Source organism: Actinopolyspora alba (genome assembly GCF_900112765.1).
GTDB classification, from domain to species: Bacteria; Actinomycetota; Actinomycetes; order Mycobacteriales; family Pseudonocardiaceae; genus Actinopolyspora; species Actinopolyspora alba.
The window spans coordinates 1-57,498 of the sequence record NZ_FOMZ01000019.1 but is presented as its reverse complement, the minus strand read 5'-3'; the positions used below and the strand labels follow the sequence as shown (position 1 = coordinate 57,498).

The following is a 57,498-nucleotide window of genomic DNA, read 5'->3' as shown; positions in this document are numbered from 1 at the left end:
CACCGACTCCGTTCGTGCGGCGTTACGTGCCGCGGACCGGTTGGTGCCTTCGGCGGAGGTCGTGCTGGTGCACGACGCCGCTCGTGCGTTCACACCCGCCCGGGTGATCCGCGACGTGGTCGCCGCGGTCGAACGGGGCGCTCCTGCCGTGGTGCCGACGTTGTCCGTGGCGGACACGATCAAGCGGGTCGACGACGAGGGCGTGGTGGCCGAGACCGTGGACCGCTCGCGGCTCCGCACGGTGCAGACCCCGCAGGGGTTCACCGTCGACGTTCTCCGCGAGGCTTACGGGGCGGCCGGGGACGTGGCCACCGACGACGCCGGTCTGGTGGAACGACTGGGGTACCCGGTGGAAACTGTCGACGGTCACACCAACGCCCTGAAAGTGACGACTTCCTTCGATCTGGCCGTGGCCGAGGCCGTGCTGGCTGCCGGGCCGGTCGAACTCCCCGAATCCCGGGTGGACACTCTCGGTCGTTCGAACGGCACGGAAAGTGACGCTTCCGAAAGGTGCGGTGACGAGTCGTGAGTGCCGAGCCGTCATCGATCGGGCTACCCCGGATCGGTCAGGGTGTCGATGTTCATCCGATCGTGGCGGGCAGGCCGTGCTGGATGGCCGGACTCCACTGGCCGGACCGCGACGGCTGTTCCGGGCACTCCGACGGTGACGTCGCGAGTCACGCTCTCTGCGACGCGGTGCTGTCCGCGGCGGGGCTGGGGGATCTCGGTTCGGTGTTCGGCACCGGCGACCAGCGGTGGGCCGGGGCGCACGGTGTCGATTTCCTGGCGCACGTGCGTGGCCTGCTCGCCGGTGAGGGCCGCAGGCTCGGCAACGCCTCGGTGCAGGTGATCGGTAACACCCCCCGGATAGGCGACCGCAGGGCGGAGGCAGGTGCCGTGCTCGGCGAGGCGCTCGGTGGTGAGGTCTCGGTTTCCGGAACCACCACCGACGGGCTCGGACTCACCGGAAGAGGTGAAGGGATCGCCGCCATCGCCACCGCGTTGGTTTATTGAATCGGCGGCTCGGGTTGCCTGGCGGTGTGGGTGGCGGAACCTCTGGCACGGTTCTCGCTGCGGGTCCGGCGACATCGGGTAGCGACCTACACAACGTCTCCGGCGTCCTCGCGAGAGCCGCACCGGAGAACCCGCGGCGGTGCGAGCTGCGTGCGTGGTGGGGCTCGGCCCCGCGTCGAAGTGCCCCGGCCTTGCGATGCATCCGACTCACGCACCGGGGACTCGTGCGCTGCGACACTAACGGCCGCGTCCCAGCGAGGGTTCCGCGCGGCGATTTCGCGAGAAATTGACGCCAGCTGGGGCCACACCGCCGCACTGGGGCGTCAATTTCGCGAGAAATCGCCGCGCCGGTAGATCGCTACCCGATGTCTCCGGCACCCGCAGCGAGAGCCGTGCGCGAGGTTCCGCCACGCGACCAGCTACGGAAAGCGAGCCGCCGGCGGTGGAAAAGTGGTGATGTTCACCGCATCGGCGGGACGACGAGGTGGTGTGCACCAGTACCGTGGAATCGTGACCGTGCGCGCAGTGCTCTTCGACTTTTCCGGCACCCTGTTCCGGCTGGAGCAGGACGAGTCCTGGTTGGCCGGGGTGACCGACGAGTCCGGGAAGCAGTGGGACCTGGAGGCCCAGACCGAGCTGATGCGGCGGATGACCGCCCCCACGCAGCAGGTGGTCAAGCTCTCCCAGGAGTACCAGCAGGCATGGGACGAGCGGGACCTCTACCCGGACCAGCACCGCAAGGTCTACCTGGAGGTGCTGCGCAGCTCCGGCCTCACCGATCCGGCACAGGCCGAGGCGCTCTACTCGCGGCTGATCGATCCGGACTGCTGGACGCCCTATCCCGACGCGGCTCCCGTGGTGCGGCGGCTGCACGAGGCGGGTGTCCGCACCGCGGTCATCAGCAACATCGCCTTCGACATCCGACCCGCGCTGGACCGCGTCGGTATCGGCGGTCTCTTCGACTCGGTGCTGATGTCCTACGTCGAAGGTGTGATCAAGCCCGATCCGAAGCTGTTCCTGCGTGCTTGCGAGCGGATCGACGTCGAGCCGGAGCAGGCACTGATGATCGGTGACAGCGTCGAGGCCGACGGCGCCGCCACCGAGGTGGGCTGCCGGTTCGCCCACGTCGAGCCGTCCCCGACCGACGAGCGGCCGGACGCGCTGCTGCGGGCCGTCGCCGATCACGGCGTGTCGCTGTGAGCCCATCGGCCGCCGTAATCCGACCGGATTTGTGATCGGCACAGGTCTTGCCCGTACCATCACGGTGTGAGCCTGTACCTGCATGACACCGCGAGCCGCACCACACGTGAGTTCCAGCCCCGCCAGGAGGGCCTGGCGACGTTGTACCTGTGTGGGGCCACGGTTCAGGACCTGCCGCACGTCGGTCACGTGCGCAGCGGGCTCAACTTCGACGTGCTGCGGCGCTGGCTGACCCACCTCGGCTACGAGGTGCGGCTGGTGCGCAACGTCACCGACATCGACGACAAGATCCTGGCCAAGGCAGCCGAGGCCGGGCGCCCCTGGTGGGAGTGGGCCGCCACGCACGAGCGGGCGTTCGAGGACGCCTACGACCGGCTCGGTTGCCTGCCGCCCTCGGCGACTCCCAGGGCGACCGGGCACATCACCCAGATGGTCGAGCTGGTGCAGCGGCTGATCGACCGGGACCACGCCTACGCCGCCGACGGCGACGTGTACTTCTCGGTGCCCTCCTTCCTGGAGTCCTACGGCAGGCTGTCCGGGCAGCGCCCCGAGGAGATGCAGCAGGCCGAGGAGGCGGTCCCGGCGGGCAAGCGTGACCCGAGGGACTTCACGCTGTGGAAGTCGGCGAAACCGGGTGAACCGAGCTGGCCCGCCCCGTGGGGGCGGGGTCGGCCGGGTTGGCACCTGGAGTGCTCGGCGATGTCGACCTACTACCTGGGGGAGGAGTTCGACATCCACGGCGGCGGGCTGGATCTGGTGTTCCCGCACCACGAGAACGAACTGGCGCAGTCCAACGCGGCGGGCGACGGGTTCGCCCGCTACTGGCTGCACAACTCCTGGGTGACCGCCAGCGGCGAGAAGATGTCGAAGTCGTTGGGCAACACGCTCGGCATCGCCGCGCTGCTGCAGCGGGTCCGACCCGTTGAGCTGCGGTATTATCTGGTCGTACCGCATTACCGGTCCACGGTGGAGTTCTCCGACGAGGGGCTCGATGAGGCGGTCGCGACCTTCCGCAGGATCGAGTCGTTCCTGCACCGGGTGGTGCGGCGCACCGGCGAGGTCGAACCTTCCGGGGTGACCGAGGAGTTCGCCGCGGCCATGAACGACGACCTGGGGACACCGCAGGCCATCGCGGCCGTGCACAACGTGGTTCGGGAGGCCAACTCCGCGCTGGACGCAGGCGAGGACGATTCGGCCCGCGAGGGTGCGGCACGGGTGCGTGCGATGCTCGACGTCTTCGGGCTCGATCCGCTGGCGCCGCACTGGGCCGGTCGGGAGGGTGCTTCCGACGAGGCGCACCGGGCGCTTTCCGCGCTGGTCGACGATCTGCTCGAACAGCGTGGTCAGGCACGGGCCGACCGCGATTTCGCCACCGCCGACGCGGTTCGGGATCGGTTGCACGCCTGCGGTATCGCCGTCGAGGACACCCCCGACGGTCCGATGTGGACTTTGAAGGACGGATAGCTCGTGCCGGGAAACGACAAGCGCAGGGGCGCGGTACGCAAGTCGGGCACCAAGAAGGGCATGGTCGTCGGATCAGGTGGCCAGCGCCGCAAGGCTCTCGAGGGCAAGAAACCCACCCCCAAGGCCGAGAACAGGTTCAACCACCCCGCCAAGCGCAAGGCGGACGCGCGCAAGCAGGCGCAGCAGCAGCGGGACAAGCGCCGCAAGGAGTCCGACAACGCGGGTGAGCTCGTGGCGGGCCGCAATCCCGTGCTGGAGTGCGTCCGCGCCGGGGTGCCCACCACCGCGCTGTACGCGGCGGAGGGGATCGACACCGACGAGCGGGTGACCGAGGCGGTCCGGCTCGCCGCGGACCAGGGGATCTCCGTAGTGGAGGTGCCGCGCGGTGAACTCGACCGGATGACCTCCGGCGCGCTGCACCAGGGACTGGCGCTGCGCGTCCCGCCCTACGAGTACTCCGAGCCGGAGGACCTGCTCACCGCGGCCCGCAACTCCGGGCTGCCGCCGCTGCTGGTGGCCGTGGACGGGGTGACCGATCCCCGCAACCTCGGGGCGGTGGTGCGTTCGGCGGCGGCGTTCGGCGCGCACGGCGTGCTGCTGCCGCAGCGGCGCAGCGCCGGGATGACCGCGGTGGCGTGGCGTTCCAGCGCGGGCACCGCCGCTCGGATACCGCTGGCGAAGGCAACCAACCTCAACCGCACGCTCAAGCACCTCAAGTCCGAGGGGCTGATGGTGGTCGGTCTGGACGCGGACTCCGACATCACCTCCGACGAGCTGGAGCTGGCTACCGATCCGCTCGTGGTCGTGGTGGGCTCCGAGGGCCGGGGGCTGGCCCGGTTGACCAGGGAGAACTGCGATCAGACCGTGTCGATCCCGATGAGCTCCGGGGTCGAGTCGCTGAACGCCTCGGTCGCGGCCGGGGTGGTGCTCGCCGAGGTCGCGCGCAGGCGCAGGCTGAGCTGACGCCCCGCTCCGGGGCGCGGCGCGTCGATCCCGAAGTGGGAGCCGAACTCGTCGCTCCGATGTGGACGGTGAATCGCCGGTGCGGTGCGGACGGGTTGTGTCGGTCGTCTCACCACCGAATTCAGCGGTTCCGCGCCCGTGCTCGGTGCGGCTCGGTTAGAGTCTGACGGACCGCAGGCCGGCAGCCGCGCTGTACGCCGAACCGAGCTCGGACCCACATGTCGTTCGCAACTCCGCTTTTCCTCTGGTACTTCCTGCCCACGGTGCTGCTCGCCGTGCTGCTGGCGCCGCGTTCCTGGCGCAACGCGGTCGTCGCGGTGGCCAGCCTGGTGTTCTACGCCAGCGGTGCGGGCGGCATCACGATGCTGCTGCTCGGCTGCATCGTCGTGAACTTCTTCGTGGGCAGGAACCTGGAGCCCGACGAGTGGCGGCTGGACGGCAGCCGCCGCAGACTGCTGCTCACCGCCGCCGTGGTGCTCAACCTGGCAGTGCTGGGGGTGTGGAAGTACGCGGGATTCGCCAGTGAGCAGGCGGCGGTGCTGGCGGGGTGGTTCGGCGGGCACCTGCCGACGTTCGAGGTCATCCTGCCGATCGGGATCTCGTTCTACACGTTCCACCACATCTCCTACCTGGTCGACATCTACCGTGGTGAACGCCCGGCGTTGCGGGAGCCGGTGGCCTTCGTGGCCTACATCGCGATGTTCCCGCAGCTGGTGGCCGGGCCGATCGTGCGCTACCACGAGATCGCCGACCAGCTGCCGCAGCGGCGTACGCACCGGCTCGACGACATGGCGGCGGGGTTCCCCCGGTTCGCCTGGGGGCTGACGAAGAAGGTGGTCATCGCCGACAGCCTCGCCCCGGTGGCCGACGCCTGCTTCGCCACCTCGGGGTCGGAGATGACATTCGCGATCGCCTGGCTCGGCGCGATCGTCTACACGATGCAGCTGTACTTCGATTTCTCCGGGTACTCCGACATGGCGATCGGGCTGGGGCGGATGCTGGGGTTCCGGCTGCCCGAGAACTTCGCCCGCCCTTACTCCTCGGTGACGGTCACGGAGTTCTGGCAGCGCTGGCACATGTCGCTGTCGCGCTGGTTCCGCGACTACGTCTACATCCCGCTCGGCGGCAACCGCGACGGCACGTTCCGCACCTACCGGAACCTGACGATCATCTTCGTGCTGACCGGCTTCTGGCACGGCGCGGCCTGGACGTATCTGGTCTGGGGACTGTTCCACGGCGCGATGCTGGTGATCGAGCGGGCCACCGGGACCTACCGGATGCCGGTCCGGCCCGGGACGCGCGCTGCTCGGCGAGCGGCGACGATGCTGCTGGTCACGTTCGGCTGGGTGGTGTTCCGGGCGCCGGACCTGGGCACCGCCGGGACGATGCTCGGCCACATGCTGCTTCCCGATCTCGGCGGGGTGACGGCGGTGGTCGACGCGGCGCTGACCAACCAGCGCACGCTGCTCCTGCTGGTGGCGCTGCTTGTGGTGCTGCTGCCCGCCGACGACGCCACCGGCACCTACCTCGAGTCGGCCCGCGGCCGCACGGCCACCGGTGTCCGGGTCGGCGTGATGACGGCGGGCACCGTCTACTCCGGACTGCTGGTGGCGGCGGGCTCGTTCAGCCCGTTCCTGTACTACCAGTTCTGAACCGCGAACCCCGACAGCCTCACCCGGCCCCGGTGCCAGGCCGCCGTCCGTCTTTCCCGTTGAGCCGGAGGCGATGCCGGGGCTCGGGTCCCGCGTGGACCCGTAAGGCTGCGAGCCCCCCCTCGATCTCGGGTGTGTCGTGCGTTGGACACACTTCTGCCGGGAGCGAGGGGGAGGTGAAGCTTCTCGGTATACCGGAATTGTGACTTCGGAGCTTCACCCCGCGAGCCGGATTAAGGGCTCGCCGAGCCGGGGGTTACGGGCAGAGCGGCGATGATGGGCCGATAGTGCCCGAGCATGAGCGTCAGGGCTTACCAAGGACACGGCCGGGTTCGCCTAGATCGTGCGTTGCCTGACGCGCGGACTTCACGCCCTCTGACGGCGGTCCGCACGGCTGTGAACCGTGGCCAGGACTTGTAACCCTGCCCACACGCTGCCTGGACCGCGTGCGGAGGGAGCCTATTCCGTGCTAGACTCAACACTGCTATATATCTATCTTGGCGGAAGAAATATAGCACGGGCCCTCTGGTTTCGATCAGGGGGCTCTTCTGCGTGCTCAACCCTGCCGATTCTCCGACCACTTTCCGGTCGTGCGTAGCACGGATACGCCTGTTCGTCAGGTGAGGCAATCCGGTGCGGCGAGGAATGTGAGGGGGTCGACCTGGAGTCGTTCAACTGGTTAGCGTACGGATGATGACGTTCCTGTCGGGAGACCGCGCCAGAACGGGACGGAAACCTCAGCGGTCACCAGGGCGTCTTTGAAGCTGGCCGGGCGAACATTCGTTTCGGCGATCTGGTCCAGCGGTATCCAGTGGAATTCGAGATGTTTTTCCTGGCTTGTCGGTTCCGGTGCATCGAGGGTTACGTCGAACAGCAGGTTGAGTTCGTGGTGTGTGACCTCGTTCTCGGTGTAGCCGTGCTCGACGGCACCGACGAATCCGGTGATCTCGGCTGTCGTCCCGAGCTCCTCGGCGATCTCGCGACGCAACGCGGTCTCGATCTGCTCGCCGGGCTCTACATGCCCACCGGGCAGAAACGACCATGCCTTCCCGATCTGATGCGCCAACAGGATGTGTTCGTTCCGACGGATGACAGCTCGGGCGATGAGTTCGGTCGGTGCGGAAACCATGCGGTCGGTGCGTGCTGTCGGATTCCTCTCGTGAGGTTTTCCGTGGTTGGTTGTGTAACCCCTCGCGGCATCATCGCCTGATTCCGGTATCGGTGGTCGAGGCATTTCTGTCGTGTGGTCGGTCATGATGACCTCGGTCGCTCGTTCGGACAGCGTTCTTTGTTCCTGGGCGGACAATCCGAGGCGGTTCCAGGCGAAAATCGCGTGGTGGGCCAGTACCACGCGTAGTCCTCGTTCGAGTTGTCCGTGTTGGGCGTGTTCGGCGAGTTCGCGTCCGGTACGGGCGAACGCGTCGAGCCAGTTGCGGATCGGTTCAAGCGGCCCGCTTTCGGACAGGCGTGCCGCGTCGGCGGTCATCAGCCGCTGCATGTTCTGCCGCTGTTGGTGAGTGATCGGTGGTTGGTGGTTGGTTGGCGCGTTGTTGCTGGTTCGTCGCAGGTGGGCGATGCGGTTCCACACGTCTCCCTGCTCGTGCCAGTCGAGGCCCGCGCCGCGGAGCAGAGCACTGATCAGCAATACGCCGAGTTCCCGACGTCCCGGTTCGCGCGAGGATTCGGCGGCGTGCTGGCGGGAGAGATAGTCCAGGATGTTGCGGCTGTCCTCGTGGAACAGCCTGTGGGCGATGGTCATCGCAGTCGCGCCGCCGAAGGCCGGTGTTTCCGGCTCGTAGATGCCGTGAGCCCACCAAGCCACTTCGCCGGTGGCGGTCAGCCCCTCCAGGGTTCGGGCCAGGTAGGTGCGGGAAGTGGTGTCTCCGAGGTGTCGCAGTCGCCAGTGCGGGTGTTTGCGTACGAAGAACCACTGGTCGAGACGGCCGTCGCGTTCGGCGGTGGCCAGGGCCGGGTGGAGCCGTCGTGCTGCGGCGACTTCGGCGTTGTCCCAGGCGGTCCATTCGATCAGCAGCTGTGGCCAGCAGTCGTGGTCGCCGTCGAAGTCTGCTCGTTGCCCGGGGGTGGTGCTGTCGGGAAGCATTCGTGGTCCTTGTCAGCTCAGTAGGAGACTCGTGTCCCATACGCATGAATCGGTGCTGGCGGCTGTTGTGGTGTGCAGGGTGAGGGCTATGCCGGCGGCGCCGGTTAGAAATTCCGGTGAGTCCGTGTGCCGGTGCTCGGTCAACCTGGTGATCAGCAGTGGAAGGTGCTCACCCAGGTCTTCGATGACAGCGTCCTCGGCCATGCGCCAGGTGGTTTGTAGGAGTCCGGCGAGTCCGTGGCACAGGCCGGGTTCGGTGAGCGAGCTGCGTTGTTTCGGGTCGGTCAGGCAGCCGAGCAGCGCGGCTTCGCTGGTGCGCTGGCGGGCGGTGTCTCTCAGGGCGAGGGCGGCGAGCTGTTGGGCACGGGCCAGTCCTGGGGTGCCGTAGCACCACGAAGGTCGTCCCGGACCCGCGACGGAAGCGTTGCCGCGTAGCTGGGCGCGGGTGATCCAGTAGGGCCACCACGGTCCTGCAGGGTGGGGTTGTTGCCAGGTGTCGAGCCAGGCGCAGACCCGGTCGAGGGCGTCGAAGTGTCCGGCCACGGTGATGCCGCGACGTGCTGCCTGGGCGAGCAGAGCGAGTGGTCCGGCGATGCCGTGGGCCATGCCGAGGTTGGCGTGTCCGGGGGTGAATGCCGGGTCGGGATCGTCGGGGCTCGGGGCGTGGTCGACCCACCAACCTGGCAACCCGTCCGGCCCGGGGTGTGTCAGGCGCACCAGGTAGGACAGCACGGCACGAGTGCTGTCGTGGTGGTTTCGTCGCAGGTGGTAGGCCCCGATGCCGGTGAGTCCGCGCATGAGGTCGTACTCGCGGAAGGCTGCTAGGTGTCCGCGGTCGATGCGGGTGTGGGCGGCGGCCAAGCGGCGGCGAGTCAGTTCCGAGATGCTCGTGTCGAGCTGGGAGAGGGCGCGGGTGAGTATGCCGGGGCGTGTGCGGGTGGCGAAGTGGGCTGCGAAGGCGCACGCTGGGGCACCGAAGAACAGCCCGGCTTCGTCTCCGGCGGACAGGTCACCGCTGAGGGCGGTGGTCAGCCAGGTGTGGGCACTCGCCCAGTCGTCGTGGCCGGAGGCGGCGCGTTCGCTGTGCAGCAGAGAGATCCCGGCCGCACCGGAGGCCAAGGAGTGATCCGATGCTTCCGTGCGGGCGAACTGATCCGGGTACGCGAGGTTGTGGACGATGTCGGCGGCAGCTTCCAGAGCCTGTGTAGCGGTGTGGGTCATGCGGCTCCTCGGTCGCGGCGACTGGTGATGCTCAAGGCGGCGGCGCGGGCCAGGTGCAAACACTGGCGTTCGTGGTCGGGGTCGATGCCGGTCACGCGCGCGTGGTGCAGGTGTAGGAAGTCACGCAAGACCGCCGTTGGGGTTGTCCCCTCGGCGGAGGTGATCGTGTCTCGGTAGACGGCCAGTGCCTGTTGGCGGCGCTGCCAGGAAGCGGCGATGGCCTCACCCCCGGGGATTCCGCATAGCGCCGCCCACCCGTTGTGAGGATTGGCGAGGTCGACCGCCTGGTCGCGCACCTGCCGGTCCGGGGCGGGTGTGTGGGTGCGGGGTACGTGCTCGATCAGCCACCGCGCTCCACACTCGGTGCTGCTGAGATAGGAAATCACCAGGTCGACCATGCTCGCGGCCGTGATCGCCTCGTCGGCCGTGCCCGCTTGGGTGTGTTCCAGTTGGGCGAGCGCGGCCGCGGAGTCGGCGGCGAAGACGGATTCGGCCGCACGCATGGCTTCCCCGCCGCCGAACCGGCCGGTTTCGGGGCGGTAGGTTTCCAGGGTCATTCCGCTCAGCAGGCCGCGCTGACGCAGGTCATCAGCCCAGGTGCCGACACGGGTGGCGGCGGTTCCGAATTCGTCGGGGTGGTTCAGTCGGATGCGCAGCCGCAAGTGCGGGTGGGGATCGGCGTAGCGCAGAAACCACCACTCCGGTGGGGTGTTCCACTGGTCCAGTAGTCGGGGCAGATGCTTGGTGAGGATGGGTGTCTGGCGGTCGGGGTGGCAGTGGAGCTGGGCGTACAACCAGGTCCCGGCTCCGGGCAGGTGCCCGTGCTCGCGGCCGTGCACGATGTCGGGGGAGCGCGTGCGCGCCGCCGGTCCGCTCGCCGGGCCGGCTGTGGAGGCCAGCGGGACCACGATGTCGTGAGCGCGGCCGTCGATCCAGTCGAAGGCACCGGGCGGGGGTGCTTCTCGCAGGGTGAGGTCTCCGCTGCGGTCGAGCTCGGTGCGCAGCAGCTGTTGGTGGGTGGGCTCGTCCAGGTTCAGGTGCAGCCGTTGATCGCCGTCGCCGAGGTACACCTCGTCGGCGACGTGGCACCGGTCTCGCCAGGCGGCCAGCGCTTCGGGCCATTGAGACCCGTCGGCGTTGGGCGGCAGATCGCGGGAGGTGAGGCTCCACTGGGCCGGGGTCAGGATGCTGTGCCGGTAGCGCACGCGCGGCAGGTACGCCAGCTGCCCGGCTGCGTGGCCCCAGCCGAAGGGGCCGAGGATCGGGCTGCGGGCCGTGGCGATCTCGGTCAGAAACCGGGCCAGGGGGTGAGTGTGGTGGGTGAACTCCACGGCGTTGACCACGATCGGCTCAACCACCTGCCCGTGGGTGAGTGAGACGAGGTAGAGGCGATCGAGGTCACCGGTCACGGCGAGGTCGTCGACAGCGATCCGGTTCACGCGGTGCTCACCCAGGGACAGCACCTCGCCCAGCACGCCGGGGCTGCGGGCGACGTTGTGGGTACGGGTCTGTAGCGGTGGGCAGGAGAGCTGCACGGGAAGGGCCTCTCGGTTCAGCGTGGGAAGCCGCGTGTAGGTCTCCATCAGCCGTCTACGTTCGGGCTCGGTGAGCATGTCCAGGAAACGTCCGGTCAGGGTGCCCGCCGTACGGGAGATTCCGGCAACCGCCAGTTCGAACTCACCGCGATCGATGGCTGCGGGACTCGCGGCGTGGACACGAAACGACAGTTCGCAGTGCGGGCGAGGCCGCAGGTTCTCGGAAGGGGTGGCCAGGGCGGACACCGTGTTCTCGTCGAGGTGGATCTCCCGGTGCTGGTCGAGGGCGGCCCGTTGCGCCAGGGCGAGCAGCCGCGCGTCCCGCTCGGAGACGCCCTGCTGTCCCACGGTCAGCAGGGAACCCCGGTATCCGGCAGGGTAGCCGAGCCCGGTGTCGGGCTCGAGCAGATCGCGGACGGGTACGTGCGCGCCGAGGCCGTAGCGTTCGAGGAAGCGGTGGTGGTAGTCGGCCCATTCGGGGGTTCCCTGCGGGTGGGGGCTCAGGCGCGTGAGCACGTCCACGGCGGATTCGGCTTCCCGCCAGACCGGGTCGGCAAGGCTCACCGAGCAGTCGGTGCGCAGGTCCACCATGACGGGCTTGTCGATGGGTGCGAGGGTCGACATCCGTGTCGACAGGGAGTTGCGCAGCGCGCCGGGATCGGCCGGAGGCGTCGTGGCGTTGTGCCGGGCGAGGTCGGCCCGCACCGCACGGAGCTCGTGAATCAGTTCGGCCGTCTCTTCCGGTAGTTCCGCCGCATCGAGGGTGTCGAGTTCGGCCACCACATAACTCACTGGATCTGTGCTGGTCATGGGAGGACGCAGGTTGCTGATCAGCACGCGTTGCTCGATCAGCTCGTCCACCACGTGTTCGATCACCGACAGCGAGGTTCTGGGGAACTCGTGTGCCAGCCTGGCTGTCAGGGCGGTTACCGGGACAGGGGTGTCGGCAGTTCGTAGGGCGGTGTCGACGGCGCGGGTGTGCCGCATCGAGATCTCGGTGGGTCCCTCGTGGGCCGGGTGTGGCTGGTGAGTGATCACGAGCCGGTCGTCGCGGACCTCGGCGAGGTTGGTGGCCATCACGCGGAGACGCCACCGGAGCTCTCGACACCGCTCCAACGAGGTGATCACGTGGTCGATCCACCCGGCCTCGACCCGCGCGTGAGCACGGTGATCCCCACCCCAGTGCAGGTTCGTCACGGAGCCGGCGTGGGCAGGAGCGATACCGGCGAACAAACCGAACGGAGTCGCTCGACTCCGGGCGCGGAGCACGTAACGGGTCACGGCGAGGACGACACGTCGAATGTCGCGGCTCTCTCGCTGCCGGCCGTCGAGGAGCTGCCGCACCCGATCGGCCAACACCGGGCTGGCTTCGGCGATCGTCTCGGCGATCCCGTCCTGGTGCCAGACAGCGTGCAGCCACCGCCGCAGCGGCTCGCTCGATGATCCGGACAGGTCCGGCCACGGAGGAAGAGGTTCCGTCGAGGATTGGGCGGACACTCGCAGGAGAGCCGCGTCCGCGCAGGCATACGTCATCCGTTCACTCCTGTTGCGGGGAAACGGCCCAGCCACGAGGACCACGCCCGGTGGTACTCGTGGCTGGGCCGAAGGAGTCATCCTGCGATCACGCGATCAGCAGCCGGTCTGCGGGCAGGCGCTCTCGCAGGTCTGCCCACAGTTGTCCTCGGTGGGACTCCGCAGCTCGGCGACCTCCGCGGCGGCGACGACGGTGACGTCGAGGTCGAAGTCCGAGTCCGGCTCGGTACTCGACGACTCCAGAGTGGTGGGTGTGGACATGCCGGACACACTCCTTTCGTGGTGTTCGAATATTTCGGTTTTCTGGTCCTGACCAGGAAGGATCAGGGCCAGAAGATCACGACACGGGTGTGGTTCCTGTCGAGCACGAACCCGTGGTTCACCCGTTCATCGGGGGTGTGGGCGGGGTGGATCTCGATGACGGCGCCGGGGCCGTGGCGGTGCTGCCGGTCCCACTGGCGCATCAGGTCGACGTACTGCTCGGCGAGTTCGGCGCCGCGAGGGCCGTGACCGTGTACGCCGAGTTCGTGCCGGTCGTCTTCGGCGGCGCGCACCGTGGCGCGGTAGGCGAAGCTGTCCCCGTGGACCACTGCCGGAACTCCCCGGCGGGCGGGGCGACCCACGAGCCCGCGATCGACGGCGGCTTGTTTCGCGGTCAGCATGCCGCAGCCGGGCAACGTGGTGGTCAGCCACAGGGTCAGGTCGTCGATCATCTCCTGGGAGCCGATGGTGACTCCCGACCACCGTTCTTCGGGAGGCGTGGCCAGCGCCTCGCTGAGCCCGGCGGTGTCGAGGCGTTGCTGCTCGTCGAACCGCAACCCCACGTCCTCGTCGAGCAGCGCCACGTGCTCCTCACGGGCACCCGCGCCCTGCACCGGCACGAACCCGCACGGGTGCACGCTCCGGCTGGTCAGCCGATCATCCGCGCGTTCCAGCGCGATCGACCGCATCACCCCTTGCAACCGAAGGGGGACGATCAACCTGCCGCCCTCGGCGAGCTGATCCAACCAGGCGGGCGGGATGTCCCACACCCCGACGGTGACCAGAATCCGGTCGTAGGGCGCCTGCTCGACCACCCCGTGTTCAGCGTCGTCGCGGAACACCCTCACCTGGTCGTAGCCGGACTCGGCCAATCCGCGCCGGGCGCGCTCGGTCACGTCCGCGTCGATGTCGACCGTGGTCACGTGACCCTCCGGGCCGACGAGTTCGGCGAGCATCGCCGCGTTGACCCCGCCGGAGCCGATCTCCAGCACCCGCATACCCGCCTGGAGATCGGTCTGTTCCAGCATGTTGGCCTGCATGCTGGGGGCTGACACGGTCGACAACGCCATCCCGTCGTCGTCCCGCTTGACCACCACCGAACGATTGACCCCGTAGGACTCCATCAGCGGTGCCTCCGGGGAGAACAGATGCCGAGGCACCACCCGGAAAGCCCGCTCGACCGGATCGCTGCGCAGTGCGCCCATCTGGCGCAATTCCTCGACCATGGCCGCGCGCAGCGCTTCGGGCCGTGCGCCGTCCTCCGCGACATCGTCACCAGCCATGTCACTTCCTACATTCATCATCACTACTTCCCTTCGGTTGCTTTTCGGACAACGTTCGGCGATAGGACCTCAACCGATGTCCTTGCTATGCGTAGTGGCCTATCACCCCCACGGTGATCATCTTGATCGTGGAGATGGCGATGAGTGCCAGGCCGACGACCACGGGCCAGGTCGGTCGCCATCCGGCCAGGCGCAATCCGCCCACTCCTGCCCACCAGGTGAGGCAGTCCAGGGCGGCGAGGAAGGTGTGGAGTTCGAACCGGAGGTCTTCGGGATGGGTGAGGTGTAACAGGAAGTCGGCGATGGTGAGCGTGGTGATCCAGGCGCTGTAGGGGAAGGCCACCATGGCGAGGGCGAGCCCGATGCACTCGCGCAGCAGGATCGTGGTGGCCGGGGAACGGCGGCCCATCGTGATTCGCTCCTGGTGGGGCGGTTGCGCGGTGCTGGTGATCGCTGCGTACTCCGTGTCTGCGCTGGGGCCGGACGCTTCGTTGTCGCTCATTTCTCACCCTCGGTTGTCGGAGCGTATGGAGAAGGGCTGGCTGCGTGCCGGACTTCTGTGGAAGCAGCCCCGGCCGAGTGGCAACAGGACCCATCTGGGCCACCCGGCCAGGGTGGTGCCGTACCCGGAGTGGGGAAGGGAGAACTCCCGGCACGGCACCGGCTGGGACGGCCCCCGGCACGCCGTTGTGAAGGGGGCCGCGACGAACACGCGCCGGAGGTCTCTGGAGTTCGGCGGTGCGCGTTCGTGGTCTGGTCACGCGGCAGGTCGGGTATCGTGGTGGCCGGTCCCCGGTAGGTGAGAGCTACCGGGGGCTTCGTGTCCGCTGGGGTTGTCCGGATCGGTGGCGGGCCAGCCCGGATCGGAAACGCTGTCTTCGACACGCACCGGCCGCAGCCGCGGTAAGCGGGGCGGTAGATACCCGATGACGTGTAGGCAGGCGTCGCAGACCGAGCGTTCGTCATCATCGGGAGGGCCGCTACTCGCTCGACTGCGGAACGGACCATGCCGAGCCAAGTGCCCGCACAGCGCTCGCAGTCCCTCTCCGGCTTCGGTGTTGGCGGGGCAGGCGTGCCATTTCGACTCGAACGCGCTGGCAAACCACCCATGGCGGTCGGGCGTGCTCAGCGGGTCGGTCCCTACACCAACCGGGCCAGCACCAAAGCGAGTAGCACCAGCAGCACCGCGATCTCGGACTCTGACACCACGCCTCCCGAACACCAGTCGCAGGATTGCCACTAAGAATGGAAAGAGCACGGGGCATCCTCCGTTTCCGTCGTGGCGATGGCCCCGTCCAACGCGTCGCGCAGTTGTCGCGCCTCGGTGACGGTTAGCAGGGAGGCCGCAGCCGGGGCGGGAGCGAGAATCGCAATGCCTTGGGCAGTGGGCTTGAGCCGCAGCACCGCTCTGCCACGGCGCTGCTGACGGCACGGGATGGCCGACCATTCCGAGGTGCTGGCCGTAGGACTCGGAGCATCCAGCGCGACCAACTCGAGCAGCCACGGCTCGTAGGAGTTGAGCGGGCTTGGCGGGTGGTCGCTGCCCGCGATCAGATGCTGGAAACACACCGGACAGTAGTGGTGCCGGTTGCCCAGGATGCGTTCCGGAGGGTATGGGGCGAGTCCGATCGTCTCGCCGCAGAAACACGCCACGAACCCCCGGCCCGCCCGGGCGGATTCGGCGTGTTTGTAGGACGCGGTGGCATGGATCGTCCACGAATCCGTGCCGATGACGAACCGAGGACGCGGCACGGGCAGCTCAGCGAGTGACGGCATGACGCACCACCCGCCCCCGCAGACTCGACCCCGCCATTGCCCAGCAGCATTGCGCGCACATCTCCGGATCGATCTCGGGTTCGCCGAGTGCCGTGATCTCGCCCAACCCCAGAGGCACGTGGCACAGACTCAGCACCCACGACGCCGTGCACTCGACCGGGTGGTGCTCGATCGCGTGCAACCGGCACGGCTGGCCGTGCCGGTGATCGGCCTCTGTCGCGGCCAACACCAGAAACACCGGACTGCGAGAACGCAACAATTCCACCTCACACCACCCCGCATGTACGCCACGTCGGGAGTGTGCTGCTGCACACTCGCAGCACCTTCGCAGCGCTGCTAAGGCACTCGAACGCTCTCACTAGATTCACCTAAACTTGTTACAGTCCATGACTGGATGATCATTCAACGTCATGATCTGTACCGTCTCATGATCATATGAGATGTTCCAATCCCCTGTTTGGGGGAATCACGTGAGATGTCTCAGCTCATATCCTGAGAGCTATGCCGACATCCCCGCGCGCTCAGGCGCTCTCGAAGGAACTCAAGCAAGCCAGGCAGGAACGCGGGCTGACCGTTCGTGCCTTGGCGGACATGCTGGGGTGGAGTCACGCGCGTGTGAGCAGGATCGAAAATGCCAAGCAGGGGATTACGGTCGAAGATGTCAGTACGCTACTGGGCTACCTGCGGCTGGAGTCTCGCGACCGCGACAGGCTCATCAAGATGACTCGGGATTTGAACGAGCCTGCCTGGTGGGAAGTTCACAAGGGGGTGAACTCACAGCTGGCATCACTGATCGACGCGGAACAACGCGCCCTCCGCATCACGTACGTAACACCTACCCTCGTGCCGGGGCTGCTACAGACGCGCGCCTACAGCAGAGCAGTTTATGAAGCTGCTGGCTTCACCGACCAGGAAATCGACGATGCGGTAGCCGTACGGCAGCATCGCCAAGGCATCATCGAACGGTCGTCACCTACTGAGCTGGTTACGTACATGGATGAGTCGGTCCTACAACGACCGGCGGGAAGCCGAGACACCGCAACAGAACAGCTTCGCTACCTCACCAAAGTCAACGAACGCGACAACGTCTCGATCAGAGTGCTCCCGCTTACCGTAGGTGTTCACGTGGGGCTCGATGGCATGTTTTCGGTCATCGCAATGCCCAATGGCAGTTCCACGGTCCACATCGAAGCACCCAACGCAGGTGTGCTGCTGTCTGACCCTGATGATGTGCGACCCTACGAACGCATGCTTACCAGGCTCGGGGAATCAGCGCTGTCTGTTGCTGATTCGATGAAGCTGCTGAGCGAGTACGTTCGATATCACGAGGACCTATCATGATCGAGTTCACCGCGTGGCGGAAAAGCAGCCGCAGCAGTGCCTCCGGCAACTGCATCGAAGTCGGATTCACCGCCAACCTGACAGGCGTTCGAGACACCAAGGACCGCGATAGCAGCACGTTAGTTTTCACCCACTCGCAGTGGCGTTCGTTCCTCACCACGGTCAAAACAACTGATTGATGTGACAGCCCTGGCCGTAGCTGGACTCGGTAGCTACGGCCAGGGCTACCAAGGGGAGCATAAAACAGCTCACAAAAAATGTCTCGCAGATCATCAGCAGTCAACCAACAAGGTGAAACGACGCTACTGACGAGACTGCGCCGAACGCCCTAGTCTTGGTAACCGCATCCGGTGATCATTCCTGAGCCTGAGGATGTCAGATACAAAAATCGCCCCATACGTGGCTGCTTCACGTGTGGGGCGATTGGTCAGGACATGGCTGCTACGGGCTGTGTGAGGTAGGACTGGGCGAGAGCGGCTGCGGCGGATTGGCGGTCAGGCCAGCCCCCTCTTCGGCCGGGTCGGTCGGTGATGGGTTCGCCGTCCGCTCGTTCGGGCAGATACACATTCGCCCCGTTGCGGCGAACTCGAATGACGCGTCCGAGGTATTCTTCCGTCCGGTCGGCGTAGACATGCCGTGCCGACTCTAGCTGGTGGGGAACGCTGGGTTCGCGTCGCATAGACGTCGTCTCCTTCCGAACTATTCGATCACGGAGACGTACCCACCAAAGTTGCCGAGCGCAATGCACTTGTCGAGGCTTACGGTGCCTCTGATGAGGACAAGTCCGAGATACAGGACTTGGCAAGAGGAGCGAACCAACGCGGTTGGTGGCAGAGCTACAAGGGAGCTGTGCCTCGCTGGTTCCGCCGCTATGTCGGGCTGGAGTCAGCCGCTGCGGAGATCCGTACCTACGAGACGGAGCTGATTCCAGGTCTGCTTCAAACCGCGGACTACGCACACACTCTGATCAACAGCAGCAACCCGGAAATGCCCGCTGACGAAGTGGCGAACAGGCTCAAGGTTCGTACCGAACGACAGGAACGCCTACTCAACGATGGAGCACGCCTGGTAGCCGTGATCAGTGAAGCCGCCATCCGGAGAATGGTAGGTGGGCGAGCGGTGATGTCTGATCAACTCGAACTGCTGGTTGATGTCCAACAGCAAGCTCAGGTCGAGGTGCAGATCGTTCCCTGCTCGGCTGGGGCTCACCCCGGAGCCGGTTTTCCGTTCGTGCTGCTCCGCTTCCCCGATGACGTAGCCCCTTCATTGGCTTACACGGAGAGCTTGACCTCAGCCGCTTACCACGATCGTCAGGCCGATGTGGAAACGTATACGGTGGTGTTCGATCGTCTACGGGCCACTGCGTCGAGTCCTGCGGAGAGTGCGGAGCTGATCCGCAGGGCGGCCCGGGATCTACAGGCATAGCACGATGAGAGGGTGCGGCATGAGCGAGCTTCACGGCGCCGTGTGGCGCAAGTCAAGCCGCAGCGGAGGAAACGGCGGCAATTGCGTTGAGGTCGGATTCGCACGCGAAGTGATCGGCGTCCGTGACACCAAGGACCGCGATGGTGGGACTCTCGCGGTTAACAGCACCGCGTGGACCTCGTTCCTCGACGCGATCAAAAGCGACCGCCTCGACGGTTGAACCGCTGCCGTGAAGTCCCGCTCGGTACACGCCGGGCGGGACTTTTCGCCTCGCCTTCCGCGACACGAGAGACTCCTGCTTCGGAACCGAACAATTCGGCGCCGGATCGCCCTCGAAGCTCCCCTGATCCCTGCCCCGCTGCGCGGCGTTCCGTGCGCTGCCGGATTCTTGCCGAGCGACGAAACAGCGGCTACGGCCCGTCGTTCTCGGCCCCGAACAGCGAGGTCCGACCAGTGCGGACCGGGAGAACCGGGTCTCCGCCGCACGATGGCGCGGCGGGCATGTCCCGGTGGGAGCGAACGCGGCTCAGGTGTTGGTCACCGCGACGAAGGCACCCGCCGTAGTGGCGGTCTGGACCGCCACCCGCACCTGTTCCACGGCCTTGCCGACGGCCTCGCGCACCGCAGTGTCGCCGTCGTTCTCGTCCAAGCGGCGTGCCACCTCGCGGGCGTCGGCCTCCGGCAGCACGTCGTGCAGCGCCTCGGCGGTGCGCAGCAGTTCCGCCAGCGCCACCACCTCCCGCGCCGAGTCCGTGCCCGCCGCGAACTCCCGCAGCTCGACGAGCGTGGACTGCTGCGCGCCCGGTTCGACGACGTACTGCCGCACGGGCCAGAAGCCCCAGCGCCGCTTGCGTCGTTCGTGGACGACACCGCGCTCGATCAGGTTCCGCAGGCAGGCGTCCCGTACTCGCCCGGCGTTGCCGCCGATCCAGTCCGCGGCCTCGGTCGGTTCGTTCGTCTCGAACTCCTCGGCCAGCCCTTCGAGCACGGTCGTGGGGCGTTCGCCGCTTCCGGTGGTTCGTATCGCGCCGTCGCGGATGTCCACCCGGCCCGCCAGCACGAGTTCGAGCAGTTCGGCACCGGCCAACGTGAGTTCGGTCGTCTCGCCACCGGTCCCGCCCTCGTGTGCCCAGGCGGTAAGCAGCAGCAGTCGTTCGGCCAACGGCATGGTAGGCATCCGTGCCCCCCGAATTCCGGGACGTCGTCAGTTCTTTCGCTCCGCGCGCATCGCGGTGGCCAGCGCGATGCCGACGGCCAGCCCGATCGCGGCCGCGATGGCGGGGTTGCCGAGGAAGATCCCCACGAATCCTCCCACCACGGCACCCAGTACCGCGCCGCCCCCGATCACCGCGTTGTTGTTGCTCTGGCTCACAGCCGATGCCCTTCTCGTGCGGATTCGGTGAGCGCACTCACACTGTGAGTGTACGAAAGACGAGCGAGGTGAGGCGAAGCCGCAAGCGCTGCCCCACCCCGCGACTCAGGGAGCCGTCGACCCGCTTCAGTGGGACATGGCCTCGCGACGCGAGTTCACGAGGTCACCCACGGACATGCCGGAGAGCTCACTGCCGTCGTGCTTGGCGGTGTAGCCGGCGCCGACGTAGTCGGTGACCATGTTGCCCGCGGCGAAGGCGGCGGCCGTGGCGGCGACGGCACCGGCGGCGACGGCGGCCGTCAGCACGGGGGAGACGCCCTCGACGCTGTCCATCGGCTCGATGGCCCCGGCGGAAGCCGTCACCTGCTGAGTTGCGGCGTTCTCGATGCGATTCATTCGTCTGCTCCTCCGGAAATAAGGCGAACAAATTGTGAACACCCTGCGATGTCCACCTGTTTCAGGTTAGTTTCCCGTCGTCGCGGGACCAACCACCAAATTGCTGATTTTCGTGGCCTGCGGTTCAGTGCGCATGGATGTCCGAGCGAGCGCGAAACAGTCGTTTCGCGCTCGCTCGGACCCGGTGTTTTTCAGTCGTGCGAATGGGGTCACAGGTCGGCGGGAGTCGCGTTCTCGAAGGCGGGTGCGAGCCCCGTCGTTCCGGCTATGACGGCCGCGAATCCGGATCGATCGGAAACGAAGGTGTCCGGGTCGGCCATTTTCGCGGCCCGCTGCATGTAATCCTCCCGGTCCCGTTGTCCGTCGTAGAAGAAACGAACGTACTCGGTCATTCCCAGCAGGAACTCGCGTATTCCATTCTCGTACCACCGCAGTGCGCTCTCCGTTCTCTCGGAATCACGCAGCGCGGTGTCCAGCGCCTGTGCCAGCGGGCTCGCGCTCAGAATTCCCAGGCACACCCCGGTGGACAGCAGCGGGTCGATGAATCCGGACGCGTCGCCCACGCTCACCCAGCCCGGACCGTGCAGCCGTTCGGCCACGTAGGACCAGTCCCGGGCGGTGCGGAACCGGCTGACCGGCTCCGCGTCGCTCAGCAGCTCGGCCAACCTCTCGGTGTGCCGCATGCGGTCCGTGAACAGCTCGTCCGGTGTTAGCGAGGTGTCCCGCAGCTGTCCGGTGGGGGAGACGTAGCCGACGCTGAGCCGGTCCTCGCCGAGCGGGATCGCCCAGAACCAGCCGTCGTGGTCGGAAACCCGCTCCACCAGGATGTTGCCGCGCTGGTCGTCGGGAAGGCGCCCGCAGTTGGTGAAGTAGTTCCAGACGGCGAGGTTCTTCAGGTCCTCGTGCCACCGCTGCTCGGCGTAGTGCCGGGCGACGGTCCTGGACTGCCCCGAGGCGTCGACCACGAAGCGTGCCCCCACGACGTGCCTGCCGCCGTCCGGGGTCGTGTACTCCACCCCGGTGACCTCGCCGTCCGCTTCGACCGGTCCCTTGACCGTGGCCTCGAACTCCACGGTCGCCCCCAGCTCGGCGGCCCTGGTCAGCAGCAGCTCGTCGAACTCGTCCCGCCGGACGTGGTAGGAGTACTCGTAGGGGCCGCCCTCGGCGAACTTGATGTCCCAGAGCCCGCGCTCCTTCCCCCAGATCAGGCTGAGGCCGTACTTGCGCTCGAATCCCATCCGGTCGAGGCGCTCCGTCAGCCCGAGCTCCTCGATTATGTCGAGCATTCCGGTGATCAACGATTCACCCACGTGATAGCGCGGGAAGCGCTCACGTTCGAGTACCGCCACGCGGTGACCCGACCGCGCGAGCAGCCCGGCGGTACTGGCCCCCGCGGGCCCGCCGCCGATGACCACGACGTCGAATTCCGCCTCGGCTGCCCTGTCGATCACCGCTGCCCTGTCGACCACCGTTGTCGCCTCCGTACCGGCCGGTTCGTGTCCTGATTTCGCTGCCCGGTGCTCGTTGCCCCGCGCTCGTTGCCCGGTGCTCGCTGCCCGTTCGTTCGCGACGCCCCTCCCGGAAACGCGTCGCTCACCGCGGCAGGGAGCACGAAGCCGTGCCCCCCGGCATGCGGTGCCTGTTGCGCGCGACGAGTTCGTAGAGGCGTGCCGCGACCCATCGGGTCGGTTGGTGCAGCAGCAGAAAAGCCAGTGGCCGGAATCGACCCCCCACCGCCGCGAAGTATCGTCCGAAAGCGACGGAACCGCCGGAGACCGTGCCGTCGGTGTCGATCCAGAGGATCTCGTGGTTCGCCCGCTCCCGCGTGACACCGAACCGATCCAGATCGAGTGTCTGCCAGCTGGCCACGACGGCCGGGTGAGTGACCCACCTGCCCAGCAGTTCGATCACGCGGCTGCAGAAGCCGCAGTCCCCGTCGAAGATCAGGTAAGGGGGCTGCGCGCCCCCGGAACGGGATTCGGTCATCTCACACCGCCTGCGCGTCGAGCGGACTGGTCGGCTCGTGGGGGATCGTGGTGTACAACCCGTAGGCGATGGCCACGGCCTGCGAACGGTTGCGGACCCGCATCTTGCGAAGAATGTGCAGCACGTGGGATCGAACGGTCGCGGTACTGATGCACAGCTGACCGGCGATTCCCTCGTTGGAGTGGCCGAATGCCAACAACTTGAGCACTTCCCACTCCCGCTCGGTCAGGCTGCATCCGGTGTTGGTCCGCTCCGGGGCGCACAGCAGCGTCCCGACCATCGAATGCATGTCGGTGACCAGCTTCGGAGGGGCGAACGGGTGCCCCACCCGGACGGAGAACAACGCGGCGATGATCTCCTCCTCCGTCGATTCGGAGGACAGCGCACCCCTGGCGCCGCACCGCAGCGCGAATCCCGCCGCCTGCCGCTCCTCCGAGGAGGCGATCACGATCAATCCCCCCGACTCGTTCCAGCCCGGCACCCGTTCGGTGAAGCGTTCGATGTCGAGATCGGCCCGATCGGCGCTGACCACGCCGATCCTGGGACGCAGCCGCTCGGCCTTGGCGAGGAAGTCCTCGTGCGCGTCCGGATACTCGACACGCTCGATACCGACGGTCGTCCTGATCGTCTCGTTGAGTCTGATCGCCGGGATCTCGCCCTGTCTGTCGATGAGTACGATCACGTTCCCATCCTCTCTGCGTGAATTCGTTCGGGTTCTCCATCCGATTCACGGTGTCCCCGTTCGAGCCGGTGGCTCTCGGAGAGAAAGAGCATGGTCGGTTCCTCGCTCTGCTCGTATCCTCCGGACGCGGCGACGAGGAACTGCGTGCTCCGCGCGTTCGGCGCGTGCGGGTAGCGGTGGGTTATGTAGTTGAGCAGGGTGAGGTACGGGACGGTCAGGGCCATGTCCCGTTTGGCCTCGCTCTCGCCGCTGAATCGCAGGATTTCCGCGACGATGTCGAACAGCGTCTTCTCCAGGCGGCGATGGGGGTGCCACACGATGTGGTGCGGTTTGCGCTCCTCGATGTGGCCGATCTCCGACCACTCGGTGACCTCGCCGGACGCCAGGGTGTCCCGGTAGAGCAGGTGATAGTCGTGGATACCGGGGTTCGGTGCGAAGAACCGCCAGTCGGGAAAGATCAGGTTGAACTGGTCGAGCCGACGGATCCTGTCCTCGCGCCGGAACGGATCCTGACACAGGACCGTACCGACGAGCCAGGAACCGAAAACGCCGTACAGCGCGGTGCGCAGCAGTGTTCGTCCTGTCATCACGGATCACTTCTCTCGGCGGTGGTTGTGGTTCGTTCCGGCGGCCCGTCGATCGACCCCACGCGGCTGTCCCGCGCCATGAGCTCGATGACCCGGACCACCCGCTCGGCGTGCTCCGGCGAGCTCACGAGCGTGTAGTGGTCGGCGTCGTCGACGACCGTGTGACTGGATTCTTCGGAAAGTTCGGCGAGGTCGCGCTGCAGCTGACCGTGCACGGGATCGTTGCTGATCTGCTTGCCCGCGGTCACCACCGACAGCGCGCATCCGCCGGGCAGCGGCAGCCCTCTCGTCTCGTGCTGTATCGAGTCCCGCCAGGCGTGCAGCTCGCGCAGCGCCGCCCGCCACGCTCCGGGAGTGCTCATCCGCTCGCGGACCGCGGTGGCCGCTGTCGAGGGGAGCTCGTCCAGTGGGCTGTCCATCCTGCTGTGCCGCAGCAGGCCGAGCCGTGCCTTGGCCCACCACGTGTACATGGTCTGTTCGAGCCACGGCAGTCCGCGCTGTTGTCGCGGGGAACGTTCGAGTTCCTCCGGGTGCGTCGCGTCGACCAGCACCACACCCGCCGTTCGTCCCGGGTTCCGGTGGGCGAAGTGCCGCACGAGCAGGCCGCCGAAGGAATGTCCGACCAGGATGTACGGCCCCGGTGCACCGGACAGCTCGATGGCGGTTTCGAGTTCGGCGACCATCCGGTCGGCTGTGCGCGGGTGGGGTGTGGGATCGCTGAAGCCGTTGCCGGGGCGGTCGTAGCGCAGCGTCCCGGTGTGCTCGGCGATGCGCGGCGCGATCCACTCCCACTCCTGGCTGGGGCAGGTCATGCCGTTCTCGAACACGACGGTGGGGCCGTGTTCCCGCATGCCCTCGGTGCGCAGGTGAAGGAGATGCCCGTTCACCTCGACGAGCTCGCCGGGAGGGTGGGACCACTCGCGGTCCCGGCGTTGCATCAGCTCCTGGTAGCAGCTTCCCCCCACGAGGCCGATTCCGGCGAGCAGCCCGATTCCGCCCGCCCACATCGCTGATGACTTGCCCATTCACGCGCCTTTCGAACTCATGAGCCGCGGTGTATCCGTTTCTTCGGCCGACGAATCGGCCCGCTGCCGCTCCTCGTCGGAGATGTCGGTCCTGACCAGCGTCCGGTAGAGCTCGTCGGTGGCCAGCAGTTCCTCGTGGGTGCCCCGCGCGCGGATACTGCCGCCCTCGACCACGAGAATCCGATCCGCCTCGATCACTGTGGACATTCGGTGGGCGATCGCCACGACGGCGCGGTGTTCGGCTATGCCGTGGATGGTGTCGCGCAACGCGTTCTCGGAGTTGGAGTCCAGCTGCGCCGTGGCCTCGTCCAGCAGCAGCATGTCCGGGTTCGTGAGCAGCATCCTCGCGATCGCGACGCGCTGTCGCTGGCCGCCGGAGAGCTTGCTGCCGTGCTGGCCCACCTCGGTGCTCATGCCGTCCGGCAGCGCGGCGATCACGTCTTCCAGATCGGCCAGCCGAACCGCCTCGTCCAGTTCCGCCCGGCTCGCGTCCGGATTGGCGTAGCGGATGTTCTCCTCGACGGTTCCGGAGAGGATCGCGGGATCCTGCTGCACGTAGCCGACCCGGCCGCGCAGTTCGGGCAGCTCCAGCTCGCCGACGTCGGTGCCGTCCAGTGTGACGGTTCCCGAATCGGGGCGGTCGAACCTGGTCAGCAGCGTGAGGATCGTGGACTTCCCCGAACCGGAGGGGCCGACGAGGGCGGTGAGTCCGCTGCGCGGTATGTCGAACGTCATCCCGTGCAGCACTTCCGGGCCGGTTCCGTAGCCGAACCGCACGTCCTCGAACCTCGCCAGCGTTCCCGCGCCGGTGGTGGTGTTGCCCGTGCCGGTCTCGCCGCCGGAGCTCTCGGCCACGGACCCCTCGGCCACGGACCCGTCCTCCTGGCCGATCCGCAGCACCTCGTCCAGCCGCGTGATCGCTGCCAGTCCCTGCTGCAGCTGCCCCAGCGCGGTCGAGACGGTCACCAGCGGGGTGATCAGGTAGAACAGGTAGAGCACGAAACTGGTGAACTCTGCGATGCTCATGCCCCCTGTCGCGACCCGGCTCATCCCGACCGCGAACACCACGGCGAAGGAGATCTGCAGCCCGACGCTGACCGTGGGGGCCAGCATGGCGTTCAACTTCGTCACGCCGAGACCGGTGCGGTACGCCTCGTCCATTCTGGTTCCCAGGCGTCGCTGCTCGCGCTCCTCGGCGCGGGAGACCTTGATCGTCGTTATCGCGGACAGCGCCCGGTTCAGGTCGGCACCCAGGGCCCCAACGCGGCCGCGGTTGAGTTGTGCCGCGCCGCGCAGTCTCCTGGCGAGCAGAAAAGTGACCGCTGCCGCGACCGACAGCGACAGCAGCGTCAGGCCGAGCAGCAGCGGGTCCAGCACCACCATGATGAGGATGCCGCCGAGCACCATCAGCGCGCTGACCACCATGGTCGCCAGGCTCTGCGTGAGGGCCGCCTTCAGCAGCGAGGTGTCGGTGACCACCCGCGCGTGCAGGTCCCCGCTCGGTCGTTCCTCGTGCTCGCGCCGGGTGGCTCGCAGCAGTCTCCCGGTCAGGGTGAAGCGGACGTCCCGCACCACCGATTCCCCGGTGCGCCCGACGAGGTAGCTCTGCAGTCCTCCGACGAACGCGTCGAGGCAGAACAACCCGATCAGCAGCGCGATCGGTGACCACAGCCCGCCGTCCCGTCCCACGGTGTCGACCAGCCAGCCGATCCCCATCGGTTGTGCCAGTGAGGCGAGAGCGGCGACGACACCGAGCGCGATCGCCACGGTCAGAATACCGCGGTAGGGACGAACCAGATCCCGTACTCGCAGCGAAGCTCCGCTTTGCTCGGCCGACAACGGGATCACCTCTTGGAACCGGTCAGGCGGGCGACGAGCCGTGATTTCGAGCGGCCGCGGATCGGCCCCAGATTCCTGGAGGTGTAAGCCACCGCGGGGTAGGTCCCCAGAAACGCCCAGAGGAAACGGTTCAGCCCCATGAACACCGCGTTGCCGCCGTGGAAGCTCAGTCCGGAGGCGAGGATCCCGCGCGCCACCGGCTTCGGCGCGACCAGTACCAACGGGAAGCCGGTCTCGCCGGTGATGGTCACCCAGGCCAGCAGGCGAGCGGCCCAGGGTTTGCTCTTGAGCAGTTCGTAGACCCGGCTGTGCCCGTACATGTGGGTGCGGAAGATGTCGCGCACGGCGGTTCCGTTGCGCCAGACGGGCGAGACCAGTTTGGAGATACCCGCGACACCGTAGGACAGGCAGGACTGCAGTGCGATGAAGTGCATGCAGGCCTGCTGGGCGCGCTCGTCGGAACGGGCGAGTCTGCTCGCGAGCAACGAGGTGTAGGTGATCATCGATATGTGCTCCGAACCGTCCGATCCGTACGGGGTCCGCAGGTGGAGCGCGTAGTTCGAAGCCGTCAGCACCGCCGTCGCGGTCGTTTTGGCCGCTGACGGTGCGCGCGGTACGAGCAGCACGATCGAGCCGGCCGCGCGTGCGGCGAAGACCACGTTGATCCCGGGGGACTTCATCAGCGGGGTGAGCAGATCACCGACCCTTCCCGCGAGCGCCTTGTGCCGGGTTCGTGCCACGTCCCAGCTCAGCAGGTCGTCGTCGGCGAAGCTCTTTCCCGCGGCCAGGTACTCCAGGGAGGAGATCAGGGTGCCGAACGCGGTCAGCCGCTCGACGTTCTCCAGCGTCGCCTCGAGCCCCTCCGCGTCGAAGCCATCCTCGTGTCCGGGTTCGTGCACCAATGTCGGTCCTTCGGCTCGTTCCGTTCCGGGGGTCGTGCTGTTCCTGGAGGGGAGAGACGGGGTACCCTGGTGGGTACCCCGAAAGGCGACTCAGCCCAGCAGAGCGGTACGCCGTTGCAGCAGCTCCCCGCTGGACATGCCGGTCGGGTCCTGGCCGGTGGAGGCGGCATAGGAACCGGAGCCGCTCTCCACCGCGTCGGACGCGACACCAGCCGCGAAGCACACGACCGCCGCGGCGGTGATGGCCGCGGCCGTGAGCACGGGGGCGGTGGAGCCGGTGGTGTCCAACGACCTGACCGCGCCGTCGTGCGCGTCGGGCAGCTGGACGTTCGCGACTGACTCGATACGGTTCATAGTCACTCCCATTTTGTTGGGAATCGGATAATTGCACGAGTCAAGTTAGCGAAGCGGGAAGATACTGTCGTCCACCAAAATGCCGATATGTGAGCTCTCGTGTCCACCGCGGAGCCCGATGGTGCCCGGTTTCGCTCACATTTAGATCAGCCGGTGTTGTTTTTCGGGATACTCGAGGACCTATCTCTCGCCGGGAAGAGATAACCGCATTGTCAATAGCGAACAAGGCATAGTGTCGTACATCACAGTCAGAATTGTGGTTGTGCTTTCGACCGCTGACACCCTTCGTGTTCGAGCGATCTCGCAGAGTACTTGTCGTGGATTTCGTGTCGCATTTTCGGGCCGGAGATCCACAAGGTGTAATCGCTGTTTACCGTTAGTTGTTTCTTGGTTTCGGCGTCGGGCCGATTCGTGTTTCATGGAAAGGGTTCGTTGGTCGCCGACAGAGTTCGGCGATCCGGAAGTCGTGAACGTGTTGACGAATCGAGGACGTGGGATGAGTGCACACCCGACCGAGATACTGGTGGAAGGCTCCGGGGGAACCGGGGTGGTGCGTCGGACGCTGTTCCCCTCCGGGCTGCGTGTGGTCACCGAAGAGGTGTCGGAGGTTCGCGCCGCGAGCGTCGGTGTGTGGGTCGGGACCGGATCACGGGACGAGAGCGCGGGCGTCAACGGTGCGACCCACTTCCTCGAACACCTGCTGTTCAAGGGAACCGAGCGCCGTGGGGCGCTGGACATAGCCAGGGCGATGGACGCGGTCGGCGGGCAGTCCAATGCGGTCACCATGAAGGAGCAGACCTGCTACTTCGCCCAGGTGCACGACGCCGACGCGCCGACAGCCCTGGAGCTGCTCGGTGACATGGTCACTTCCGCCGCGCTCGAGGAGCGGTCCTTCGAGAACGAACGCCAGGTGATCCACAGTGAACTGGCCCGTCGTGCCGACAATCCGGCGCAGTCGGTCAGCGACACCTTCGAACGCGCGCTCTGGGGCGACTCGTCGCTCGGCAGGCCGGTGCTCGGCTCGGCCGAGTCCATCGCCGCGCTGTCCAGGGACGACGTGGCGGAGTTCTACCGGGCGCGCTACACGCCGTCGAACGCGGTGGTCGCGGTCGCGGGCAATGTCGATCACGAGCGGATCGCCTCTCGGGTGGCCGAGACCTTCGGTGACTGGTGCGAGAAACCCGCCGAGCCCGCCGCCGAACGCGCCCTTGCGGGCGTGTACCCGGAACGACCCGGGGTGCTGGTGCGGCAGCGGGAATCACAGCAGGCGAGCGTCGTCCTCGGTTGCTCGAGCCTGACCAACACCGACGAACGGCGGTTCGCGCTCGGTGTTCTCAGCTGCGCACTCGGCGGCGGGCTCTCCTCCCGACTGTTCCAGCGGGTTCGGGAACAGCGCGGCCTGTGCTACACGGTCTCGACCTCCGGCGCGCACTACGCGGACACCGGCCTGTTCGGTGCGTTCGCGGCGACCGCGCCGGAACACGTCGACGAGCTGATAGCGGTGCTGGCCGAGAACTTCGACGAGGTGGCCGCCAACGGCATAACCGACGAGGAGCTCGCCGTGGGCAAGGCGCAGCTCAGAGCGGTTCTCGTGCTCGGCAGCGACACGGCCAACGCCAGGATGACCAAGATCGGCCGCGGACTGCTGGACGGGGACGTCATCGACATCGACCGGGCGCTGGCGCTGGTGGACGCCGTCGATCAGGACAGCGTCCGCGAGGTCGCCGCCGACGTGCTGAACCGGCCGCGTGCGCTGGCGGTGCACGGGCCGTTCGAGGCCGATCGAACCTTCCGACTGCCGAACTCGAGCCGAGAATCGGCCGGTTCGAGCTGAGAGTCGGCCGGTTCGAGCTGAGAGCCGCCGCTCGAAGCGGAATCCGCCACCGCGCTGCCGCACCTTCGTCACGGACGGTTTGCTTGAATAGCATTCAAGTACTAGCCTCCTGTTCAAGTGAACGGAGGAATGGCAGTGGACAAGAGCTCATCGCACGAGATGCCCCCGGACGAAGCGCTCGGACGGGCGGGGCGCATGAGCGAGCTCGCTCGTGACGGATCCCGCTGGTTCGGTTACATGCTGATCCTGCTCGGGCTCGTCACGACCGTTTTCTTCGCAGGCCAGGCGCTGGCCCAGGGCTGGATCGCCGCCGCGTTCGCGTGGTTGTACGCGGCCTGCATCGCCGGACTGTTCTGGTACGTGAACCGGCAACGGGTGGTGAGCCGGGAAACCCCGCGCATCACCCGTGCCGTCACGATCGCCTACGCGGCGTTGGTGATTCTCACCAGCGTCATCACCAGCACCTGGTTGGACGACGAACCGCTGTGGCAGTGCCTGCTCGCACTGCTGCCCGCACTGCCGTGCTGGTCGGCCGCATGGTGGGTGCTACGTCGATGAGCGAGTCGGGAAGTCATCCGCGCCACGCCCTCGACCAGCTGATCCACACCCCGGTGCGGTTGTCCATCGTGTCCGCGCTGGCCGAGGCCGAGCAGGTGGAGTTCCGCTTCCTGCGGGACAGCATCGAAGTCAGCGACTCGCTGCTGGCCAAACACCTCGCCACGCTCGAGGAGGCGGACTACATCACGGCGGTGAAGGGACACGTGCTGCGCAGGCCGCGCACGTGGTACTCGCTCACCGCGAACGGCAGGCGGGCCTTCGACGACTACCTTGCCGCCCTGCGCCGAATTGTCGACCACCACGCCGAGGAGGAGAGGTCTTGACGACCGAGCAGGTGTCCGAGGAACACCCGCCGCACGCGGCGACGACTTCGATATCCGTGCACGGCCTGACCAAGTACTACGGTTCCGTGCTCGCCGTCGACGGACTGGACCTGGAGGTCCGTTCCGGCGAACTGTTCGGGGTGCTCGGCCCCAACGGGGCGGGCAAGAGCACGATGCTGGAGATCCTCGTGGGGCTGCGCGAGCGCAGCTCGGGAACCGTCGAAGTGCTCGGTTCGGACCCGTCGAACGATCGTGAACGGCTCCGGCGGCTGGTGGCCGTGCAGCCGCAGCAGGCCGAGCTGTTCCCGAACCTCACCGTCCGCGAGACGCTGCGCCTCTGGGCCTCGTTCCACGAGAATCCGGAGGAACCGGACTCGGTGATCGAGCGCGTCGGACTCACCGCCTCGGCGGACCACCGGGTGCACAAGCTCTCCGGCGGTCAGGAGCGGCGACTGCTGGTCGCCACGGCCCTGATAAGCAGGCCCGAACTGATCGTGCTCGACGAGCCCTCGACCGGACTCGACCCGAACGCCCGGGCCGATCTCTGGGACGTGCTGCTCGCCTACCGCGACCGCGGCGGGACCGCGCTGCTGTCCACGCACTCCATGGAGGAAGCCGAGTCCCTCTGCGACCGCGTGGCCGTCGTCGACAGTGGAAAGGTCGTCGCCTGCGGCGCCCCGGCCGAGCTGGTCATCGAGCACGCCCCGCACGACGTCGTCAGTTTCCGCCGCGCCGGAGCCCCCGACATCGAGGCCGTTCGAGCGATACCCGGTGTCGAGGAGACCGAACTGCACGGCAACCGGGTGCTCGTGCACACCTCCCGCGCCGACGAGGTCACCACCGAGCTGATGTCGATGACTCCCGTACCGCAGAACCTGGTCCGGCGCACGGGCGGTCTGGACAGCGTGTTCCGCGTGCTGACGGGACGAACCCTGGACGACGAGAAGGACGGTTGACTCCCGATGACCGGCAACAGTTTCCGCACGCTGGCGTTGGCCAACGCCCGCGAACTGATCAGAGACCGCAAGACCGCGTTCGCGGCGATCGGGATGCCGTTGTTCTTCCTGGCGCTGTTCCTCGCCGTGGGCCACTTCGTCAACCGCTCCAGCGAGTCGGACGCGATCAGGATGCTCCTGCCGACGGCGCTGTTCTTCATGCTCGGCTCCATGGCTTTCCTGGGAACCGTTTCGCCCACAGTGGACCTGCGGCAGCGCGGGACGCTGCGGTTGCTGAGCACCACGCCACTGCGCAAGATCACCTTCCTGCTCTCGCTGGTGCCCGTTCGCGCGCTCGTCGCGCTGGGCTACGTCGTGCTGGTCGTCGCGTTCGCGACCGCCTTCGACTACGTCACGATCGCCGGGATACCCGTGCTGCTCGTCTCGGCCGTGTCCGGCGTGGCGTTCTTCCTCTCGTTCGGATTCGTGCTCGCGGCGGTGCTGCCCAGCGTGGAAGCCGCCAACAACACGCTGAGCCTGGTGCTGGTCCTGATGTCTTTCCTCGGGGGCGCCGTGCTGCCGTTGCGCACCATGCCCGAGGGAGTGCGGGACGTGCTCGGCTGGCTCCCACCCGCACGACTGGTCGACACCTTCCGGCACACGATCGCCGGTTTCCCCGCGCAGTACTCGGCCTGGTCGAGCTGGCTGCTCATGCTCGGTTTCGCGGCGGTGCTCACCGCGCTCGCCACCCGGGTGTTCAGCTGGGACACCGACAACCGCTGACCGCGGCCTAACCGGTTTCCCGGGAATCCAGAACCGAGCCGTCCGGCGGGTCGTTACGGTGTGAACGTGTCCGGCAAGCAGTCCAGCGCTCCCCGTACGGCCGATCGTGACGCCCCGTCGGCGGCTCCGGCGGATCTGCCCGCCGTGCACGAGGCGTGGTTGCCCAGGGAGCACCCGCTGCACCGCCCCCGACACGGTGCCAAGCAGTACATCGCGCTGGCCTGCGCCTTGCTGTTCTTCGGCGCGCCGGTGCTGTCCTGGACCCTCGGGGCCCGGGCGGAACGAATCGAGAACCGCGAACTCGCCTCCTTCCCCAGCATCACCGAGGGATGGGGGTTCTTCACCGGGCTGAACGACTGGGCGAGCGATCGCCTGGCGTTCCGAGCCCAGGCGGTCGACGCCGTCGAGGGAATCAGCGAGGGGGTGTTCGGCGAACCGGCCCCGCACGGCTCCGACCCCGGTGGTTCTCCGCTCGGAGGCGGTGGCGCGGACCAACAGCGTTCCGGCAAGCCGGACCCCGAGCTCTTCCCCGACGTGGTCCGGGGCGATGACGGGTGGCTCTTCCTGGGCCACGACGTGTCGTACAAGTGCCTGCCCGACATGGAACTGGACCGCGTCATCGCCGGGCTGCGGCGCTGGCGTTCGGTCGTGGAGGCGTCCGGCCGCGAGTTCCGACTGGTCATCGCCCCCGACAAGTCCACCGTGTACTCGAAGTACATGCCCGACGAGTACGTGGGGCGTGACTGCATGCGAGAGCTGCGCTCGGAGTTCTGGCGACGCGTGCCCGAGGCCACCGGGGCGATCGACATGCGCCCCACGCTGCGCGAGCTCGACCGGCGCCGCGACGAACCCGTCTTCACCAAACTCGACACCCACTGGCGACACGCGGGCGGGCTGGCGATGGTTCGACGGTTGGCGGAGTCGCTGCGGCCCGGAGTGACCGACAGCTGGGAGGTGGAGCCGGGCAGGACCTATCAGCACCGCGCGGACATCCCCGAGCTGGTGGGCGAGAAGCGGGAATGGACGGTGCGATCCTATTCGCTGGCGCCGGACGGCGGGGCCGACAACACGCGGTTCGTCGGCAGCGACTTCCACGAACCGCTGCACCTGGAGTCGAGCGCACGGCCGGGAATGATCGACGAACCCACGAGGATGATCGCGGACTCGTTCACCCAGTTCGCCAGTCCCTACCTGGCGGCCTCCTTCGCCGACATCACCATCGCGCACCCGAACAACGTGCTCACCGACCCCGAGCGAACGGGACGCATGCTCGCCGAGGGCGAGGTGGTCACCTTCGAACTGTCGGAGCGGTTCCTGGCGGGCGGGCGGTACGCGATGCTCGCCCCGGACATGGCCGAGCAAGTCGGCCAGATCCTCAAGCGCAACCCGGTTTAGAAGTCACAGCAGAACTCGGGTGGGTGGTCGGTTAGCCGGCACGTGAGTCGGCGCTGATGGCGCGGCGATTTCGCGAGAAATTGACGGCCACGGGGCCACACCGGAGTGGCGGTACGGCTCCGGGCGGCGTCGATTTCTCGCGAAATGTACGCGGGGGAGCGGTGACCGACCACGCGGATCGACCGCACGAGGCCGACCGCATGAGGCCGAACACACGAGGCCGACCGCATGAGACGGGGCACACGAGGTGGGGTGCACGAGGCCGACCGCACGAGGTCGAACACCCCGGCCGAGTTCCCACACGAGCTCTCGGTCACACCGCGGCGGCGGAGCTACCCCTGGTCAACCGATTCACGCGCAGGCCGCCGACCACCCGGCACACCAGGTAGATGCCGAACGAGACGGCCGTGACGAACGCGCTCACCGGCACGCCCGGGGCCAGCGACAGCAGGATCCCGCCGACCGCCGCGACCTCGGCGAAGACCACCGACAGCAGCGTCGCCCTCACCGGGCTGGCCGTCACCCGCATGGCCGCAGCACCGGGGGTGACCATCAGCGCCATCACCAGCAGCGCCCCCACCACGTGCACCCCGAGCGCGGTGGCGATCCCCACCAGCAGCGCGAACACCGGTGTCAGCAGTCCGATCGGCACGCCCCGCGCCGCGGCCACCTCCGAGTCGACGCTGGCGAACAGCAGCGGGCGGTACAGCAGGGCGGTCACCAGCAGCACCACCAGCGCGGCCGCACCGAGCAGGGTGACGTCGGCCGAGCTCACCCCGACGATCTGCCCCACCAGCAGGGTGAACTTGTTCGAGGCGCGTTCGGGATTCATCCACAGCAGCAGCACTCCCAGACCCAGCCCGAACGAGAGCACGGCGCCGATCACCGAGTCGCGCTCGGTCTCGCGTTGCCCCAGCAGCCCGAGCAGCAACGCCGCGACCACCGCCCCGGCCAGCGCACCCACCGTCACGCCGACACCGATCAGCAGCGCGGCGGCGGCTCCGGTGAACGCGAGCTCGGCGGTGCCGTGCACGGCGAAGGACATCTTCCTGGTGACCACCAGCGGCGCCAGCACACCGGAAACCAGTCCCAGCGCCGCCGCTGCCAGCAGAGCCTGCTGCACGAAGGGGTAGCCGAGCAGCTCGCCGGTGAGGCCGAAGTCGAATATCCTGCTCAGCGCGTCCAGCAGCCGGTTCATGCCTCGCCCCCCTCGTGCACGTGGTGGTCCTGCTCGTTCTCGGCCCCCGCCACGACGAGGCGGCCTCCGACCCGGGCGACCTCGACCTCGGTTCCGTACAGTTCGGACAGCGTCGTCGAGTTCATCACCTCGTCGGGGGTGCCGATCCGGAATCCGCCGTTGACCAGGTACAGCACCCGGTCCACCAGCGGCAGCACCGGGTTGATCTCGTGGGTCACGAACAGCGCCGCCGCCCCGGTGGTCCTGGTCTGGCGGCCGATCAGTTCACTGACCCGGCGCTGGTGCGAGGGGTCCAGCGAGAGCAGCGGTTCGTCGCACAGCAGTACGTCCGGTTCGGACACGATGGCCTGCGCGATCCGCAGCCGTTGCTGCTCCCCGCCGGAGAGCAGCCCCAGCGGGGTCTTGGCGTAGTCGGTGGCCTCCACGGCGCGCAGTGCCTCGCGCACCCGGCGCGCCCGCGCGGCGCGGTGCCGCAGACCGATGCCCCAGCGGTGTCCGTCCAGCCCGAGCCCGACCAGGTCGTTGCCGCGCATGGTGAGGCTGTTCTGCAGTGAGCGTTGTTGCGGGATGTAACCGATCCGGTCGTTGCCCCGGTGCGCGGGTTCACCCGCGATGCGTACCGAGCCACCGCTCAGCGGGGCCAGTCCCAGCAGCACGCGCAGCAGGCTGGTCTTGCCCGCGCCGTTCGGGCCGAGCACCGCGAGGAACTCGCCGGGGGCCACGTCGAGATCCAGGCCCCGCCACAGCTCGCGCGGGCCGTAGGAGAGCGCCGCGTCGCGCAGCCGCACGGCGGGAGGACGCTCCCGGCCATTCGTGGTCTCGTCGGATCGTGTCCCGTCGGTGGGGTGCTCGGTCGGCTCCGTCGACGACTGCGGTCGCTGCACTTACTGCCCCCCGGTTCCCGCGGTGTTGTCGTCGAGCGCGGTGTCCAACGCGGTTACCCGGCCGGACAGCCACTCGGAGTACGTCCGGTCGTCGGGCAGCGTCTCCGGCATGGCGACCACGGGGATGTCGTTGTTCCGGGCGCGCTCGGTGATCCGTTCCGTCAGTGGGGAGGCGGTCTGCGGGTTGTGGATCAGCGCGGCCGGCCTGCCCGAGCCGACGAGTTCCTGCATCTCCGCCACGGTGGCCGCCGCCGGGTCGTTGCCCGCCTCCACCGTGCGCACGAACGAGTCGGGTGTGATGTCGGTCAGTCCCGCGTTCTCCAGCAGGTGATCGGCCACCGGGGCGGTGGTCATCACATCGGTGTCGTGGTGCTCGTTCCGCAGCTCGGTGATGTTTCGCTCGATCTCGTCGAGCCTGTCGCCGAACTCGGTGGCGTTGCGCTCGAATCTCTCGGCCCGATCCGGGCGGAGTTCGCCGAGCCGGGCGGCGATGCGCTCGGCGACGAGCCGCGCGGTCCCCGGGTCGTACCAGACGTGCTCGTTGCCGGAGTGCTGGTGGCCGTGCCCGGATTCGGCGTGCCCGTGGCCCTGCTCGGACTCGGTGTGCTGGTGTTCCGATTCGGCGTGCCCGTGACCGTGCTCGTGGCCCTGCTCGGATTCCGCGTGCTGGTGGGTGGAGCCGGTGGTGGGTGAGCTCGATTCATTTTCGGAGTGCTGGCCCGATTCGGAGTGCTCGCCCGACTCGGCCACGCTCACCGCTTCGACTCCGTTGGTGGTCCCGTCACCGTCGCTGAGCAGTTGGCTGACGAAGGCATCGTAGCCACCGCCGTTGTAGACGACGAGGTCGGCGCGATCGATCCGGACCGCGTCGCGCGGGGTGCTCTCGTACGAGTGGGGGTCGGTCTCGTCACTGTCGATGATCGCCTCGACCTCGGCCTCGTCACCGGCGACGGCCTTCGCCACGCCCGCCCACATGTCCGTGGAGGTCACCACGGTGGGCTTGCCGCCCTCCGATGTGCCGCCGGTGCCGCTGCCGCAGGCGCCGAGCAGCAGCGTAGCGGCTGTCAGCCCGGCTAACGCCGTTACGCCGCCCGCGCGATGGCTTCCGGCACGTCCGAGGTGGCAACTACGCGGTGTGTTCACGAAGACTCCTGCTTGCCGGATCGTGTCAACCGACTCGACCGCTAATGGAAATCATTATCGATTGGAGTCTACGCGCCGTCGTGGGCGGGCTTCCACCCAGTACCTGTTCGGATGACATGAGTCGGATGACATGAGCACGGACACGCGTGCCCGGTGGTCCGCGGGCACGCGAGTTCGGCCACGGGAGTCTCAGCCAGCCAACCTGGCCCCCGTGCGCGGGTCGAACAGGTGCAGCTCGTTCGGATCCCGCGTAACCACCGAGACCCGCTCACCGAGCGCGGGTGGCTCGCGACCGTCGATGCGCACCACCAGCCGCGTGTCGGAATCGGCGGTGTCCGGGCGCGCGTGCACCAGCGCGTCGGCCCCCAGTTCCTCCACGAGTTCGACGGTCAGCTCCGCGCCGTCCCCACCGGGTGCACCGAGCCGCAACGACTCCGGGCGCAGGCCCACCGTGACCTCACCGAGGCCGCGCGCGGAGGCCTCCGAAACCGTCTCACGGGGCAGCGGCACGGTCTGCCCGTCGAAGCTCGCTCCCCCTTCGGTGAGTCGTGCCGTGCGCAGGTTCATGGCCGGGGAGCCGATGAACCCGGCGACGAAGGAGTTGGCGGGCCGCTCGTAGAGCTCGCGCGGTGTGTCGACCTGCTGGAGCTTTCCGTCGGCCAGCACGGCGACCCGGTGCCCCATGGTCATTGCCTCGACCTGGTCGTGGGTCACGTAGACCGTCGTGGTGCCGAGTCGTCGCTGCAGCGCGGCGATGTTGGCCCTCGTCTCCACGCGCAGTTTCGCGTCCAGGTTGGACAGTGGCTCGTCCATGAGGAACACGCTCGGGTCGCGCACGATCGCCCGGCCCATCGCGACTCGCTGGCGCTGTCCGCCGGACAGTTCCCGTGGTTTGCGGTCCAGGTACTCGCGCAGGTCGAGCATGTCGGCCGCTTGGGTGACCTTCTCCCGGATGACGTCCTTCTTCGTCTTGCGCAATCGCAGCGCGAAGCCCATGTTCTCGGCCACCGTCATGTGCGGGTAGAGCGCGTAGGACTGGAATACCATCGCGATGTCCCGTGACTTCGGGGGAACGTTCGTGACATCGTTTCCGCCGATGTGGATGGCACCCTCGTCGACGTCCTCCAGCCCGGCGACCATCCGGAGTGCCGTGGATTTGCCGGATCCGGAAGGTCCGACGAGCACGAGGAACTCACCGTCACCGATCCGCAGGTCCAGTTCGTCCACCGCGCGAACCGGTTTCGTGCCCGGGAATACGCGTGAAGCGCCGTCGTACGCGACCTCGGCCATGTGTGACGCACCTTTCACCGAAGGATTGGTCTGGACAAATTATCCTTCGGTGGATCGTGCCGCCACCCCCGAATGTCGGAAAGAATTCGGTTTTCAGTGTTCGACCGCGTTTCGGTGGGCCGGGCTTCCAGCGGGGTTCCCAACGGGCTTCCAGCGGGTTTCCGCTGGGCAGCGGCGTTCCCACCTTCCGAGTCGATCCCTGGTCGGCAGGGCCGAAACGCGGCGCGCGTGCCCACTCGGAACCTCCGGCGCCAGGGGATGGAGCGGGCTGGAGGTTCCGCCGAGCGGCCCGCCGCGGTGGGGGTGTGCGAAACTTCGGCAAAATGGTTGTGGGATCTGGGTCATCAAAGCTTCACCCACACTTACTGAACCGTTACGGTTCCCGCATGGTGCGGTCTACGAATTCGAGGCGACCCGCGACACTGGCGTCGCTCGCCGCGGAACTCGGCGTTTCCCGGACTACGGTCTCCAACGCCTACAACCGTCCCGACCAACTTTCCCCGGAACTGCGCAAACGCGTACTCGACACCGCCCGCCGACTCGGTTATCCCGGTCCGGATCCGGTGGCACGCTCGCTGCGCACCCGCAAAGCGGGGGCGGTCGGACTGCTGCTCACCGAGAACCTCTCCTACGCGTTCCGGGACCCGGCCGCCGTCGGTTTCCTCGAAGGGCTCGCGTTGGCCTGCGAGGACGCCGACCACGGGCTGCTGCTGATACCCGCGAACCCGGAACACGAGGACGTGGCCTCGGTGCACAGCGCCGGCGTGGACGGTTTCGTGGTGTACTCCGTACCCGACGACGATCCGCATCTGGCCGCTGTCATGGAACGCCCCGTTCCCACCGTGATCTGTGACCAACCCAGCCTGCCCGAGATCGACCGGGTGGGGATCGACGACGGCGCCGCCATCAAGGAGCTGGCCAGGCACCTCATCGAACTCGGCCACCGCAAGATCGGCGTCGTGTGCATGCGGCTGGCCCGGACCCGCAACGACGGGCCGGCGTCCCCCGAACGGCAGGCCAGCGCCAGCTTCCACGTGCAGCGGGCCAGGCTCACCGCGTTGTCCGAGGCGTTCGCCGAGGTCGGTGTGGACTGGGAGCAGGTTCCGGTCATCGAGCGCTTCGACCACACCACGGAGTCGGGTGGTTCGGCCGCCGCCCGGCTCATGGAGCTCGACCCGGAGATCACCGCGATCATCTGCACCTCCGACATCCTCGCGCTGGGTGCGCTCACCGAGGTCAGAAGGCAGGGCAGGCGGGTGCCGCAGGACATCACCATCACCGGTTTCGACGGCATCGACGACGCCGAGCGGGTCGAGCTGACCACCGTGCGCCAACCGGTGCTGGAGAAGGGCAGGGCAGCGGGCAGGTTGCTGCTGGACGCGAGCGAGTCGACCGGGAAGCCGCGCGAGGTGCTGCTCGACACCCAACTCATCACCGGTTCCACCGCGGGCTCGCCCCGTTCGGTGGAGGAGCGCTGGTTCGGTCCCTGACCGGTTCACGGCGGCCACACCGGTCTCGTCGCCGGGCGTTTCGGCACGGTGGTTTCGGAGTTCGGATCGGCTTCCGCCCACCGATCCGGTCCGAGGTGCCCGGTCAGCCCCGCACTGATCAACCTCGCACCGGGCCGCCCTGCAACGGGTTGCGCCGCAACAGGCCGCGCCGCGCCGGAGGGGAGAGCTCTCCCCCGTCGAGCAGTTTGTAGGCGTCCCGCGAGACCGCCAGCAGTTCCTCGGTGGGCAGCTGGGACTCCGGGACCTCGCCGGCCGCGGTCTCGTAGGCGTCGTGCAGCTCGATCAGCGCCTTTCGGAGGCGTTCCGGATCGGTTCGCGGCAGTTCGGTCAGCTCCCTGACCCGCGCCAGCGAGTCCCGCAGCCTGGCCAACCAGGCCCCGTGCGGGGCGAGCCAGGCCACCAGGACGGCCACCGCCGCGCCGAGCAGGGTCGCCCACAGCCTGCTGCTGACCAACTGGGCCGGGCTGGTCTGGGTCATCATCCCGCTGACCAGCAGCGCCACCGGGGTGGCGAACAACAGTCCGAACGCGTAGTTGACGGGCATGGTCGCCTCGACGGCCCACTGCAGCGCGGCCAGCAGCAGAATGATCACCCACACGGCCGGATGCAGCGACAGCAGCACCAGCCCGAGCAGCACGCCTCCCACCGTTCCCGCGACACGTTGCAGCATCCGCGGTACCGAGCGCGAGGTGCTGGTGGCCTGCAGGACCGATACCGCCGAGACCCCGGCCCAGTAGATGTGCCCGGTGTCGAGCAGGTCGGCCAGCACGCCCGCCAGCAGCGCGGCGATGCCCACCCGCAGCGCGAACGGCACCAACCAGCTGCCGGAGCCCTTGCCCGGGCGCACCGCCGCCAGCAGCACTCCCCGGATCGTGCACCACCGGGAGGGCGGTAGCGCCGGCACGGCCGCCGATTCCTCGCGGGCGTATCCGGGGGAGGCGGGGGAGTCCCCCTTGCGGATCCCGGCGGCCGTCTCGCGCAGCGACCGGATCGTCTCGCTCGCCGCTCGCCCGGAACCGCCCAGCACTTCGCAGATCTCGGTGGTCTGGATCAGCCTCTGGTGCTCCGCCGTGTCGCGCTGTCGTCCCCCCACCAGCGCCAGACGTGTCCACGCGGTCTCCACGGCCACGGCCGACCGGTGCCTGGCCAGCACGTCGGAGCGGTTCGACAGGTAGGCGGCGGTGGCCTCCAGGGCGGACGCCACCGCCCTGCGCTGCGGACGCAGCCCGGCGAACGCCGCCCCCACGGTGCAGATGAGCCAGGCGAACGCGCCGCTGACGGCGCAGACGGCCAGTTGGGGGGCGACGTCGGCGGGAGTGATGGCGAGGTTCGCGCAGGCGCCGGTGGCGAACGAGAAGATCAGCCCGCCGGGAGCGCCGAGCTTGACGGCCGTGGTGGCGGCGGTGGCGACCGCTCCGACCACGGCGGTGCCGGTCACCACCAGCAGTCGGTGTTGCCACGGTGCCACGTCGGCCAGCGCGATCGCGTCGCCCAGACCTACCGCGATCACCATTCCGGCGGCGACCGCCGCCAGCGAACGGGTCTGGTTGCGGTACGGCTCGCTGCGGCAGTAGACGCTGGTCAACGCGCCGAACACCGCTCCGGCGACCAGGTCCAGCCGGTCGAGTCCCAGCAGTACCAGCAGCGGTGTCAGTACCGACAGGAACGCGCGCAGCGCGGGCCACAAGATGGGGCCATGCCGGTTGATGTGAATGGCCTCACGCAGATGACGTGCCAGTATCGTCGAGGACACGTTCTATTGTAATACACAAGTATTTTACTAGTGAAGTGATGGTGGGATGAGACGCACGCCGGACATCATCAGTGCCGCACGCGGGCAGTGGAAGGAGATCCACCCCGAGCTGGACACCTCCAGCATGGAGATCATCGGGCGGGTGTTCCGCACCGCCGCCCTGCTGCGGCAACGATTGGACACCGTCCTCGGTGACGAGGGGCTCAACCGGGCCGAGTTCGATCTGCTCTCCGCGCTGCGCCGCAGCGGAGAACCGGTCACACCGGGGCGGCTGAACGGCCTGATGGTCGCCTCCGGAGCGGCGACCACCAAACGGGTGCAGCAGCTGGCCGAACGCGGTCTCCTCGAACGCGTCCGGGACCAGCACGACCGCCGCAGCGCGCGGGTGCGGATCACCGACCACGGTGCGGAGCTCATCGACAGGGCGTTCGCCCGCAATCTGGAAGCCGAGCGCGAGCTGCTGGCCGGGATGAACGCCAAACAGCGGGAGGCGGTCTCCGGTGGGCTGGCGGAGCTGTTGCGCTCCCTGGAAGGTCCCCCCGCGCCCGCGCCGCCCGCACCCTCGCAGCCTGACTGACCCGGTCTGACCGACGCGGCCGGACCGAGGACCTCCGCCCGGGTGCCCCAGGGGAACGCGCTCGGCGGAAACCGGGGGAAACCGGTCAGTAGTTCCGCCAGGCCCCGCGTTCGTACCGCACGATTCTCGGGTGCATCAGAGTGGATGGTTCGATGTCGGCGATCCGGTCCCGATCCGGCGGGAACACGGTCGCCGCGCGCAGCGTCCGCTCGTCCAACGTGCGCAGCTCGGGTACCTCCTCGGGCAGCCGCGGTGACGGCGCCGAGTCCCCCGAGGCCCCCAGCTGGAAACCCCACTGCCCGAAGCTCGGGATGGGGCGGGAGTACGGCACCGTGGCCAGTCCCGCCTGCCGCATCGATGCCTCGACGCACCAGTAGGCCTTAGGTGCGAAGTACGGCGACCCCGCCTGCACGTTGACTCTGGCCCCCTCGGCCATCGAGCGGCGCACCAGCGAGTAGAACTCCGTGGAGTACAGCTTCGCGGTCTCGGTGGAGTCCGGATCCGGCATGTCCACCAGCACCGTGTCGTAGCGCCGCCGGTTGTCGCGCAGCCAGCTGAACGCGTCCGCCGAGACGGTGTTCACCCGGGGATCGTCGAAGGCGTGCTCGTTCAGCGAGGTCAGCCGCGGATCCTCGCGCCCCAACCGCAGCACCGCGGGGTCCAGCTCGACCAGGGTCACCCGCTCCACGTCCGGATAGCGCAGCACCTCGCGCAGCGCGAGTCCGTCACCGCCACCCAGGATCAGCACCTCGGAGTGATCGCCCACCATGGCCGGATGCACCAGCGCCTCGTGGTAACGACGCTCGTCCACCGAGCTGAACTGCAGATCGCCGTTGAGGAACAGCCGGGTGTCGGTCCTGCCGGACAGCGACTTGGAACTGGTGATCACGATCTCCTGGTACTTCGACCGCTCCGCGTGCACCACCGGATCGTCGTAGAGCGCCTGGCGCGCCGTCGTCTCGAACCGGTCGGACAGCGCGAACGCGCCGCCCAGCACCCCACCGATCAGCACCACCGAGGCCGTCAGCAGCACGACGAGCCGCTTTCCCAGCTCGACGCGGTACACCGTCAGGATCAGGCCCAGACCGGCCGCCGCGTTGAGCATGCCCACCAGCAGGGCGCCCTGGACCTGGCCCAGCAGCGGCAGCAGCAGGAACGGAAAGGCCAGCCCACCGAGGAGGGCTCCCACGTAGTCCGCGGCGAACATGTCGGCCACCGCCGAGCCCGCTTCCTGCCGCCTGATCCGCTGCAGCAGCACCATCAGCAGCGGAATCTCCGCGCCGATCAGCGTGCCCAGTACCAGCGAGGTCACGATCAGCATCGGCATGTACATGCTCAGCCACGCGAAGGCGGCGTACAGGCCGAGCACGCTGAGCCCGCCGAGCAGCGCCAGCACCAGCTCCACGGCGACGAAGGAGACCGCCGCCCAGCGTTGCAGCGGTTTGGCGAGCAGCGCGCCGAGGCCCATGGCGAACACCATCAGCGACAGCACGATGGAAGCCTGCCCCACGCTGTTGCCGATCAGGTAACTGCCGAGCGCGACCAGCGCGAGCTCGTAGACCAGCCCGCAGGCCGAGCAGACGAACACCGCAAGCAGCACCGCGAACCGCGCCATGCCGGGGCGACGGTACCGGTGCTGCCGGGTCGTCGCGGTGTCCTCGGTCGCTCCGTCCGGTTCGGAATCCGTCGTCCCGTCGAGGTGGTCGTCCTGCGCGGTGCTGCTCATGGCGTTTCGCTGCTCTTCGATGGGGAGCGGTGGGTCACCAGATCGCCGCGGCGATGATCGTCGCGATCACCACGTGCGAGGAGGCCGAGACCCAGGTGCCCGGGTGGACGGACTCGGTGGCGAGCTCGTCACCGAGCCTTCCAGGTGTGATCGCGTCGATGAGCAGGAAGGACAGGCCCATCAGGATCAGGCCGAGCAGCCCGTAGGCCAGCGTGCCGATCAGTCCGTAAACCAGGTCGTTCGAGCTGGCCGCGATCGCGGTGGTGAGGATGACGCCCACGCCGATGAGCCCGGACACCAGCAGGATGGCCGCGTTCGCGTTGCGGTGCACCCAGATGAGGTCGCGGAGCTTGCCCGGAGTGGCCAGGTCCACGAGCACGTAGCCGAGGACCATCAGTACGGCCCCGACGATGCCGTAGGCGATCGCCGCGGACAGGCCGAAGAGCAGTTCCTGGAACAACTGTTGCGCCTTTCGGGTCGTGATGTGAACGGATCACCGGTCACCGCTGTGGTGGGCGTGGCCGGGCTGTCGTGGTCGGGTCACGGCTGTGGTGGCCGTCGCGGACCGGGGGATCGATCGGGTGGGGGAGGTTGCGGCGGCTGCTGCCCCGGAGGTGGTCCCTGCCCGGGTGGTGGTCCCTGCCCGGGTGGTGGTCCCTGTTCGGGAGGACCGCTCGGCGGCCCGTCCGAGCCGTCCCCGCCCCGCTGCCGTACGAGGCCGACGGTGCCGAGCACGATTCCGAGCACCGTGACGATTCCGAGCATCACCAGCCACACCCAGCGCCACAGCCCGGGAATCCCGGTGTCGGCACTCGGTAGCGGTTCCGCGGCACGGGTCTCGGTCCTGCTCTCGGCCGAACGGGCGGGAAGCGATCCTTCCTGGGTCAGCAGCAGTGGCAACGCGATCGCCGCCTGGCCGGTGGTGTCCACCGGGGCCTCGATGAACCGTTTGGCCGTGATGCCGAGCTCGGCGAAGTCCGAGTCGTGCGGCAGGTCCATGTTCGAGTCGGAGTCCTGGGCGATCTCCAGCTCGACGGCGCTCCACTGCTCGCTGGTCGACGAGGTGTAGGCGACGGTGGCCCGCAGTTCGACCCACTTCTCGCAGGTACTGGCCGGAGTGTTCGAGCCGCGGCTGGACCCCTGGTCGTAGCTGTGGGCGGGATCCGCCGGGGAGTTGGACTCGTCTGGCTGAGATGTCCCGGAATCCCCCTCGGCGGGCATCCCTATGTCGTAGTCCGGTTGGGACTCGTAGAGCTCGGAATATTCGAGATCATCATCGCCGTCGGTCAGCTTCCACCCGAAACAGATACCGTAGCGTCGCTCCGCCTCGACGAGCTCCTCGGACAGCTGGCGGGACTCGGTGTCGGTGAACCGGGGGATGGACTGCCCGCCGTAGCTCTGCATCCGGGAGTATCTGTCGCTCTCCTCACCGTAGAACGAGTCCGAACCGCCCTTTCCACCCGTGCCCAGCACGATCAGGGTGAGCACCACGGCGGCGATCCCGAAGAACGCCAGCAGCCCGACGATCTTCCCGGTCTTGTTGTCGTTCGTTCCGCTGTTCCCCGTGCTCATTTGCCCGATCCCGGTCCGCCGCCCCGGAAGCTCTGTCCGTGCGGTCCGCCCCAGCCCCAGACGCCGCCGACGACGTGGTGGTAGTGGTTGTTGGCCTCGTCGAGTTCCATGACGTGGATGACCGACCCTCGGTTACGCGGCTGAACGATCACGGCGTCGTCGCTGTAGCGCAGGTAGATGCCGCTGCCCTCCGCGTACTGCGAGACCGGTTCCCAGGTGTCGGTGATGTCGTCGGCCACGGCGGACGGTTCGAGTTTCGAGGTGTAGGCCTTGTTGTCGTCGTCACCCGGTTTGTCCAGCTGGACGGCCCTGGTGTAGTTCTTCGCCACGTAGGCCCGTGGCCCCGTGCCGGTCGAAAAGATCATGACCATCGCGATGAGCAGCGCCAGAAACGCCGTCAGCCCCGCGATGACGAACCAGAATTTCGGTTTCATCGCCTCGCCCGATTCCTCCCGTCAGGCCGAAGCCGGATAGATACGCACGTCGTAGCGGGTGAGTTCCTCGCCCAGGGTGGCTTCCCAATCGGCACCGTCGAAGGACTCGAAACCGAGCACCGTGCCGTCGGAGGCTTCGTAGTCGTGGTAGCGCACGCTACCGTTCTCGTCGAGGCCGGTGGTCGCCTCGCTGCGGAACCGCGCCGTGCCGGACTCCTCGGACCGGAACTCCCGTTCGCCGAATCCCAGCTTCGCGGGTCCCGGCGTCGGCACCTCGTCCGTTTCCACGGGTGTCCACTGTGTAAGTACCAGGTCGGGGTCCTCCTCGACTCCCAGCCACACCTGCGTGCCCTTGGCGTCGTCCAGCAGGTGTTCCGACCAGCGCCAGCTGCCCTCCGACAGTCGCAGCGTTCCCCGCACCGTGTAGGACGTTCCCCGGATCTCCACGATGTCGCCCGCGGTCAACGACCGCGGATCCCCGCGCAGCGCGTCCTGATCGGCGGTGTCGAACGGGTCCTTCGGCCCCCGTTCGCCGTGGCCGGAGCCGCCCCGCTGCGAACGCCGACCCCGGAGCACGAGCGCGACCACGACCGCCACCAGCGCTATCAGCAGGATCAGGATCGGAAGGATCACGAATATGTTCAACGACGCCCCCTGAGCGATTCCCGAGCACCACCGGCCGATCGGTAGCGTATCGGTAGTGGCGTGTGGTTGTCCTCCGTTCGGGCGAAATATCGCGTCACCGAGTGTGATTCGTGACTCGTTCGGGAGATCGGTGCGTAATTCCCGTTACCGGCGGCCCCACGCCAGAGAATTCGGTAGCGCCCTCGAACGTCTCGGCGATGCGTCGGCCGAACGGTGGGGCGTCGAGCGAACGGTGGCGGAACGCGGTAACACGCGCCCCGCCACCGGCGGTGCGAACCGGGGTGAACCGCTGTCAGCCGGTCGTCGCTCGACTCATTCGTCCAGCAGCTGGGCGCAGCGGATCAGCCCGAGGTGGGAGTACGCCTGCGGGTGGTTGCCCAGCGAGCGTTCCGCGATCGGGTCGTACTCCTCGGACAGCAGGCCGGTGGGGCCCGCGTTGTCCACGATCTGCTGGAACAGCTCCTCCGCCTCGGTGCGCCTGCCGATCAGCAGGTAGGACTCGATCAGCCAGGTGGCGCACAGGTGGAATCCGCCCTCGTGGCCGGGCAGACCGTCGTCGCGGCGGTAGCGGTACACCGTCGAACCGCTGCGCAGCTCCGACTCGATCGCCGTGACGGTGGACCTGAACCGCTCGTCGCTCGGATCGATCAGACCGGAAAGCCCCACGTACAGCGAGGCCGCGTCCAGGTCCGACCCCTCGTAGGCGGTGGTGAACGCCTGCACGTCCGGATGCCAGCCGTTCTTGAGGATGTCCTCGGCGATCTGCTCGCGCAGCTGCATCCACCCCGGCTCGGCCGTCCGGTCGTAGTGCGCCGCCAGCTTGATCGCCCGGTCGATCGTGACCCAGCACATCACCTTGGAGTAGACGTGGTGCCTGGGAACGTCGCGTTCCTCCCAGATGCCGTGGTCCGGCTCGAACCAGCGCCGGGTCACGGCCTCCGCCATGCCCCTGACCAGTTCCCAGTCGGCGTCGCGCAGCTTGCCGTGCGCCAGCGCCAGATCCGTGGCCAGCTCCACCACGGGCCCGAACACGTCCAGCTGCACCTGCTGATCGGCCAGGTTGCCCACCCGCACCGGCCGGGAACCGGCGTACCCCGGCAGGGTGTCGATGACCGCCTCCGGGCCGAGTGTGCCACCGGCCAGCGAGTACAACGGGTGCAGCCGTTCCGGGCCGGGCAGGGTGTCCATCACCCGGTGCAGCCAGTCCAGGAACGCCTCGGCCTCGGCGGTGGATCCCAGGGAGACCAGCGCGCGGGCGCTCATCGCTCCGTCCCGCAGCCAGCAGTAGCGGTAGTCCCAGTTGCGCACCCCACCGATCTCCTCCGGCAGGGACGTGGTGGCCGCGGCCATGATCCCGCCGGTGTCGGTGTTGCAGAGCCCCCGCAGCGTCAACGCCGAACGCACCACCAGGTCGGTTTCCACACCCGGCAACCGCAGCTGTTTCACCCAATCCGACCAGTACCGGTTCGCGATCGACCGCCGCTCCGGTTCGGCGAGATCCGAACCCGCCAGCGTTTCCGTGCCGCAGCGCAGTTCCAGCACCACCGGGGAATCCTCGGACAGGTCCAGCTCCGCGTGCGCGGACTCGTGCATACCGTCCGAAGTGATCCGCCACTTCACCGAGGGCGAGTAGAGCACCATCGGTTCGGAGGTGCCGTGCACCCGGATTCCCTCCGCCTCGGCGGTCATCCGCACCGGAACCTGGCCGAACTCGGGGCGGGGCGCGAACTCCACCTCGGCCTTGATGCTGCCGCTGATCACCCGGATCAGGTCCGTGCGGTGGGAGTCGCCGCCGTGCTCCAGGTAGTCGGTTACCAGCAACCGCGACCAGCGGGTCTCCACCGTCATGGTGCCGGGAACGTAGCGCTGCCCCAGCGGCAGCGTGCTGCGCGGCGCACCGTTGCCGTTCTCCGGCTGCGGCTGCGCGGGCAGCACCGAGAAGTGCCCGGCGCCATGACCCCCCAGCAGATCGGCGAACACCGCGGCGGAGTCCGGGCCGGGGTGGCACATCCACGTGACCCGGGCGTCCGGCGTCAGCAGCGCCACCGTGCGCTCGTTGGCCAGCATCGACAGCCGCTCGATGGCGGGTGCCTGCTCGCCGTACAGCCAGGTGCGGCGTTCCTCCATGAGCAGGGCGAGCACCGTCGCCACCCCTGGTGTGTCCGGCACCCGGTAGTGGCCCAGCGTGTCACCCTCGCCGACCTTGATGCCCAGGTCCGGGCCGTGCAGTTTGCTGAAGACCTTCTCGTCGGTGACGTCGTCGCCGAGGAAGATCGCCCCGGTGCAACCGGTCTGGTGCCGCAGCGACTCGAAGGCGTTGCCCTTGTCGGTCTCCACCACGGCGAGTTCCATCACCGACTTGCCCGCGGTGACCTGCACGCCTTCCCAGGTGGCCGGTCCGGAGCGGACCGCGTCGAGCACGCGCTCGCTGATTTCGGGGTCCGCCCTGCGGACGTGCACGGCCACGCTGGCCGGTTTCGCCTCCAGCGTCACCCCCGGCTGACCGGCGGTGATCTCCTGCAGGCTGCGCTGCAGTTGAGTGCGCAGGTGCGTGGTGTCCGGGTCGAGCTCGTGCACGAAACCGACGTCGAACTCGGAACCGTGGCTGCCCACCAGGTGAACCTCCGCGGGCAGCCGGGACAGCGTGGCGAGGTCCCGCAGCGCCCTGCCCGAGATGACCGCGGCGGTCGTGGTGGGCAGCGCGGCCAGCGAACGCATCGCGTGTACGGATTCGGGTAGTGGTTTGGCCTGACTCGGATCCCCCACGATCGGGGCCAGCGTGCCGTCGTAGTCGCAGGCGACCAGTAGGCGAGGTGTGCGCGCGAGCTGCACGATCGTGCGACGAAGCTCGGCGGGGAGGGCTTCGGCGGTCAACGCCACACTCCTGTTGAGATCTCGGGATGGTCGGAAGGCGGGTCGAACACACGGGCCGCGGGGGTCGGCCCCACGATTCGTGGTGGCCGCTTACGCGTGCCGCCGGTCGACCGGTGTATCGCTATTGAAGTGGTCGGGCCGCCGGCCCCGGAGCCGCGCCGCAGCCCGCTCCGGTACCCGAGTCGGCGCTCGGTGACGTCGCGGTCCACATCGAGCGGACGATCACGCCACCTGTCCCGCCGACCCGCCGGTCGTTCGGCTCGACAGCCGGAGTACCCCGGTACGGCCGGGCCGGACACACCGTACCCGGCTCCGGAACCGACACGGACCCTAACGGCACCTCGTGGCGAGGCCGTCCGCCACGTTCCGGGCGGCGACAGCACTCGGCCGTGGCGGGGGATCTCCCGCGAGCCGTGCCGTAGCCCATGCGTCCACCCGGTTCCGTAGTGTCGAGGTCCGCCGTCGACCGATTCCTACTCCGTCGGCGAAGCTCCCAGCGCCTCGAGGAACGACCGCGCCCAACGGTCGACGTCGTGCGTGAGCACTTGCCTACGCAATGCGCGCATCCTACGGCGTCCCTCGGCCTGGTCGATATTCAGGGCCGCCAGCATCGAGTCCTTGACCCCGTCCAGATCGTGCGGATTCACCAGGAGCGCGCTGGTGAGTTCGGCGGCCGCTCCGGCGAACTCACTGAGTACGAGGCTACCCCCGAGGTCGCCGCGGCTGGCCACGTACTCCTTGCAGACGAGGTTCATCCCGTCACGGACCGGCGTAACGATCATGACATCGGCCGCGCAGTAGAACGCGATCAGGTCCTTTCGGTCCACCGAAGTGTGCAAATAGTGCACGGCCGGGTGACCCACTCGGCCGAATTCGCCGTTGATGCTGCCGACCTTGCGCTCGATGTCCTCGCGCATCTGCTTGTAGTGCTCCACCCGCTCCCGGCTGGGGGTGGCCACCTGGATCATCGCGACGTCCTCGACGGTTGCGTGCCCCTCGGACAGCAGCTCGTACATCGCGTTGAGCCGTACGTCGATCCCCTTGGTGTAATCCAGCCGGTCGACACCGAGCATGATGCGGCGCGGATTGCCCAGTTCGGAACGAATGGCCTTGGCCCGCTGCTGCACCTCCCTGGTGCGTGCGAGCTGATCGAGCTCCCCGGAGTCGATGGAGATGGGGAACGCGCCGACCCGCACGACCCGATCACCCACCTGCACCACACCGGGGCGGGAACGCACCCCCACCTGGGCGCGGCTGGGTTCGAAACCGGCCAGCCTGCGGGCCAGCCACATGAAGTTCTGCGCACCGCCGGGGCGGTGGAAACCCACCAGATCCGCGCCGAGCAGCCCCCGCACGATCTCGGTCCGCCACGGCAGCTGCATGAACAGCTCCACGGGCGGGAACGGGATGTGCAGGAAGAACCCGATGCGCAGGTCGGGGCGCAGTTCGCGCAGCATCGCCGGGACCAGCTGCAACTGGTAGTCCTGGATCCACACGGTCGCGCCCTCGGCGCTGACCTCGGCGGCCGCCTCGGCGAACCGTTGGTTAACCCGCTGGTAGGAGTTCCACCAGGAGCGGTCGAACACCGGTGGGACCACCACGTCGTGGTACAGCGGCCACAGGGTGGCGTTGGAGAATCCCTCGTAGTACTCCTGGAACTCCGAGCTCGACAGCCGCACCGGGTGCAACCACATGTCCCCGTCCGCGAAGGGGTTCACTTCGACGTCGGCGACGCCGGGCCAGCCGACCCACGCCCCCTGTCGAGCACGCAGGAAGGGCTCCAGCGCGGTCACCAGCCCGCCCGGGCTGTGCTTCCAGCGCTGGGTCCCGTCCTCCATGCGTTCCAGGTCGACCGGTAGCCGGTTGGCGACGACGACGAAGTCAGCTTTCCTGGGCTCACTGCCCTTACTCACCGGTCTTCCTCCTATGGTCCGTTGCGATTCGGATGCGGGCTCGCGTGCCCAGCCGAGCAGCGCGAGCGGAACCGGTTGCCGAGTCGGACGCGTCCGCGGGGATACAGGGCACGTGGCCGTTCGCTCGGCGTGCCTCGCGCCGCCGCGGACCTTCGACCCGGACCGTCCGGTTCCGCCACCGCCCGGTCGAGCCGAAGAGTTCCGGGAGTGGCTCCCGAAGTCGGTTACCCGTGGTCGAGGCTAGTCAATCGTGATCCACTTCGCGTGGTTCGAGCGTCGCAACGCGGTTGGTCGGGTCCGATCATCCTCGCAGGGTGCGCGCGGGGCAGGAAGCCTCGCGCGACCGGACTTTTCGAAACGGTGGCGGTGGTGGGAACTCAGTCCAACCTGCGGCTGGTGGGGCGCAACGGCCCTGACATGCGGGGACCGGACATCCGCCGTTCCAGCCTGCCCAGCCCGGTACGCACCGGTTGCGAGAGGAACTCACCGAGCACCACGCCCGCACCGAGTGCCAGACCCGTGGCCGCCGCGATCATCAGGGTGGACAACCCCGCCGGGTCGCCCTGCACCGACAGTTCGTACAGCGCGCGGTAGGTGGCCAGCCCGGGCAGCAGCGGTGCCACGCCCGACACGGCGACGACCAGGACCGGGATGCGGAGTCGTCGTGCGATGACCCCGCCGATGAAGCCGACGATGGTGGTGGCGATGGCCGAGGCGAAGATCGGGTTGAACTCGATCCTGGCCATGACCTGGAAGACCAGGGCGGCGATGGCTCCCCCGCCCGCCGCCATGATCAACGGGCGCGGCGGGGAGTAGCTGGCCACCGCGAAGCACGCGGAGGTGGCGGCTCCCGCGAGACCCTGCAGCGGCAGCTCCAGCAGGCCGGGGAACGGCAGCACCCCACCGCCGAGCTCCTGCAGGTTCAACCCGCCGCCCAGGGCGTCGGCCCCCAGGATGCGCAGTGCCATGTACAGCGCGAGCACCACGCCCGCTATCAGCCCCGCCGAGGTCAGCGCGAGCTCGGCTATTCGGCCCGCGGCGGTGACGTTGTAGCCGGTGATGGCGTCCTGCATCGAGCCGACCACGGTCATGCCGGACAGCAGCACGATGATGTTCGCGGCCACGGCGAGCGCGGCGGTGGGCAGGATGTCCGTGGCGAAGCAGGCCAGCGCCACGCTGGTGGCCAGCGCCCCGCCCACGGTCTGCTGAAAGAACACCGGCAGGCCGCGTTGGTTGAGCAGCCGCCCCACCCGGTCGACCAGGGCGGTGGAGGCCGCGGCCACCAGCGGCAGCATCGGTGGGGTGGTGCCGCCGCCGAGCAGCACCGACAGCGCGGCCGCCATGCCCGCCCAGGCGAGGGTCGACACGGCCCGGGGGAAGGGATGCGGGGCGCGGGCGATGGTCTCCAGCTCGGCGTAGGCGTCCGAAGTGGTGATCTCGCCCGCGACGATGCGGCGGATCAGGTGTTCCACCTCGGCGAGCCGGGTGTAGTCCAGCGAGCGGTTGCGCACCACGCGCAGTGAGGTGATCGGGAGGTTCTCCGTCCCCCGGTAGCAGGAGACCGTGATGGACGTGTAGATCACGTCCACTTCGCAGTGCGGCAGTCCGTAGGCGTCGGTGACGCTGGTGATGGTGGCGCTGACGTCGGAGGCACCGACGCCGCTGGCCATTTGGATCTCGCCGATGCGCAGCGCCAGTTCGAGTACGAGATGGACTGTCGAGTCGTCGGGCAGGGCGGGGCCGTAGACGACGTTGCGAGTCCCGACGGTTTCGGAAGGGTCGCGTCGCCGCAGCACACCACGTGCGCGCTGCGTGATTCCCACTGCCGCTTTTCCTCCTCGCATTACCTTCCGCGTGATGCGCGGTTCGTGCTGTTCACCCCTGGAATCGCCGGCCACGTACGCACCGTTGCACTCCCCAGGGGTGGCGTCCATCACTGGTCGCCGGTGTGACTCGGCGTGTCGCCGTCCGGGGAGGCCGCTGTCCGGTGCTGTCGTCGTGCGGTTCTGCTCCGGCACGATTCGGAGCGGCCGGTTCACGCCGCCGCGCCACGCTCGCCGGTGCGTTGCCGTGCCCCGTCCTCCCCGGGGCGATCGGTCCCCGGGAGAGAAGATCGGGGTGGTGCCCGTTTCCGGTGGTGCGGTGGGGTTTCGTGAACCGTGCCCCGCCGTCCGAGCCTACGCCCGGATCTTTCCGGGGAATCGCCCGTTACCGCATCGTGGGACGCCGCGGAGCGTGCGCCATCACGTGGTCGGGTGGGTGAATCGCGGGCGGGCTTCGCTGGTCCTCCGCGAGCGGTGCCGCGCGAGCTTCGGCGTCGGGGTGGTGGGCTCCAGGACGCGGTGCCCGGCCCGGTGCCCCGGCCGCGGAAGGGTGGGGATTACGATGGAGATGTGTGGCGCTGATCCACACGCGCCGCTGTAGCTCAGTTGGCAGAGCGCCCGCCTTGTAAGCGGAAGGTCAGGGGTTCGAGTCCCCTCAGCGGCTCCGGTTCTCACCTGGGATTTCATCTCCAGGGCCCCCGATTCGGCGGTTCTTATGACCCAGTTTGTGACCCACAGTCCCTTATTCTGGGTCCATGGGTCGGCGTTCGAAGGGAACTCGTCGTCAACGAGGCACGATCGATCAGCTGTCGAACGGTGCGCTACGTGTCCGGGTCTCGGCCGGTCTTGATCCGGTGACCAAGCAGCGGCATCGACTCATCGAGGTCGTGCCTCCAGGTCCCCAAGCACTCGCCGAAGCCGAACGCGTTCGCACTCGTCTGCTGAACGAGGTGGATGAGCGGCGGAGTCCGCGGACGCAGGCGACGGTCGAGCAGTTGCTGGAGCGGTACCTGGATCAGCATTTCGATGGTGAGCCGTCGACGAGGGCGAACTATCGGCGCTATGCGCGGTTGCACGTGCTGCCGTTCATCGGGCAGGTCAAGGTCGGCCAGCTCGACGCCGACGCGCTGGATTCGTTGTACGCCGAGTTGCGGCGGTGTCGGGATCACTGCTCGGGTAAGCGGCGAGCGGTGGATCACCGAACGCGGGGCGAGCACGAGTGTGATGATCGGTGTCGGCGGCACGAGTGCAAGCCGTTGGGTGCGACGACGATCCGGCACATTCATTTTCTGCTGTCGGGTGCGTTCAAGCGTGCGGTGCGGTGGAAGTGGGTGGCGAGCAGTCCGGTGGGTCAGGCGGAGCCGCCGGCGGCTCCGCCGCCGCGTCCGAGTCCGCCGTCGGCGGAGGAGGCCGCGCGGATCCTCAACGAGGCGTGGCGGCGTGATGCCGACTGGGGTGCTCTGGTGTGGACGGTGATGACCACCGGTATCCGGCGGGGTGAGTTGTGCGCGGTGCGGTGGCAGCACGTGGATCTGGAGTCGGGGGTGTTGCGGCTGGAGCAGGCGGTGGCCTTTGACGATGAGGCGGGGGAGTGGTTCGTCAAGGACACCAAGACGCATCAGCAGCGGCGGATCGCGTTGGATGCCGAGACCACTGCTGTGCTGGCGGGGTTGCGGACGCGGCAGGAGCAGCGCGTCGGTGATCTCGGGCTCGCGTGGTCGCGGGAGATGTTCGTGTTCTCGCCGGAGCCCGATGGCCGGCGGTTCGCCAAGCCGGATTCGGTGACCCAGCGCTATGACCGGATGGTGCGCAGACTCGGAATCTCGACCACACTGCACAAGCTGCGGCACTACTCCGCCACCGAACTCATCTCGGCAGGTGTGGACCCCCGTACGGTCGCAGGACGGCTTGGGCATGGTGGGGGTGGTGTGACCACGCTGCGGGTGTATTCGGCGTGGGTGTCCGAAGCTGATCAGCGGGCCTCGCGGGCGTTGTTCGAGCGTGTTCCGGAACGTCCGGACGGGCCGCGGTCCGTCGAGGAGCGTGCGAAGACCGCGCCGGACCACCCGCTACGAACGTACAGCCACCAACTTCGCCGCCTCGCTCACCCTCGCCGCAGCTCTCACCTGCTACAAAAACACACCAAGTGAGACATCCTCTAAGTACCTGAAAACCGACGTAGAAGTAGAAGAAAATCCGTGTTCGACGCGCGAAACGAAATCCTTCCCTTGGTTAAGATCGTATAACTATGTGGCGACACAGAGACTCTTGTGACATGATCATTACCATGGAGCTTGACTCGCAACCTAAGTCGATACAGTCAATCTATTCTTGGTTTAGTACACATCAGTTGTACGTGAACCGTCGGTACCAACGTAAACTTGTCTGGTCGCAGCTTGAAAAGCAGAAACTGATTGAGTCAGTACTGCGCAAGTTCCCAGTCCCGGCGATTCTTCTGGCAGAGCGCGATACGGGTGATTATGAAATCATAGATGGTCTTCAACGTCTACATACCTTGGTTTCATTCATAGAGAATTCATTTCCGTCGGTGAATGCAGAGTACTTTGATGTATCACAATTTCCTACAGCTAAAGCGCGTGCCGACGAAGGAAAATTCGATCCAGTTGCTAACAAGAAAATTCTGGATCAAAGTGATATAAGCACATTCCTTGATTATTCGCTTGCTATCTCTATAATGAGAGGTGCCACAGAGAGCGAAATCGATGACGTGTTTGCTCGAATAAATACATATGGCCATCGCTTGAGTGATCAAGAGAGAAGGCAGGCTGGAGTTCAAGATAATTTCTCTAATCTTATACGGCAAATTGCGTGCGAAATTCGGGGTGATGCATCAAGTGACACTCTGGAGCTTTCGCAGATGCCCTCGATTAGTATCGACCTCCCTATGTCCAAGCACGGATATGATGTCGTAGCGGATGAAGTATTTTGGGTTAGACAAGGAATTCTCCGTTCTACAGAGCTTCGCGACTCCATGGATGAGCAATGCCTTGCCGACATCGTTGGCAGTATAGTTACCGGTGAGGTGATCGAACGCTCGAAAGATATGCTCGATCGTATTTACGATTCGAACTATAGCGAGAGTCGAACGGTAGCTGATACATTGGGCGTTTACGGCGAAGAAAGAGTAAAAAGCGAAATTAAGTACTGTGTTGATGAGATCCTAAAAATATGTAACACGGATCCCCCTATGAAGTTGCGTGATATTGTATTTACTCAACGGAGTACCAATCCGTTTTCCGCGGTTTTTGCAGTAATAATGATCGCGTTTCATGAAACGCTTTTTGGGGGGCAGAAAAAAATATCGAATTACGCTGGTATAAAGAATGCTTTGTCGGGGGTATATGGTCGGTTGGAGACAAGTCGAAAAGCAACTGCAGCCGGTGAGCGGCGTAGAAATGTGGATACAGTCAAAGGATTGATTGATCAGTATGTTGTGGATGATAAGCCAAAGATAGTTGTTAGCGGTCACTCAACTTCGGATATTGATGCGGCGATACGTAGAAGCGAGATTGAGCTTCCGTACTATGAACTGAAACAGGGGCTGCTCAATCTCGATAATAATCGGAGTGTGGAAACTGGTGTCCTCGATAAGGTGGCGCAAACGATATGCGCCATAGCGAACAACGGGAGAGAGCGTGCGGGTTCGGTCATAATTGGTGTTGCTGACAAAGATGAGGATGCTTCTCGTATAAGAGATATTGATGGTATTGATCCGCGTCGAGTAGGAAGAAAGTTTGCCGTTGGCGTTAAGAGGGAAGCAGAAGCGCTGGGGGAGTCGGTGGAAACCTACTTTGCTCGATGGAAGAACTCTCTTAGGAATTCTGAACTATCTGAGCCGCTACGTAGTTCGGTTCTCTCGTCGATAGATTACAACGAGTACTTCGGGCTGGGTGTCATTGTGATTCATGTTCCTCCGCAGGGTGAGATTTCTTTTTTGGGTGAAGAGACGTATTGGCGCGAAGGTGATGAAACCAAGAGAGCGCCAACCCAACGGAATGCAATGGCGCTCGCAAAAAGGTTTGTTTGATGCGAGTGTGAGCAGATGTCAGGATCTCAGGTCGTCTCAAACTAGTGGCTCGTCCAAGATCGTTGGCCGGGTAATTGTTCTTTGTGGTGATGGGGCAGGCTGGTTCTCACGTGTCGTGTGTGGGAGGTGGCGATGGCTCGTCGTCCGGAGGTGTTTGTCCGGTCGTTGTCGATGGAGGAAGGCCGCAAGGTCCAGCGGATCAGCCGTACGGCGAAGGACCCGGTCAAGCTGCGCCGGGCGATCGTGGTGCTGATGTCGGCTCAGGGCCAATCAGTACCCGACATCACGTCGTTGATGCAGGTCAGCGATGACTATGTGCGGGATGTGATCCACGCGTTCAATGAGCGGGGGTTCGATGCGCTGGACC

At 67.2% G+C, this 57,498-nt stretch carries 52 protein-coding genes, 1 tRNA gene and 1 pseudogene (1 of these 54 only partly in view); 22 read left to right on the top strand and 32 right to left on the bottom strand.

What is annotated here, in order from left to right:
• The 6 genes from ispD to BM150_RS22455 form a co-directional block, all read left to right on the top strand.
• Positions 1-529, top strand: partial view of a 2-C-methyl-D-erythritol 4-phosphate cytidylyltransferase gene (gene ispD / locus BM150_RS22480; protein ID WP_092929823.1) — the 3' portion only. 242 nt of this gene lie to the left of the window's left edge; only the last 529 of its 771 coding nucleotides appear in the window; its start codon lies beyond the left edge, outside the window; it ends in the stop codon at positions 527-529.
• Complete coding sequence (ispF, locus tag BM150_RS22475; RefSeq protein WP_245755685.1) at positions 526-1,014, top strand: 2-C-methyl-D-erythritol 2,4-cyclodiphosphate synthase; 489 nt, start codon at positions 526-528, stop codon at positions 1,012-1,014. Before ispD ends, ispF begins: the two co-directional genes overlap by 4 nt.
• Before the next feature lie 510 nt (positions 1,015-1,524).
• On the top strand, positions 1,525-2,214 hold the full coding sequence (locus tag BM150_RS22470; RefSeq protein ID WP_092929859.1) for an HAD family hydrolase: 690 nt from the start codon (positions 1,525-1,527) through the stop codon (positions 2,212-2,214).
• Positions 2,215-2,280: 66 nt separating this feature from the next.
• Positions 2,281-3,678 (top strand): cysteine--tRNA ligase, encoded by a 1,398-nt coding sequence (cysS, locus tag BM150_RS22465; RefSeq protein WP_092929821.1) that lies wholly within the window; start codon positions 2,281-2,283, stop codon positions 3,676-3,678.
• A 3-nt stretch (positions 3,679-3,681) separates the two neighbouring features.
• Positions 3,682-4,641: a 23S rRNA (guanosine(2251)-2'-O)-methyltransferase RlmB gene (gene rlmB, locus BM150_RS22460; RefSeq protein WP_092929819.1), complete on the top strand. Its 960-nt coding sequence runs from the start codon at positions 3,682-3,684 to the stop codon at positions 4,639-4,641.
• A 218-nt stretch (positions 4,642-4,859) separates the two neighbouring features.
• Positions 4,860-6,293 (top strand): MBOAT family O-acyltransferase, encoded by a 1,434-nt coding sequence (locus BM150_RS22455; RefSeq protein WP_092929817.1) that lies wholly within the window; start codon positions 4,860-4,862, stop codon positions 6,291-6,293.
• Between the two features lie 679 nt (positions 6,294-6,972).
• Here the strand turns inward: BM150_RS22455 and BM150_RS22450 are convergent.
• From BM150_RS22450 to BM150_RS22415, 8 genes are all read right to left on the bottom strand, one after another.
• Complete coding sequence (locus tag BM150_RS22450) at positions 6,973-8,394, bottom strand: thiopeptide-type bacteriocin biosynthesis protein (protein WP_092929815.1); 1,422 nt, start codon at positions 8,392-8,394, stop codon at positions 6,973-6,975.
• A gap of 12 nt (positions 8,395-8,406) precedes the next feature.
• On the bottom strand, positions 8,407-9,615 hold the full coding sequence (locus tag BM150_RS22445) for a lanthionine synthetase C family protein (RefSeq protein WP_092929813.1): 1,209 nt from the start codon (positions 9,613-9,615) through the stop codon (positions 8,407-8,409).
• Complete coding sequence (locus BM150_RS22440; protein ID WP_175496982.1) at positions 9,612-12,683, bottom strand: lantibiotic dehydratase; 3,072 nt, start codon at positions 12,681-12,683, stop codon at positions 9,612-9,614. The genes BM150_RS22445 and BM150_RS22440 overlap by 4 nt, the downstream gene beginning before the upstream one ends.
• A 96-nt stretch (positions 12,684-12,779) precedes the next feature.
• Complete coding sequence (gene fxlA, locus BM150_RS22435; protein ID WP_092929809.1) at positions 12,780-12,944, bottom strand: FxLD family lanthipeptide; 165 nt, start codon at positions 12,942-12,944, stop codon at positions 12,780-12,782.
• Positions 12,945-13,006: 62 nt separating this feature from the next.
• The gene (gene fxlM, locus BM150_RS22430) at positions 13,007-14,227 is read right to left on the bottom strand and encodes a methyltransferase, FxLD system (RefSeq protein ID WP_092929807.1); all 1,221 of its coding nucleotides are present in this window, start codon (positions 14,225-14,227) and stop codon (positions 13,007-13,009) included.
• Positions 14,228-14,312: 85 nt separating this feature from the next.
• Positions 14,313-14,729 carry a hypothetical protein gene (locus BM150_RS22425; protein ID WP_245755684.1) on the bottom strand — a complete coding sequence of 139 codons (417 nt, stop codon included), beginning with the start codon at positions 14,727-14,729 and terminating at the stop codon, positions 14,313-14,315.
• Between the two features lie 737 nt (positions 14,730-15,466).
• Positions 15,467-16,003 (bottom strand): hypothetical protein, encoded by a 537-nt coding sequence (locus BM150_RS24320; RefSeq protein ID WP_175496981.1) that lies wholly within the window; start codon positions 16,001-16,003, stop codon positions 15,467-15,469.
• Positions 15,987-16,259, bottom strand: coding sequence for a hypothetical protein (locus tag BM150_RS22415; protein WP_425427440.1), 273 nt, complete (start codon positions 16,257-16,259; stop codon positions 15,987-15,989). The genes BM150_RS24320 and BM150_RS22415 overlap by 17 nt, the downstream gene beginning before the upstream one ends.
• Before the next feature lie 245 nt (positions 16,260-16,504).
• Here BM150_RS22415 and BM150_RS22410 point away from each other — a divergent pair, with 245 nt between their 5' ends.
• From BM150_RS22410 to BM150_RS22395, 4 genes are all read left to right on the top strand, one after another.
• Positions 16,505-17,344, top strand: a complete 840-nt coding sequence (locus BM150_RS22410) for a helix-turn-helix domain-containing protein (protein WP_092929803.1) — start codon at positions 16,505-16,507, stop codon at positions 17,342-17,344.
• Positions 17,341-17,523: a DUF397 domain-containing protein gene (locus tag BM150_RS22405; protein WP_092929801.1), complete on the top strand. Its 183-nt coding sequence runs from the start codon at positions 17,341-17,343 to the stop codon at positions 17,521-17,523. Before BM150_RS22410 ends, BM150_RS22405 begins: the two co-directional genes overlap by 4 nt.
• Positions 17,524-18,193: 670 nt before the next feature.
• Positions 18,194-18,769 carry a DUF5753 domain-containing protein gene (locus tag BM150_RS22400; protein ID WP_092929799.1) on the top strand — a complete coding sequence of 192 codons (576 nt, stop codon included), beginning with the start codon at positions 18,194-18,196 and terminating at the stop codon, positions 18,767-18,769.
• 19 nt (positions 18,770-18,788) lie between these two features.
• A complete protein-coding gene (locus BM150_RS22395) occupies positions 18,789-18,989 on the top strand; it encodes a DUF397 domain-containing protein (protein ID WP_092929797.1) in 201 nt (66 codons plus the stop codon).
• Positions 18,990-19,295: 306 nt separating this feature from the next.
• On the opposite strand, the gene BM150_RS22390 is transcribed toward BM150_RS22395, so the two are convergent.
• The 11 genes from BM150_RS22390 to BM150_RS22345 form a co-directional block, all read right to left on the bottom strand.
• On the bottom strand, positions 19,296-19,937 hold the full coding sequence (locus tag BM150_RS22390; protein WP_217641871.1) for a GOLPH3/VPS74 family protein: 642 nt from the start codon (positions 19,935-19,937) through the stop codon (positions 19,296-19,298).
• 36 nt (positions 19,938-19,973) lie between these two features.
• On the bottom strand, positions 19,974-20,141 hold the full coding sequence (locus tag BM150_RS24315) for a hypothetical protein (RefSeq protein WP_175496980.1): 168 nt from the start codon (positions 20,139-20,141) through the stop codon (positions 19,974-19,976).
• A gap of 126 nt (positions 20,142-20,267) precedes the next feature.
• The gene (locus BM150_RS22385; RefSeq protein ID WP_092929793.1) at positions 20,268-20,537 is read right to left on the bottom strand and encodes a hypothetical protein; all 270 of its coding nucleotides are present in this window, start codon (positions 20,535-20,537) and stop codon (positions 20,268-20,270) included.
• 209 nt (positions 20,538-20,746) lie between these two features.
• Entirely contained in the window at positions 20,747-22,006 is a 1,260-nt protein-coding gene (locus BM150_RS22380) for an NAD(P)/FAD-dependent oxidoreductase (RefSeq protein ID WP_092929791.1), read from the bottom strand.
• Positions 22,007-22,130: 124 nt separating this feature from the next.
• On the bottom strand, positions 22,131-22,523 hold the full coding sequence (locus BM150_RS22375; protein ID WP_092929789.1) for a thiol-disulfide oxidoreductase DCC family protein: 393 nt from the start codon (positions 22,521-22,523) through the stop codon (positions 22,131-22,133).
• A gap of 1 nt (position 22,524) precedes the next feature.
• Entirely contained in the window at positions 22,525-23,205 is a 681-nt protein-coding gene (locus BM150_RS23900; RefSeq protein WP_139219628.1) for a response regulator transcription factor, read from the bottom strand.
• Complete coding sequence (locus BM150_RS22365; RefSeq protein WP_175496979.1) at positions 23,202-23,792, bottom strand: hypothetical protein; 591 nt, start codon at positions 23,790-23,792, stop codon at positions 23,202-23,204. Before BM150_RS22365 ends, BM150_RS23900 begins: the two co-directional genes overlap by 4 nt.
• Positions 23,792-24,817, bottom strand: coding sequence for an alpha/beta fold hydrolase (locus BM150_RS22360; protein WP_092929787.1), 1,026 nt, complete (start codon positions 24,815-24,817; stop codon positions 23,792-23,794). The genes BM150_RS22365 and BM150_RS22360 overlap by 1 nt, the downstream gene beginning before the upstream one ends.
• Positions 24,818-26,656, bottom strand: a complete 1,839-nt coding sequence (locus tag BM150_RS22355) for an ABC transporter ATP-binding protein (protein ID WP_139219627.1) — start codon at positions 26,654-26,656, stop codon at positions 24,818-24,820.
• A 5-nt stretch (positions 26,657-26,661) separates the two neighbouring features.
• Positions 26,662-27,555 (bottom strand): hypothetical protein, encoded by an 894-nt coding sequence (locus tag BM150_RS22350; RefSeq protein WP_217641869.1) that lies wholly within the window; start codon positions 27,553-27,555, stop codon positions 26,662-26,664.
• Between the two features lie 93 nt (positions 27,556-27,648).
• Positions 27,649-27,912, bottom strand: a complete 264-nt coding sequence (locus tag BM150_RS22345; RefSeq protein ID WP_092929781.1) for a hypothetical protein — start codon at positions 27,910-27,912, stop codon at positions 27,649-27,651.
• A 496-nt stretch (positions 27,913-28,408) separates the two neighbouring features.
• Between BM150_RS22345 and BM150_RS22340 the strand changes: the two genes are divergently transcribed.
• The 6 genes from BM150_RS22340 to BM150_RS22315 all read left to right on the top strand — a co-directional run bounded on the left by BM150_RS22340 (position 28,409) and on the right by BM150_RS22315 (position 33,740).
• Positions 28,409-29,746 (top strand): M16 family metallopeptidase, encoded by a 1,338-nt coding sequence (locus tag BM150_RS22340; protein ID WP_092929779.1) that lies wholly within the window; start codon positions 28,409-28,411, stop codon positions 29,744-29,746.
• 129 nt (positions 29,747-29,875) lie between these two features.
• Positions 29,876-30,304 carry a hypothetical protein gene (locus tag BM150_RS22335; RefSeq protein WP_139219626.1) on the top strand — a complete coding sequence of 143 codons (429 nt, stop codon included), beginning with the start codon at positions 29,876-29,878 and terminating at the stop codon, positions 30,302-30,304.
• The gene (locus tag BM150_RS22330; protein ID WP_092929775.1) at positions 30,301-30,627 is read left to right on the top strand and encodes a winged helix-turn-helix domain-containing protein; all 327 of its coding nucleotides are present in this window, start codon (positions 30,301-30,303) and stop codon (positions 30,625-30,627) included. Before BM150_RS22335 ends, BM150_RS22330 begins: the two co-directional genes overlap by 4 nt.
• The gene (locus tag BM150_RS22325) at positions 30,624-31,583 is read left to right on the top strand and encodes an ABC transporter ATP-binding protein (RefSeq protein ID WP_217641867.1); all 960 of its coding nucleotides are present in this window, start codon (positions 30,624-30,626) and stop codon (positions 31,581-31,583) included. Before BM150_RS22330 ends, BM150_RS22325 begins: the two co-directional genes overlap by 4 nt.
• A 6-nt stretch (positions 31,584-31,589) precedes the next feature.
• Positions 31,590-32,345 carry an ABC transporter permease gene (locus tag BM150_RS22320; RefSeq protein WP_092929773.1) on the top strand — a complete coding sequence of 252 codons (756 nt, stop codon included), beginning with the start codon at positions 31,590-31,592 and terminating at the stop codon, positions 32,343-32,345.
• Positions 32,346-32,411: 66 nt separating this feature from the next.
• Positions 32,412-33,740 carry an alginate O-acetyltransferase AlgX-related protein gene (locus tag BM150_RS22315; RefSeq protein WP_245755682.1) on the top strand — a complete coding sequence of 443 codons (1,329 nt, stop codon included), beginning with the start codon at positions 32,412-32,414 and terminating at the stop codon, positions 33,738-33,740.
• A gap of 313 nt (positions 33,741-34,053) precedes the next feature.
• Here BM150_RS22315 and BM150_RS22310 read toward each other — a convergent pair whose 3' ends face one another.
• The 4 genes from BM150_RS22310 to BM150_RS22295 all read right to left on the bottom strand — a co-directional run bounded on the left by BM150_RS22310 (position 34,054) and on the right by BM150_RS22295 (position 38,255).
• Positions 34,054-34,938, bottom strand: coding sequence for a metal ABC transporter permease (locus BM150_RS22310; protein WP_092929771.1), 885 nt, complete (start codon positions 34,936-34,938; stop codon positions 34,054-34,056).
• A complete protein-coding gene (locus BM150_RS22305; RefSeq protein WP_092929769.1) occupies positions 34,935-35,822 on the bottom strand; it encodes a metal ABC transporter ATP-binding protein in 888 nt (295 codons plus the stop codon). The genes BM150_RS22310 and BM150_RS22305 overlap by 4 nt, the downstream gene beginning before the upstream one ends.
• Positions 35,823-36,965 (bottom strand): metal ABC transporter solute-binding protein, Zn/Mn family, encoded by a 1,143-nt coding sequence (locus BM150_RS22300; RefSeq protein ID WP_092929767.1) that lies wholly within the window; start codon positions 36,963-36,965, stop codon positions 35,823-35,825. It lies immediately after the preceding gene.
• A gap of 189 nt (positions 36,966-37,154) precedes the next feature.
• Positions 37,155-38,255 carry an ABC transporter ATP-binding protein gene (locus tag BM150_RS22295; RefSeq protein ID WP_092929765.1) on the bottom strand — a complete coding sequence of 367 codons (1,101 nt, stop codon included), beginning with the start codon at positions 38,253-38,255 and terminating at the stop codon, positions 37,155-37,157.
• 386 nt (positions 38,256-38,641) lie between these two features.
• Between BM150_RS22295 and BM150_RS22290 the strand changes: the two genes are divergently transcribed.
• Positions 38,642-39,745, top strand: coding sequence for a LacI family DNA-binding transcriptional regulator (locus BM150_RS22290; RefSeq protein WP_092929763.1), 1,104 nt, complete (start codon positions 38,642-38,644; stop codon positions 39,743-39,745).
• Positions 39,746-39,863: 118 nt separating this feature from the next.
• Here BM150_RS22290 and BM150_RS22285 read toward each other — a convergent pair whose 3' ends face one another.
• Positions 39,864-41,519: an FUSC family protein gene (locus BM150_RS22285; protein ID WP_175496978.1), complete on the bottom strand. Its 1,656-nt coding sequence runs from the start codon at positions 41,517-41,519 to the stop codon at positions 39,864-39,866.
• 46 nt (positions 41,520-41,565) lie between these two features.
• Here BM150_RS22285 and BM150_RS22280 point away from each other — a divergent pair, with 46 nt between their 5' ends.
• On the top strand, positions 41,566-42,096 hold the full coding sequence (locus BM150_RS22280) for a MarR family winged helix-turn-helix transcriptional regulator (RefSeq protein ID WP_092929761.1): 531 nt from the start codon (positions 41,566-41,568) through the stop codon (positions 42,094-42,096).
• A gap of 85 nt (positions 42,097-42,181) precedes the next feature.
• On the opposite strand, the gene BM150_RS22275 is transcribed toward BM150_RS22280, so the two are convergent.
• The 8 genes from BM150_RS22275 to BM150_RS22240 form a co-directional block, all read right to left on the bottom strand.
• A complete protein-coding gene (locus BM150_RS22275) occupies positions 42,182-43,822 on the bottom strand; it encodes a polyamine aminopropyltransferase (protein ID WP_092929759.1) in 1,641 nt (546 codons plus the stop codon).
• Positions 43,823-43,856: 34 nt separating this feature from the next.
• On the bottom strand, positions 43,857-44,282 hold the full coding sequence (locus BM150_RS22270; protein ID WP_092929757.1) for a DUF350 domain-containing protein: 426 nt from the start codon (positions 44,280-44,282) through the stop codon (positions 43,857-43,859).
• Between the two features lie 80 nt (positions 44,283-44,362).
• Positions 44,363-45,394, bottom strand: coding sequence for a hypothetical protein (locus BM150_RS22265; protein WP_092929755.1), 1,032 nt, complete (start codon positions 45,392-45,394; stop codon positions 44,363-44,365).
• The gene (locus BM150_RS22260) at positions 45,391-45,828 is read right to left on the bottom strand and encodes a DUF4247 domain-containing protein (protein WP_092929753.1); all 438 of its coding nucleotides are present in this window, start codon (positions 45,826-45,828) and stop codon (positions 45,391-45,393) included. Before BM150_RS22260 ends, BM150_RS22265 begins: the two co-directional genes overlap by 4 nt.
• Before the next feature lie 21 nt (positions 45,829-45,849).
• Positions 45,850-46,473 carry a DUF4178 domain-containing protein gene (locus tag BM150_RS22255; RefSeq protein WP_092929751.1) on the bottom strand — a complete coding sequence of 208 codons (624 nt, stop codon included), beginning with the start codon at positions 46,471-46,473 and terminating at the stop codon, positions 45,850-45,852.
• A gap of 312 nt (positions 46,474-46,785) precedes the next feature.
• Positions 46,786-49,347, bottom strand: coding sequence for a trehalose-phosphatase (gene otsB / locus BM150_RS22250; RefSeq protein WP_092929749.1), 2,562 nt, complete (start codon positions 49,345-49,347; stop codon positions 46,786-46,788).
• 473 nt (positions 49,348-49,820) lie between these two features.
• Positions 49,821-51,260, bottom strand: a complete 1,440-nt coding sequence (locus BM150_RS22245; protein WP_092929747.1) for an alpha,alpha-trehalose-phosphate synthase (UDP-forming) — start codon at positions 51,258-51,260, stop codon at positions 49,821-49,823.
• 377 nt (positions 51,261-51,637) lie between these two features.
• Entirely contained in the window at positions 51,638-53,083 is a 1,446-nt protein-coding gene (locus tag BM150_RS22240) for a threonine/serine exporter family protein (RefSeq protein ID WP_092929847.1), read from the bottom strand.
• Between the two features lie 591 nt (positions 53,084-53,674).
• Between BM150_RS22240 and BM150_RS22235 the strand changes: the two genes are divergently transcribed.
• From BM150_RS22235 to BM150_RS22220, 4 genes and pseudogenes are all read left to right on the top strand, one after another.
• A tRNA-Thr gene (locus tag BM150_RS22235) sits at positions 53,675-53,747 on the top strand.
• A 91-nt stretch (positions 53,748-53,838) separates the two neighbouring features.
• Positions 53,839-54,945, top strand: a pseudogene (locus tag BM150_RS22230) (site-specific integrase); the annotation flags it as partial.
• A gap of 413 nt (positions 54,946-55,358) precedes the next feature.
• A complete protein-coding gene (locus tag BM150_RS22225) occupies positions 55,359-57,131 on the top strand; it encodes a DUF262 domain-containing protein (protein ID WP_217641859.1) in 1,773 nt (590 codons plus the stop codon).
• A gap of 132 nt (positions 57,132-57,263) precedes the next feature.
• A partial coding sequence (locus BM150_RS22220) for a helix-turn-helix domain-containing protein (protein WP_139219625.1) occupies positions 57,264-57,498 on the top strand: 235 nt, incomplete at its 3' end.

Excerpts from the sequence above, each read along its gene's own strand:
- BM150_RS22455 (WP_092929817.1), top strand. The coding sequence starts at position 4,860 with ATGTCGTTCGCAACTCCGCTTTTCCTCTGGTACTTCCTGCCCACGGTG.
- BM150_RS22450 (WP_092929815.1), bottom strand. The coding sequence starts at position 8,394 with ATGCTTCCCGACAGCACCACCCCCGGGCAACGAGCAGACTTCGACGGC.
- BM150_RS22445 (WP_092929813.1), bottom strand. The coding sequence starts at position 9,615 with ATGACCCACACCGCTACACAGGCTCTGGAAGCTGCCGCCGACATCGTC.
- BM150_RS22440 (WP_175496982.1), bottom strand. The coding sequence starts at position 12,683 with ATGACGTATGCCTGCGCGGACGCGGCTCTCCTGCGAGTGTCCGCCCAA.
- fxlA (WP_092929809.1), bottom strand. The coding sequence starts at position 12,944 with ATGTCCACACCCACCACTCTGGAGTCGTCGAGTACCGAGCCGGACTCG.
- fxlM (WP_092929807.1), bottom strand. The coding sequence starts at position 14,227 with ATGGCTGGTGACGATGTCGCGGAGGACGGCGCACGGCCCGAAGCGCTG.
- BM150_RS22425 (WP_245755684.1), bottom strand. The coding sequence starts at position 14,729 with ATGAGCGACAACGAAGCGTCCGGCCCCAGCGCAGACACGGAGTACGCA.
- BM150_RS24320 (WP_175496981.1), bottom strand. The coding sequence starts at position 16,003 with ATGCCGTCACTCGCTGAGCTGCCCGTGCCGCGTCCTCGGTTCGTCATC.
- BM150_RS22410 (WP_092929803.1), top strand. The coding sequence starts at position 16,505 with ATGCCGACATCCCCGCGCGCTCAGGCGCTCTCGAAGGAACTCAAGCAA.
- BM150_RS22405 (WP_092929801.1), top strand. The coding sequence starts at position 17,341 with ATGATCGAGTTCACCGCGTGGCGGAAAAGCAGCCGCAGCAGTGCCTCC.
- BM150_RS22395 (WP_092929797.1), top strand. The coding sequence starts at position 18,789 with ATGAGCGAGCTTCACGGCGCCGTGTGGCGCAAGTCAAGCCGCAGCGGA.
- BM150_RS22390 (WP_217641871.1), bottom strand. The coding sequence starts at position 19,937 with ATGCCGTTGGCCGAACGACTGCTGCTGCTTACCGCCTGGGCACACGAG.
- BM150_RS22385 (WP_092929793.1), bottom strand. The coding sequence starts at position 20,537 with ATGAATCGCATCGAGAACGCCGCAACTCAGCAGGTGACGGCTTCCGCC.
- BM150_RS22375 (WP_092929789.1), bottom strand. The coding sequence starts at position 22,523 with ATGACCGAATCCCGTTCCGGGGGCGCGCAGCCCCCTTACCTGATCTTC.
- BM150_RS22365 (WP_175496979.1), bottom strand. The coding sequence starts at position 23,792 with ATGACAGGACGAACACTGCTGCGCACCGCGCTGTACGGCGTTTTCGGT.
- BM150_RS22360 (WP_092929787.1), bottom strand. The coding sequence starts at position 24,817 with ATGGGCAAGTCATCAGCGATGTGGGCGGGCGGAATCGGGCTGCTCGCC.
- BM150_RS22345 (WP_092929781.1), bottom strand. The coding sequence starts at position 27,912 with ATGAACCGTATCGAGTCAGTCGCGAACGTCCAGCTGCCCGACGCGCAC.
- BM150_RS22340 (WP_092929779.1), top strand. The coding sequence starts at position 28,409 with ATGAGTGCACACCCGACCGAGATACTGGTGGAAGGCTCCGGGGGAACC.
- BM150_RS22335 (WP_139219626.1), top strand. The coding sequence starts at position 29,876 with ATGGCAGTGGACAAGAGCTCATCGCACGAGATGCCCCCGGACGAAGCG.
- BM150_RS22330 (WP_092929775.1), top strand. The coding sequence starts at position 30,301 with ATGAGCGAGTCGGGAAGTCATCCGCGCCACGCCCTCGACCAGCTGATC.
- BM150_RS22320 (WP_092929773.1), top strand. The coding sequence starts at position 31,590 with ATGACCGGCAACAGTTTCCGCACGCTGGCGTTGGCCAACGCCCGCGAA.
- BM150_RS22310 (WP_092929771.1), bottom strand. The coding sequence starts at position 34,938 with ATGAACCGGCTGCTGGACGCGCTGAGCAGGATATTCGACTTCGGCCTC.
- BM150_RS22295 (WP_092929765.1), bottom strand. The coding sequence starts at position 38,255 with ATGGCCGAGGTCGCGTACGACGGCGCTTCACGCGTATTCCCGGGCACG.
- BM150_RS22290 (WP_092929763.1), top strand. The coding sequence starts at position 38,642 with ATGGTGCGGTCTACGAATTCGAGGCGACCCGCGACACTGGCGTCGCTC.
- BM150_RS22280 (WP_092929761.1), top strand. The coding sequence starts at position 41,566 with ATGAGACGCACGCCGGACATCATCAGTGCCGCACGCGGGCAGTGGAAG.
- BM150_RS22275 (WP_092929759.1), bottom strand. The coding sequence starts at position 43,822 with ATGAGCAGCACCGCGCAGGACGACCACCTCGACGGGACGACGGATTCC.
- BM150_RS22265 (WP_092929755.1), bottom strand. The coding sequence starts at position 45,394 with ATGAGCACGGGGAACAGCGGAACGAACGACAACAAGACCGGGAAGATC.
- BM150_RS22260 (WP_092929753.1), bottom strand. The coding sequence starts at position 45,828 with ATGAAACCGAAATTCTGGTTCGTCATCGCGGGGCTGACGGCGTTTCTG.
- BM150_RS22225 (WP_217641859.1), top strand. The coding sequence starts at position 55,359 with ATGATCATTACCATGGAGCTTGACTCGCAACCTAAGTCGATACAGTCA.